This is a genomic window from Nocardiopsis sp. NPDC049922 (genome assembly GCF_040660275.1).
GTDB lineage: Bacteria > Actinomycetota > Actinomycetes > Streptosporangiales > Streptosporangiaceae > Nocardiopsis.
The window spans coordinates 394,280-442,406 of sequence record NZ_JBFAME010000004.1 but is presented as its reverse complement, the minus strand read 5'-3'; the positions used below and the strand labels follow the sequence as shown (position 1 = coordinate 442,406).

The 48,127-nt window shown below is 71.0% G+C and carries 41 protein-coding genes and 1 CRISPR repeat array (1 of these 42 only partly in view); of the genes, 12 read left to right on the top strand and 29 right to left on the bottom strand.

Translation table 11 applies throughout. The features are described from left to right. Nucleotides 1–143 precede the first annotated feature (143 nt). The 11 genes from AB0I72_RS11000 to ectA form a co-directional block, all read right to left on the bottom strand. On the bottom strand, nucleotides 144–581 hold the full coding sequence (locus AB0I72_RS11000; RefSeq protein ID WP_358565598.1) for an SRPBCC family protein: 438 nt from the start codon (nucleotides 579–581) through the stop codon (nucleotides 144–146). Between the two features lie 50 nt (nucleotides 582–631). Further along, the gene (locus AB0I72_RS10995) at nucleotides 632–1,651 is read right to left on the bottom strand and encodes an NUDIX hydrolase (RefSeq protein ID WP_358565595.1); all 1,020 of its coding nucleotides are present in this window, start codon (nucleotides 1,649–1,651) and stop codon (nucleotides 632–634) included. Next, nucleotides 1,651–3,726, bottom strand: coding sequence for an RNA degradosome polyphosphate kinase (locus AB0I72_RS10990; protein ID WP_358565661.1), 2,076 nt, complete (start codon nucleotides 3,724–3,726; stop codon nucleotides 1,651–1,653). The genes AB0I72_RS10995 and AB0I72_RS10990 overlap by 1 nt, the downstream gene beginning before the upstream one ends. A gap of 206 nt (nucleotides 3,727–3,932) precedes the next feature. After that, nucleotides 3,933–4,868 carry a CPBP family intramembrane glutamic endopeptidase gene (locus AB0I72_RS10985; RefSeq protein ID WP_358565592.1) on the bottom strand — a complete coding sequence of 312 codons (936 nt, stop codon included), beginning with the start codon at nucleotides 4,866–4,868 and terminating at the stop codon, nucleotides 3,933–3,935. 142 nt (nucleotides 4,869–5,010) lie between these two features. Further along, on the bottom strand, nucleotides 5,011–5,835 hold the full coding sequence (ehuA, locus tag AB0I72_RS10980) for an ectoine/hydroxyectoine ABC transporter ATP-binding protein EhuA (RefSeq protein ID WP_358565589.1): 825 nt from the start codon (nucleotides 5,833–5,835) through the stop codon (nucleotides 5,011–5,013). Continuing rightward, the gene (gene ehuD / locus AB0I72_RS10975) at nucleotides 5,822–6,463 is read right to left on the bottom strand and encodes an ectoine/hydroxyectoine ABC transporter permease subunit EhuD (RefSeq protein ID WP_358565586.1); all 642 of its coding nucleotides are present in this window, start codon (nucleotides 6,461–6,463) and stop codon (nucleotides 5,822–5,824) included. The genes ehuA and ehuD overlap by 14 nt, the downstream gene beginning before the upstream one ends. Further along, on the bottom strand, nucleotides 6,460–7,176 hold the full coding sequence (gene ehuC / locus AB0I72_RS10970) for an ectoine/hydroxyectoine ABC transporter permease subunit EhuC (protein WP_358565583.1): 717 nt from the start codon (nucleotides 7,174–7,176) through the stop codon (nucleotides 6,460–6,462). The genes ehuD and ehuC overlap by 4 nt, the downstream gene beginning before the upstream one ends. Nucleotides 7,177–7,196: 20 nt before the next feature. Next, nucleotides 7,197–8,111 (bottom strand): ectoine/hydroxyectoine ABC transporter substrate-binding protein EhuB, encoded by a 915-nt coding sequence (gene ehuB / locus AB0I72_RS10965; protein ID WP_358565581.1) that lies wholly within the window; start codon nucleotides 8,109–8,111, stop codon nucleotides 7,197–7,199. 387 nt (nucleotides 8,112–8,498) lie between these two features. Then, complete coding sequence (locus AB0I72_RS10960) at nucleotides 8,499–8,915, bottom strand: ectoine synthase (RefSeq protein ID WP_358565578.1); 417 nt, start codon at nucleotides 8,913–8,915, stop codon at nucleotides 8,499–8,501. A gap of 126 nt (nucleotides 8,916–9,041) precedes the next feature. After that, nucleotides 9,042–10,307: a diaminobutyrate--2-oxoglutarate transaminase gene (ectB, locus tag AB0I72_RS10955; RefSeq protein WP_358565575.1), complete on the bottom strand. Its 1,266-nt coding sequence runs from the start codon at nucleotides 10,305–10,307 to the stop codon at nucleotides 9,042–9,044. An 87-nt stretch (nucleotides 10,308–10,394) separates the two neighbouring features. Continuing rightward, nucleotides 10,395–10,865 carry a diaminobutyrate acetyltransferase gene (ectA, locus tag AB0I72_RS10950; protein WP_358565658.1) on the bottom strand — a complete coding sequence of 157 codons (471 nt, stop codon included), beginning with the start codon at nucleotides 10,863–10,865 and terminating at the stop codon, nucleotides 10,395–10,397. Nucleotides 10,866–11,690: 825 nt separating this feature from the next. Here ectA and AB0I72_RS10945 point away from each other — a divergent pair. Both AB0I72_RS10945 and AB0I72_RS10940 read left to right on the top strand, forming a co-directional pair. Next, the gene (locus tag AB0I72_RS10945; protein WP_358565572.1) at nucleotides 11,691–11,954 is read left to right on the top strand and encodes a WhiB family transcriptional regulator; all 264 of its coding nucleotides are present in this window, start codon (nucleotides 11,691–11,693) and stop codon (nucleotides 11,952–11,954) included. A 144-nt stretch (nucleotides 11,955–12,098) separates the two neighbouring features. Then, the gene (locus AB0I72_RS10940; RefSeq protein ID WP_358565569.1) at nucleotides 12,099–12,800 is read left to right on the top strand and encodes a copper resistance CopC family protein; all 702 of its coding nucleotides are present in this window, start codon (nucleotides 12,099–12,101) and stop codon (nucleotides 12,798–12,800) included. A 78-nt stretch (nucleotides 12,801–12,878) separates the two neighbouring features. Here the strand turns inward: AB0I72_RS10940 and AB0I72_RS10935 are convergent, their stop codons facing one another. Then, on the bottom strand, nucleotides 12,879–13,640 hold the full coding sequence (locus tag AB0I72_RS10935; protein WP_075926397.1) for a protein phosphatase 2C domain-containing protein: 762 nt from the start codon (nucleotides 13,638–13,640) through the stop codon (nucleotides 12,879–12,881). Nucleotides 13,641–14,335: 695 nt separating this feature from the next. Between AB0I72_RS10935 and AB0I72_RS10930 the strand changes: the two genes are divergently transcribed. Both AB0I72_RS10930 and AB0I72_RS10925 read left to right on the top strand, forming a co-directional pair. Continuing rightward, on the top strand, nucleotides 14,336–15,613 hold the full coding sequence (locus AB0I72_RS10930; protein ID WP_358565566.1) for a glycosyltransferase: 1,278 nt from the start codon (nucleotides 14,336–14,338) through the stop codon (nucleotides 15,611–15,613). A 138-nt stretch (nucleotides 15,614–15,751) separates the two neighbouring features. Next, a complete protein-coding gene (locus tag AB0I72_RS10925; protein WP_358565655.1) occupies nucleotides 15,752–16,705 on the top strand; it encodes an anti-sigma factor RsbA family regulatory protein in 954 nt (317 codons plus the stop codon). Between the two features lie 10 nt (nucleotides 16,706–16,715). On the opposite strand, the gene AB0I72_RS10920 is transcribed toward AB0I72_RS10925, so the two are convergent. Continuing rightward, the gene (locus AB0I72_RS10920) at nucleotides 16,716–17,063 is read right to left on the bottom strand and encodes an STAS domain-containing protein (protein ID WP_358565563.1); all 348 of its coding nucleotides are present in this window, start codon (nucleotides 17,061–17,063) and stop codon (nucleotides 16,716–16,718) included. A 91-nt stretch (nucleotides 17,064–17,154) separates the two neighbouring features. Beyond that, nucleotides 17,155–17,928 (bottom strand): GAF and ANTAR domain-containing protein, encoded by a 774-nt coding sequence (locus AB0I72_RS10915; RefSeq protein ID WP_358565560.1) that lies wholly within the window; start codon nucleotides 17,926–17,928, stop codon nucleotides 17,155–17,157. A gap of 156 nt (nucleotides 17,929–18,084) precedes the next feature. Here AB0I72_RS10915 and AB0I72_RS10910 point away from each other — a divergent pair, with 156 nt between their 5' ends. Beyond that, the gene (locus tag AB0I72_RS10910) at nucleotides 18,085–19,257 is read left to right on the top strand and encodes a PAS domain-containing protein (RefSeq protein WP_358565653.1); all 1,173 of its coding nucleotides are present in this window, start codon (nucleotides 18,085–18,087) and stop codon (nucleotides 19,255–19,257) included. Between the two features lie 81 nt (nucleotides 19,258–19,338). Here the strand turns inward: AB0I72_RS10910 and AB0I72_RS10905 are convergent, their stop codons facing one another. Both AB0I72_RS10905 and AB0I72_RS10900 read right to left on the bottom strand, forming a co-directional pair. Continuing rightward, nucleotides 19,339–19,977 carry a response regulator gene (locus AB0I72_RS10905; RefSeq protein WP_358565557.1) on the bottom strand — a complete coding sequence of 213 codons (639 nt, stop codon included), beginning with the start codon at nucleotides 19,975–19,977 and terminating at the stop codon, nucleotides 19,339–19,341. Between the two features lie 6 nt (nucleotides 19,978–19,983). Further along, nucleotides 19,984–24,408, bottom strand: a complete 4,425-nt coding sequence (locus AB0I72_RS10900; RefSeq protein WP_358565651.1) for a HAMP domain-containing protein — start codon at nucleotides 24,406–24,408, stop codon at nucleotides 19,984–19,986. A 263-nt stretch (nucleotides 24,409–24,671) separates the two neighbouring features. Between AB0I72_RS10900 and AB0I72_RS10895 the strand changes: the two genes are divergently transcribed. Next, nucleotides 24,672–26,861, top strand: a complete 2,190-nt coding sequence (locus tag AB0I72_RS10895; RefSeq protein WP_358565555.1) for a SpoIIE family protein phosphatase — start codon at nucleotides 24,672–24,674, stop codon at nucleotides 26,859–26,861. A 60-nt stretch (nucleotides 26,862–26,921) separates the two neighbouring features. Beyond that, nucleotides 26,922–27,377: a CRISPR direct-repeat array (repeat unit 28 nt; unit sequence ATGCGCCCCGCACAGGCGGGGATGGTCC). Between the two features lie 76 nt (nucleotides 27,378–27,453). Here AB0I72_RS10895 and AB0I72_RS10890 read toward each other — a convergent pair. Next, nucleotides 27,454–27,870 (bottom strand): VOC family protein, encoded by a 417-nt coding sequence (locus AB0I72_RS10890; protein ID WP_358565552.1) that lies wholly within the window; start codon nucleotides 27,868–27,870, stop codon nucleotides 27,454–27,456. A gap of 81 nt (nucleotides 27,871–27,951) precedes the next feature. After that, nucleotides 27,952–28,557, bottom strand: a complete 606-nt coding sequence (locus AB0I72_RS10885) for a response regulator transcription factor (RefSeq protein ID WP_358565549.1) — start codon at nucleotides 28,555–28,557, stop codon at nucleotides 27,952–27,954. Between the two features lie 168 nt (nucleotides 28,558–28,725). On the opposite strand from AB0I72_RS10885, the gene AB0I72_RS10880 reads away from it, so the two are divergent. Together AB0I72_RS10880 and AB0I72_RS10875 are read left to right on the top strand one after the other, a co-directional pair. After that, nucleotides 28,726–30,435, top strand: a complete 1,710-nt coding sequence (locus tag AB0I72_RS10880) for a trypsin-like peptidase domain-containing protein (RefSeq protein ID WP_358565546.1) — start codon at nucleotides 28,726–28,728, stop codon at nucleotides 30,433–30,435. A gap of 425 nt (nucleotides 30,436–30,860) precedes the next feature. Beyond that, on the top strand, nucleotides 30,861–32,189 hold the full coding sequence (locus tag AB0I72_RS10875) for a glycosyltransferase (protein WP_358565543.1): 1,329 nt from the start codon (nucleotides 30,861–30,863) through the stop codon (nucleotides 32,187–32,189). A 7-nt stretch (nucleotides 32,190–32,196) separates the two neighbouring features. Here the strand turns inward: AB0I72_RS10875 and AB0I72_RS10870 are convergent, their stop codons facing one another. Genes AB0I72_RS10870 through AB0I72_RS10860 form a run of 3 tightly spaced genes read right to left on the bottom strand, consistent with a single transcriptional unit; the run spans nucleotide 32,197 to nucleotide 35,362 of the window. After that, nucleotides 32,197–33,672: a HAMP domain-containing sensor histidine kinase gene (locus tag AB0I72_RS10870; RefSeq protein WP_358565540.1), complete on the bottom strand. Its 1,476-nt coding sequence runs from the start codon at nucleotides 33,670–33,672 to the stop codon at nucleotides 32,197–32,199. Then, the gene (locus tag AB0I72_RS10865) at nucleotides 33,669–34,376 is read right to left on the bottom strand and encodes a response regulator transcription factor (RefSeq protein WP_358565537.1); all 708 of its coding nucleotides are present in this window, start codon (nucleotides 34,374–34,376) and stop codon (nucleotides 33,669–33,671) included. The genes AB0I72_RS10870 and AB0I72_RS10865 overlap by 4 nt, the downstream gene beginning before the upstream one ends. Nucleotides 34,377–34,432: 56 nt before the next feature. Continuing rightward, nucleotides 34,433–35,362, bottom strand: coding sequence for a CoA ester lyase (locus AB0I72_RS10860; protein ID WP_358565534.1), 930 nt, complete (start codon nucleotides 35,360–35,362; stop codon nucleotides 34,433–34,435). 156 nt (nucleotides 35,363–35,518) lie between these two features. Between AB0I72_RS10860 and AB0I72_RS10855 the strand changes: the two genes are divergently transcribed. Next, a complete protein-coding gene (locus tag AB0I72_RS10855; RefSeq protein ID WP_358565531.1) occupies nucleotides 35,519–37,846 on the top strand; it encodes a molybdopterin-dependent oxidoreductase in 2,328 nt (775 codons plus the stop codon). Between the two features lie 218 nt (nucleotides 37,847–38,064). Here the strand turns inward: AB0I72_RS10855 and AB0I72_RS10850 are convergent, their stop codons facing one another. From AB0I72_RS10850 to AB0I72_RS10840, 3 genes are all read right to left on the bottom strand, one after another. Beyond that, nucleotides 38,065–38,451 carry a hypothetical protein gene (locus tag AB0I72_RS10850; RefSeq protein WP_358565528.1) on the bottom strand — a complete coding sequence of 129 codons (387 nt, stop codon included), beginning with the start codon at nucleotides 38,449–38,451 and terminating at the stop codon, nucleotides 38,065–38,067. Continuing rightward, nucleotides 38,448–38,933: an ATP-binding protein gene (locus AB0I72_RS10845; RefSeq protein WP_358565525.1), complete on the bottom strand. Its 486-nt coding sequence runs from the start codon at nucleotides 38,931–38,933 to the stop codon at nucleotides 38,448–38,450. Before AB0I72_RS10845 ends, AB0I72_RS10850 begins: the two co-directional genes overlap by 4 nt. A 95-nt stretch (nucleotides 38,934–39,028) precedes the next feature. Beyond that, nucleotides 39,029–39,931: a Scr1 family TA system antitoxin-like transcriptional regulator gene (locus AB0I72_RS10840; RefSeq protein ID WP_358565522.1), complete on the bottom strand. Its 903-nt coding sequence runs from the start codon at nucleotides 39,929–39,931 to the stop codon at nucleotides 39,029–39,031. Between the two features lie 208 nt (nucleotides 39,932–40,139). Here AB0I72_RS10840 and AB0I72_RS10835 point away from each other — a divergent pair, with 208 nt between their 5' ends. Further along, nucleotides 40,140–41,000, top strand: a complete 861-nt coding sequence (locus AB0I72_RS10835) for a helix-turn-helix transcriptional regulator (protein ID WP_358565519.1) — start codon at nucleotides 40,140–40,142, stop codon at nucleotides 40,998–41,000. 19 nt (nucleotides 41,001–41,019) lie between these two features. Beyond that, on the top strand, nucleotides 41,020–41,202 hold the full coding sequence (locus AB0I72_RS10830) for a DUF397 domain-containing protein (protein WP_358565516.1): 183 nt from the start codon (nucleotides 41,020–41,022) through the stop codon (nucleotides 41,200–41,202). 71 nt (nucleotides 41,203–41,273) lie between these two features. Here the strand turns inward: AB0I72_RS10830 and AB0I72_RS10825 are convergent, their stop codons facing one another. From AB0I72_RS10825 to AB0I72_RS10815, 3 genes are read right to left on the bottom strand one after another with little or no spacing between them, the layout of a single operon-like run. After that, the gene (locus AB0I72_RS10825) at nucleotides 41,274–42,110 is read right to left on the bottom strand and encodes a helix-turn-helix transcriptional regulator (protein WP_075924678.1); all 837 of its coding nucleotides are present in this window, start codon (nucleotides 42,108–42,110) and stop codon (nucleotides 41,274–41,276) included. A gap of 8 nt (nucleotides 42,111–42,118) precedes the next feature. Then, a complete protein-coding gene (locus tag AB0I72_RS10820; RefSeq protein WP_358565513.1) occupies nucleotides 42,119–42,634 on the bottom strand; it encodes a DUF6879 family protein in 516 nt (171 codons plus the stop codon). Beyond that, nucleotides 42,631–42,897, bottom strand: a complete 267-nt coding sequence (locus AB0I72_RS10815; protein ID WP_358565510.1) for a hypothetical protein — start codon at nucleotides 42,895–42,897, stop codon at nucleotides 42,631–42,633. Before AB0I72_RS10815 ends, AB0I72_RS10820 begins: the two co-directional genes overlap by 4 nt. Before the next feature lie 426 nt (nucleotides 42,898–43,323). On the opposite strand from AB0I72_RS10815, the gene AB0I72_RS10810 reads away from it, so the two are divergent. After that, nucleotides 43,324–44,418 (top strand): methyltransferase domain-containing protein, encoded by a 1,095-nt coding sequence (locus AB0I72_RS10810; protein WP_358565507.1) that lies wholly within the window; start codon nucleotides 43,324–43,326, stop codon nucleotides 44,416–44,418. Between the two features lie 659 nt (nucleotides 44,419–45,077). On the opposite strand, the gene AB0I72_RS10805 is transcribed toward AB0I72_RS10810, so the two are convergent. Together AB0I72_RS10805 and AB0I72_RS10800 are read right to left on the bottom strand one after the other, a co-directional pair. Beyond that, nucleotides 45,078–47,285, bottom strand: coding sequence for a PrsW family intramembrane metalloprotease (locus AB0I72_RS10805; protein ID WP_358565504.1), 2,208 nt, complete (start codon nucleotides 47,283–47,285; stop codon nucleotides 45,078–45,080). A gap of 160 nt (nucleotides 47,286–47,445) precedes the next feature. Next, nucleotides 47,446–48,127 carry the 3' portion of a methyltransferase gene (locus tag AB0I72_RS10800; RefSeq protein ID WP_358565501.1) on the bottom strand. It continues 608 nt past the right edge of the window, so only the last 682 of its 1,290 coding nucleotides appear in the window; the start codon falls outside the window, past its right edge; its stop codon occupies nucleotides 47,446–47,448.

Below are 48,127 nucleotides of genomic sequence, written 5' to 3'. Positions count from 1 at the left end.
CGCCCCCCCCTCATACAAACATCTTTTCTTTAACACTCTTCCCCACCACCCCGTTCTCCCTTTTGCCTTGGGCGGGCGGCCCCCCCGCCCCGGCCGCCCCCCCCCCCCGCGGGGGGGGGGGGGCCGCGTCCGTGTCCTCGGCCTCACCCCCGCTCGGCCGCCTCCCTGAGCCGCACCAGGGTCCCCTCGATGCTCGCGGCGTTCCTCGCGGGCATGCCCGACAGGACGTAGAGCGCCGACGGGCCCCGGGTGTAGTCGAAGGTCTCGGTCACCCTCGTCACGCCCTCGGACAGCTCCTCCAGCTCGTAGCGCCAGCGGTGCGATCCGATGTGGCGCCAGGCGATCAGCCGGTCCTGCTCGAACTCCACGACCCGGTTGGTCATCCGGTACGGCAGCCCGAACAGGCGCATGGTCATGCCGAACCGGGACCCGGGCGAGAGCCGGGCCGGGCCGGACACGACGCCGCGCACGGTGCCCGACCCGTCGAACTCCACGTGCCGGGCGGGGGAGGCGACGAGGTCGAAGACGTGCTTGGCGGAAGCCTTGACGGTGACGCTCCGCGAGATCTGGTGAGTGGCCATGAGCCGATGGTCTCACCGCTCGTCGACGGCGTGGGACCCGCCCCGGTCCCTCACCGGACCGCGTGCCGCTCCACCCCGGCGAGCACCCCGTTCTCGGCGACGTGCACCACCCAGAACCAGCCCTTGCGCAGCCCCAGCTGCTGGGACACCGGCGCGTCGAGCCGGTCCAGCGCCCCCCGCATCAGGTGCGGCACGAGCTCTCCGTGCGTGCACACCACGGTCGGGAGCCCCTCGGACAGGATGCCCTCGAACGCCTCCCGCGCGGCCTCCACGTCGAACTCCGGTGACTCGCCCCGCCCGGTGCCGCGCACGGTGAAGGCGCGCTCGGTCCGCACCGACATGTCGGACTCGACGCTGTACGGCAGCAGCGACTCGGTGCACCGGGCGGCCGCCGACGACACCACGCGCGGCCGCCCGTAGGAGGTCAGCACGCGGGGCAGGGCCAGCGCGTCGGCCCGTCCGGCCTCGTCCAGGGGGCGCAGCAGGTCGTTGTCGCGCCAGGCGCGCTTCTCCCCCGCCGACAGGTGCCGCAGCACGATGACCGGGAAGGTCTCGGCGGGCCCGGCACGGAAGTTGTCGAGGACATGGACGTCGTGGTCGTAGGTGAGGCGGGCCCGGGCCTCCTTCATGGGCACCCACTCCACGACGTCGACCTCGTCGTTGGGCACGTAGTCGATCGCGCCGCCGGCTTCGGCGGGCGTGGCCGCCCACCACTCGACCTGCTTGGGCCACCCGTCCTTGAGGTAGCGCTGGGGCGGGAGCCGTCGGCCCAGGACCGGGGTGAGCCCCGTCTCCTCGCGGACCTCGCGCACCGCGCCCGTGATGAGGTGCTCGCCGTTCTTGAGCTTGCCCTTGGGCAGCGTCCAGTCGTCGCGGTCGGGCCTCCGGATGAGGACGACCTCGGGGTCGCCCCCGGCGCCGTCGCGCCACAGGACGGCGCCGCCCGCGCGGATGGGTTCGAGGTAGCCGCCGACGGCCGTGTCGCGCGGTGGGAAGGCGCTGGTGACGCGGGGCTCCCCTAGCTCTTCCCCGGCCCCGCCCGCCGTCCGTGTCTCGTCCCGGGCCTCCATCAGGCCTCCACCACCCTGAGGTGCCGTTCGCCGCGCAGCGTCTCCTGGAGGTCCAGGAGCGGCTGGCCCTCCTCGTCGTGGGTGCCGCGCTCCCACGTCCCGTCGGGACGCAGCCGCCAGGACGAGGTGCCGTCGGACATGGCCAACTCCATGAGGCCGACCAGGCGCCGGCACTGTTCGGGGTCGGAGACGCGCACGAGCGCCTCCACCCGGCGGTCGAGGTTGCGGGGCATGAGGTCGGCGCTGCCGATCCACACCTGGGGGCGCCAGCCGTTGGCGAAGACGAAGACGCGGGAGTGTTCGAGGAAGCGGCCGAGGATGCTGCGGACACGGATGTTCTCGGACAGGCCGGGCACGCCCGCGCGCAGGACGCAGCTGCCGCGCACCCACAGGTCGACGCTGACCCCCTCCTGGGAGGCGCGGTAGAGCGCGTCGATGATCTCACGGTCGACCAGGGAGTTGACCTTGATGCGGATGTGCGCGGGCTCGCCCCGGCGGTGGTGCTCGACCTCGCCCTCGATCTGGCGCAGCAGGCCCTCGCGCAGCGCGGCCGGGGCCACGAGCAGGCGTCGGTAGTGCTTCTTGCGGGAGAACCCGGTGAGGCTGTTGAACAGGTCGCTGACGTCCTCGCCGACCTCGGCGGAGGCGCTGAACAGGCCCAGGTCCTCGTAGATCCGGGCGGTCGCGGGGTTGTAGTTGCCGGTGCCGACGTGGCAGTACCGGCGCAGCAGGCCGTCGTCGTCCTGGCGGATGACCATGGACAGCTTGCAGTGGGTCTTGAGGCCGACGACGCCGTAGACGACGTGGCAGCCCGCGTCCTCCAGCTTGCGGGCCCAGTGGATGTTGTTCTGCTCGTCGAAGCGGGCCTTGACCTCGACGAGGACCACGACCTCCTTGCCCGCGCGGGCGGCCTCGATGAGCGCCTCGACGATGGGCGAGTCGCCGCTGGTGCGGTACAGGGTCTGCTTGATCGCCACGACCTTGGGGTCGCTGGCGGCCAGGGCGAGGAACCGCTCGGTGGTGGCGGCGAAGGCCTCGTAGGGGTGGTGGACGAGGATCTCGCGCTCGCGGATGGCGGCGAACAGGTCGCCCGAGTTCAGGGCGCGCGGTTCGACGGGGACCATGGGCGGGAAGCACAGCTCGGGCCGGTCGACGTCGGCGATCTGGGAGAGTCCGGCCAGGTTGAGCGGGCCGGGGACCCGGTAGATCTCCTCCTCCTCGGCGCCGAGCTGGTGCGTGAGGATGCCGAGGACCTCGTCGCTGATGGACTGCTCGACCTCCAGGCGCACGAGCGGGCCGAAGCGGCGGCGCAGGAGTTCCTGTTCGAGGGACTGGACGAGGTTGTCGGTCTCGTCCTCGTCGACCTCCAGGTCGGCGTTGCGGGTGACCCGGAAGGCGTGGTGTTCGACGACCTCCATGCCCTCGAACAGCTGCGGCAGGTGGGCGGCGATGACGTCCTCGACCGGGACGAAGCGGCCGCCCGACCCGGAGGTGAGCTCGATGAAGCGCGGGAGCGAGCCGGGGACCTTGACGCGGGCGAACATGCGGCGCTCGTCGCGGGGGTCGCGGACGGTGACGGCGAGGTTGAGCGACCGCCCGGAGATGTAGGGGAAGGGGTGGGCGGAGTCGACCGCGAAGGGGGTGACGAGGGGGTAGATGGAGCGGCGGAAGAAGCCGTGCAGGTACTCCTGCTCTGTGGCGTCGAGATCGTTCCAGCGCACGATGCGGATGCCGACCTCGCGCAGTGCGGGGGCGACGCTGTGCTCGTAGCAGGCGGACTGGCGGAGCATGAGCTCGCGGCTGAACTCGGAGACGCGTTCGAGCAGGACGCGGGGGTGGTGGCCGCTGGAGGAGCGCACCGAGAGGCCGGTGGCGATGCGGCGCTTCAGCCCGGCGACCCGGACCATGAAGAACTCGTCCAGGTTGCTGGAGAAGATGGCGAGGAACCGCGCGCGTTCCAGGAGGGGGATCGCCTCGTCCTCGGCGAGTTCGAGGACGCGTTGGTTGAACCGGAGCCAGCCCTCCTCCCGGTCCATGAACCTGTCCGGTGGCAGGTCGGCGACGGTGGTGTCCACTGGTGCTGGCGCTGATTCCGTGCTCACAGGTGGCAGACTCCCCCCTGTTCATGACCGGACGGTGACATCCCCATGAGGGGAATATGACCGCAGTGCATCCGCTATGGAGCTTCTGTACCCATCCGGACACCTCCACCCTATCTCCGCACACGAAGTTTGCCCCGTCTTCACATCGTGAACGGGGTGGGTCGCGGGACCGGGCGGTCTCAGTCGATGAAGGGTCCGAGCCCCGGCGGCAGGATGATCACGAAGAGCGAGAGGCGCAGGACCACGGTGATCCAGATGGTGCGGAAGCACGTCCACAGGTACCCGTAGAGGAGTCCGCCCGCGGCGTAGGACAGCAGGGCCAGCCAGAGGTCCTGTACGAAGTCGTGGCCGCGGATCTGGACGACGGCGTCGTAGGGCTGGATGACCGCGTAGGTCGCCGCGAAGACGGTCGAGGACACGACGATGCCGGCCCAGCGGCCCAGGATGAACTCCAGTCGGGTCTGGAGCATCCCGCGGTAGAAGATCTCCTCGCACACGCACACGAGCCCGAAGGCGAGGAGGAACCCGACCACGGCGAGAGTGAGCGGCGGCAGCCCGTAGACCGGGACGAGCCGGTTGCCCATGAGGCCGACCGCGACGCCCACCGGGACGAGGCCGAGCCACCGCCAGGGCTCGCGCACGCCCAGGGCGAGTGAGGGCATGGCGGTGCCCCTGCCGTCGACGGTGACCCCGGAGCGGTCCATCACGAGCATCGGCAGGGTGAACAGGAACAGCAGTCGGCAGACCAGGGACACCGACATCCGCAGGTCCATGTCGGTCTCCGCCGTGTACAGGGAGGAGACCCACGAGAGGGCCATCATGGACAGGACGAACCCGCACAGGAACATCAGCAGGTAGCCGAGCTCCCGCCGGATCGGGTGGCCCTCAAGGGCGGCGGCGACCCGGGCGTCGAGCGCGTCCCGGTGGCCGAACCAGCGGACGAGTCCCCAGGTGGCCAGGCCCGCGAGGAGCATCGGCCCCCAGATGGACGTGTAGAAGGGGAGGGACTCGGTCAGGACCTCGGCGGGCAGTTCGGGACGCGCGACCATCACCATGGCGATCAGGGCGGCGAACCCGCCCCACGCGACGAGCCCCCAACTTCGCACCTTGGTCACAAGAGTCCCCCCTGGCTCAGAGCACCCATTCTGCCCAAGGAGAAACTAAAAGTGATCTAATGACTACGGTATGTCGTCAGTATGGGCGCGGGGGACCCCGACCGGCCCGGGGCACGTGCCGGTCGGGTCCCCGTCGGGAATCTCAGAATCCGTTGTCCAGCACCGAGCGGAGGAAGGACTTCGTCCGCTCCTCGCGCGGGTCCTCGAAGATCTGCTCCGGGGTTCCCTCCTCGGCGATCCGGCCCTTGTCGAACATCAGGACGCGGTGCGACACGTCCCGCGCGAAGCCCATCTCGTGGGTCACGCACAGCATGGTGATGTCCGTGGACTCGGCCACCTGGCGCAGCACGTCGAGGACGCCCGCGACCAGCTCCGGGTCCAGCGCGGAGGTGACCTCGTCCAGCAGGAGGATGTCCGGCCGCATCGCCAGCGCGCGGGCGATCGCCACGCGCTGCTGCTGGCCGCCGGACAGCTGCGTCGGATGGGCGTCGATCTTGTCGCCCAGACCGACCAGCTCCAGCAGCTCCACCGCCCGCTCGTCGGCCTCGTCCTTGGACAGGCCGAGGACGTGCACGGGCGCCTCGATGACGTTCTTGCGGACGGTCATGTTGGGGAACAGGTTGAACTGCTGGAACACCATGCCGATGCTCCGGCGCCTGCGCCGCAGGTAGCTCTCGCTGGCGGGGACCAGGTGGTTGCCCCGCCGCATGTGGCTGAACGGCTCCCCGGCCACGTCGATGCGGCCCTCGGTGACCTTCTCCAGGGTCATGAGCAGGCGGAGGATGGTGGTCTTGCCCGAACCGCTGGGGCCGATCAGCGTGACCCGCTCGCCGGGTTCGACCGAGAAGTCGAGGTGGTCGAGCACGGTGAGCTTGCCGAACCGCTTGACCACCTGGTCGAAGACGATCTGCGGCTGCCCCTCGACCCCCTGGGGTGTTTCGGCGGACGGGGTGTCAGACGGCGGCATAGCGTCGCTCCAGTCGTCGAATCAGAATCGCGGAGGGGATGCTGACGAGGAGGAACATGATCCCCACCAGGGTGTAGGCCTCCATGACCCGGCCCGCGGGTTGCCCGACGCGCTGGGCCATCATGAGCATCTCGGTCACACCGATCGCGAACAGCAGCGGTGTGTCCTTGAACATGGCGATGAGGTAGTTGCCCAGCGCGGGGATGACCTTCCGGATCGCCTGGGGGAGGACGATCGCGCCCCAGGTGCGCCTGAGGGGGAGGCTCAGCGCCCGTGCCGCCTCCCACTGCCCCTTGGCCACGCCCTCGATACCCGACCGGTACACCTCCGCGGTGTAGGCCGCGTAGTGCACGCCCAGGACCACGACGCCGACGGTCAGAGGGGTGACCGTCGGGGGGACCAGCGTGAAGACGAACACCAACTGGATCAGGAGCGGCGTCGTGCGGATGAACTCCATGATCCCGTGCGCGACCGGTCCGACCACGCGGACGCGGCGCACGACGGCGATGAGGAGTCCGAGGAGCAGCGCGATGAGGTAGCCGAGCACCGTGCTCAGCACCGTGTACTGGAGACCCACCAGCAGTGCGGGGAGCAGGTCGTCGAACATGAAGGACAGGTCCCAGCTCATGCGTCACCCCCTCCCCCCGCGGGCACGCGGAGCGGCGTCTTGGCGGCCTTCCGCGCGGCGGGCAGGCGGCCCAGCTTGCGGTTGGCCCGGCGCTCCAGCACGCGCACGCCCCCGCTCAGCAGGTGGGCGATGACGTAGTAGAGGACGAACGCCGTGCCGAAGGCCCACCACAGGTCACCGGTCGAGCGCAGCAGCCTGGCGACGGCCGTGATGTCGAGGATGCCGATGGTGTAGACGACGGCGCTGGCCTTCATCAGCTCGATGATCAGGTTCCCGAAGGTGGGCAGCATCTGCGCCCACGCCTGCGGGATGACCACCGAGCGCATGCGGCGCTGCCACGACATGTTCAGCGCGACGGTCGCCTCGATCTGCGCCTTGGGGACGGCCTGGATCGCACCGCGGACGACCTCCGCTCCGTAGGCGCCGACGTTGAGCCCCAGAGCGAGGATGCCCGTGAAGTAGTCGTCCAGCCGGAACCCGGTGAGCTGCGGGAGGGCGAACGCCAGCCAGAACATCACGACCAGCGCCGCGACACCGCGGAAGGTCTCCACGTAGACCACCGCCACCGCGCGGAGCACGCCGCTCCGCACGGTGCCGAGGATCCCGAAGAACATCGCCAGGACGAACGCGAGCGCCGACCCCCCGAGCGTCAGGATGACGGTAGCCACAGCACCATCGACGAAGCGTGGTAACTGCTGTGCCAGGAAATCCACAGAAAGGCCTCAGAATCTCGTTAGGAGCACAGTTCCTCGGTGGTGACGTCACCGGGCAGGTCGGCCTCCGAGAAGCCCCACTCCTGCCCGATCTCCAGCAGCCGACCGTTCTCCTTGAAGTCGGCGAGCACGGCGTTGACCTCGTCGACCAGGGCCTCGTTCCCCAGGGGGAAGGCGAGGGCGCCGTATCCGCGCTGCTCCTCACCGTCGATGACCGGGAAGAACGGCTCGGTCACCTCGAAGTCGCCGCCACGGGACTGGAGGATGTAGTTGTTCGACGCGCTCGGCATCGAGACCGCGTCCACGCGGCCGCTCGACAGCAGCTCGTAGCCCTGGGTCTGGTCCGAGATGATCTCCAGCTGGCTCTCCGGGATCCCGACGGACTCCGCGTAGCCCTGCTCCACGGAGGCGTTCAGCACGGCGAGGACGGCTTCCTCGTTGTCCAGGAAGCTCTCGAAGTTCGTGATCCCGAACGGGTTGCCGCTGTCGACCAGGAAGGCCTCGGGGGACTGCGCGGTCGGCTCGCTGAACAGGACCTGCTCGCAGCGCTCCGGATTGACGAACATCCCGGCGGCGACCACGTCGAAGCGGTCGGACTGCAGTCCGGGGATCAGTCCGTCCCAGGTCACCGGGGTCGCCTGGATCTCGGAGACACCCAGTTCCTCGAAGATGGCGGCCGCGAGGGACGGCGACTGGCCGGCCCAGCTCCCGCTACCGTCGATGAACCCGAACGGCTGCTCGTTGGCCAGGCCGACACGGACGTATCCGCGCTCACGGATGGTGTCCAGGGTGGCGGCCCCGCCTCCGCCGGTGCCGCCGTCCTCCACCCTGCTACACGCGGCGAGACCGGCCACCGCCAGGCCCACTCCTCCGAGTCGGAACGCGTCCCGGCGACCCAGGGCTCCTCGGTTGACCGCTGACACCTGCTTCTTCACGACTGCTCCTCGTGGAACGTCAGGGCGGCGCCGCGTCCGTGGGACGGCGGCACCGCGCATTCGGATGGGGACGCCTATGTGGGTTCGGGTCCGCGGCCGAGTCACTCCGCGGGTCCCAGCCGTCGAACGGGACACGGGTCGACGACGCAGACACGGGTGTCTCCCTCCCCGAGCCCGCCCAGCAGTAACGAGGCAGGTTTAGTCCGTTATGCACTGGTTATGAGCACTCGACCGCCGGGTGAACGCCCCCCACAGACGTGCATGCCGGGTCACCTGTGGCTTGTGACCCTAAGTGTGAAACCCGCTCACCCAGGGGCTCCGGTGTCGCACACAGCTGTGGGCGGAGTCCGAGACCACGGACCCCGCCCACGTGTGCACACCCGGTCGTCAGGAGACCGCGGTGTCCTCCGACTCCGGCTCCTCGACGATGAGCGGGTACACGCCGTTCTCATCGTGCACCTCGCGCCCGGTCACGGGCGGGTTGAACACGCACAGGACCCGGAAGTCCTCCTTGATGCGCAGCGTGTGCTTCTCGTGACCGTCGAGCAGGTAGAGGGTGCCGGGGGTGATGATGTGCTTCTCCCCGGTCTCCTCGTTGGTGAGCTCGGCCTCCCCCTCGATGCAGTGCACCAGCTCGACGTGGTTGGCGTACCACATCGTGGTCTCCGTGCCCGCGTACAGGACGGTCTCGTGGAAGGAGAACCCCACGCCCTCCTTGGCGAGGATCATCCGGCGGCTGCGCCAGTTGCCGTGCTTGACGTCGCGGTCGGTGCCGTTGACGTCGTCCACGCTGCGAACGATCACTGAAATCTCCCTAACGCGCTCGTGCGCCGTCGCTTTGATCTATTGAACACGGTCGGGGGCCGGCCGACATCCCGATTCGGGAAGCCGACCGACCCCGTGTCCGTCGCCCCTCACCAGGGCGGATGACTACACCGGCTGGGCGACCTTCACGGCGGCGCGCGCGGCGTCGGCCATGATGTCGAGTCCGGCCCTGAGCTCCTCCTCCGTCGTGGTGAGCGGCGGGAGCAGCTTGGCGACCTCGTCCTCGGGGCCGGAGGTCTCCACGAGCAGGCCCCGGTCGAAGGACTCGGCGGCGACCCGCTTGGCGATCGAGGTGTCCTCGAAGGCCAGGCCGCGCGCCAGGCCCCGACCGCGCACGTGCGCGCCGACCTGCGGGAACTCGGCGGCGATCTCGGTCAGGCGGGCGGCGACCATGTCGCCCTTGGCCCTGGTCTGACGGGCGAAGGCGTCGTCGCTCCAGTAGCGGCGCAGCGCCTCGGCGCCCGTGACCATCGCCGGGTTGAAGCCGCGGAAGGTGCCGTTGTGCTCGCCCGGCTCCCACACGTCCAGCTCGCGCTTGAACAGCGTGAGGGCCATCGGCAGACCGTAGCCGCTGATGGACTTCGACAGCGTGACGATGTCCGGGGTGATCCCGGCCTCCTCGAAGCTGAAGAAGCCGCCGGTGCGGCCGCAGCCCATCTGGATGTCGTCGACGATCATGAGGATCTCGTACTCGCGGCACAGAGCGGACAGCTCGCGCAGCCACTGGGCGCTGGCCACGTTGATGCCGCCCTCGCCCTGGATCGTCTCGACGATGACCGCGGCGGGCTTGTCCAGACCGCTGCCGCTGTCGTCCAGCAGGCTGCGCAGCCACAGGAAGTCCGGCGTCTGGCCGTCCATGTAGTTGTCGAACGGCATCGTGGCGACGTGTCCGAGGGGCACGCCGGCGCCGCCGCGCTTCATGGAGTTGCCGGTGACGGCCAGGGCGCCCAGGGTCATGCCGTGGAAGCCGTTGGTGAAGTTGACGATCGTCTCGCGACCGGTGTACTTACGGGCGAGCTTGAGCGCGGCCTCGACCGCGTTGTTGCCCGCCGGGCCGGGGAACTGGACCTTGTAGTCCAGGCCCCGGGGTTTGAGGACGACGTCCTCGAAGGTCTCCAGGAAGTCCCGTTTGGCGACGCTGTAGGCGTCGAGGCTGTGCACGATCCGGTCGTCGGTGAGGTAATCGATGAGCGATGCCTTCAACTCCGGGTTGTTGTGCCCGTAGTTGAGGGACCCCGCCCCGGCGAAGAAGTCCAGGTAGGGCCGCCCGTTCTCGTCGTAGACGTGGCTACCGACGGCCTTGTCGAAGACGACCGGCCAGTTCCGGCAGTATCCGCGGACTTCGGATTCGAGGCGTTCGAAGGTCTCCATCGTGGGTTCCTTGGTTCCTTTCCCCAGGTTCGTGGGCTCAGGGCTGTGACGACGGGGTGTCAGGATCGGTCGATCCGGTGCGGATGGTCAGGCACGCTCTTCGCTGGTCCGGTCCCCGAAGGGTCCGATACGCACGAGGTCCTCGGGTTCGTGGGGAGTCCCGCCGTCGTGCGGGAAGTGCTCCCCGGTGAAGAGAGGGCTCCACGCGATCTCCGCGCCCCGGTCGCGGGCGAACGAGGCGAAGAGTGCGCGTGAGGCGGTGTTGTCGGGCGTGACCGTCGCTTCGAGGTAACGCAGTCCCATGTCGGCGAACCGGTCACCCATGAAGTCAAGCATGCGGCGGGCCAGTCTCTGTCCGCGGTACTCGGGATCGACGGCGACCTGCCAGAGGAAGTACGTGTCCGGGCTGTCGGGGCGCACGTATCCGGTGACGTAGGCGGCGACACGGCCCGCGTCGTCGCGGGCGACGACGCTGGTCCTGGCGAAGTCCCGGCACCAGAGCGTGTAGGCGTACGGGGAGTTCACGTCCATCCCCGTCTCTCCCGCCAGCCGCCACATGCGCGGCCCGTCCTCCGGGGACGGGTGCGACAGGCGCACGTCCCCCCGGCCCGCGGCCCCTGTGGTCCCGGAGCTGTTCGCCCCGCCGTCGGCTCGGTCGCGTGCTTGGAGGTTCGTTCGTAGATGTGGCACGTCGATCGAACTTAGCGAACGAATATCAATGACGTTTCAGAGAGACTCCGCGTACATGTTTCATCCGTTCACCATCGGGTATGGCTCGTTTATTTAGCAGCGGAGGACCGGCCTGACCAGGGGGTTCAGCACAGGCGCGCGGGGCGGGCCTCCGGCCGCCAGCCCCCTGTCCATCAGGGACTTCGGCGTTTCGACCGGGGTCCGGACGCGGGGAGCGCCCGCGCGGCCGCCTCCGTGTGGTCGACAGCACTCAGGGTCAAACATAGAGCCTTACTGAGCAATATTAACAGTGCGTTAAGTCACATCAATTCGGTGGAAACCTCGCGACATAACGCTTCTCCCGCCCGGAGTCCGCACCTCCACCATGCCGGAAGCGCGCACGGAAAGCGGCCCTGGACAGGGAGTTCCCTCCCGCCCCGACGACCCACGCACCCTCCGCCGGGCGGCCGACCGAACGCGCGCGGGGCGGCGCGGGACCGTGCGCGGGCGGCGCGGCGCCCTTGATGTCTCGCCGACTTTCGAGCAGACTCCGTGTAGTACTACATCTGGTCGTACTACACTTGGTCGCATCGCTTCACCCCAGACCAGAGGGGGCAAGCACCCGACAGCCGTGGTGAGGACGAGGACGCGCCCGCCGTGGGACCCACGGCGCGGCCACTGACCACGGATCGCAGCCACGGATCGGAGGCGCACGTGAATCGCCTTTACCACGAGAGCGAGGACTGGGTCGAGCGGGGGAAGTGCCGTTCCCACGACCCGGAGATCTTCTTCCCGGTGAGCAGCACCGGGATCGGGCGCGCCGACACGGAGCAGGCCGTCGCCGTCTGCGGCGGCTGTACCGTTCGCCAGGAGTGCCTGCGGTGGGCCCTGCGGGCCGGGGAGGCCCACGGCGTCTGGGGTGGAACGACCCCGGAGCAGCGCCGCTACATGCGACGCGAGTTGGCCCCCGCCTCCTGAGGCGGCGACCCCTTCTCCTCGTGTGTGACCCCTCCACGTGCCGTCTTGCGGCCCCGGGGGGCACCGCCTAGTTTCGATCACGTGCGGCCCGGCCTTCTCCGCCGGTGCGCGCACCCACCCCGAGCACTGGGAGAAGACGAAGACATGGCCTCCACCGAGACCACGCGCGCCCTCGACCGGGCGGCCACCCGCCGCCTGCCGCGTCTGATCGCCGCCGCCGCGGTTCCGCTGACCGCGGGCGCGCTAGCGCTGGCCCCCGCCCCCGCCCTCGCGCACGACGTCCTGACCGGCTCCTCCCCCGATGACGGCGCCATCCTGGAGGCCGCACCCGAGGAGGTCGTGCTGACCTTCAACAACGCGCCGATGGCGTCGGACAGCGCGAGCGACGTCATCGTCACCGGCCCGAACGGCGAGCAGTACCAGGAGGAGGGGGCCCTGGAGTTCGACGACCTCGACGTCACCGCGGGCCTGCTGCCCCTGGACGAGGCGGGCGAGTACACCATCGGCTTCCGGGTCGTCTCCTCCGACGGCCACCCCATCCAGGACTCGCTCACGTTCACGCTGACCGAGGACGCCGTGGCCGGGGCCGCCGCCGGGGAGGAGCCCGCGGACGACGCGACCGCGGGGGGCGCCGAGGCCGGGGCGGAGGGCGACGCCGAGGAGAGCGCCGCCGCCGAGGACACCGCGATCGAGGCCGACGAGGCCGCCGCCGAGTCCGAGGGCCCGTCGATGGTCGCACTCGGGATCGTGGGGCTCGCGGTGGTCGTGGCCGTCGCCATGGTCGTGGTCGTGGCCGTGGTACTGCGCTCCCGTGCCGCGTCGGAGTCGGGCGGCGGCCAGGGCTGAGCCTCCCGCGGAACGACGACGAACGGCGACAGGGCCCGGACGCGACGTCCGGGCCCTGTCGCCTTCACCACGTCGTTCTCAGACGCGACGCGCGAGCAGGATGCTGATGTTGTCCTTGCCGCCCGCCTCCATGGCCGCCTGCCACAGGGCGTGCACGGCGGCCTCGTCGCTCCCGGCCTCGGCGATCATCCGCTCCATCTCGTCGGGCAGGACGAGGTCGGACAGGCCGTCGCTGCACATGAGCCAGGCGCTGGGGTCGGCGCCCTCGTCCCGGCCCACGTGCGGGACCATCGCGCCGCCGGCGCTGCCGCCGAGGGACTGGGTGATGAAGTTCGTGGTGACGGGGCGGCCGTCCTCGGAGGGCGGGAGCGCGGGCGAGTCGTCCTCCGAGAGCTGGCGCAGGTGGCGCCCCTCCAGGCGGTAGGTCCGGGAGTCGCCGACGTTGAACCAGAAGTTGCCGTCGTTGTTGAGCAGGACACCGGCGACCGTGGTCCCCATGCCGGAGAACTCGGTGTGCTGGGTCGCGTGGTCCTTGATCTCCTCGTCGATGTTGGTCAGCAACTGGGCGATCTCGTCCGGACCCTTGAGCCGCGGCCCCACCTCGGCCATGCGGTGCACGGCGTGCTCGGAGGCGATCTCCCCCGCGGCCTGACCGCCGATGCCGTCGGCGACGGCCAGGATGACGGGCTCGCTCACCGGCAGAACGCAACGGACCGGCGAGGTCATGTTGGCGCTGGCGACGGTGAGCGCGCCCATGACGACGGAGTCCTCGTTGGCGGGACGGACAGCGCCCCGGTGCGTGAGGGCCGTGACGATGACTTCCCCACCAGCGACACCCATACGCCCTTCCTCCCGTTCCTTCGGCCGTGGCCGGTTGCCCGGCGTAGGCCGCCGGACGTTGCTCGAGTCCCGTTCAACGCGTGGATTCTGTAACCGTACCGAGGTACCGGCGGAGTCGGTCAAAATCCGCGTACATCATGGCGGAAAACACCCGGATACGCAGTTCCCACCCGGGTTGTCGCCGCCGAAAGTGCCGTGGTCGATGTGCCGGTGGTGAGCGGTGTCCAGTCCCGTTGTTCCTGTCCGACAGTAGCGGCGTTGGCCCGACCGCGACAGTGCGGACCGGCCCGGATCGGGAATGCACAGGACAGAGGGCTTTCGAGGGGGTTACGGACCGCCCCGAAGCCCCCCTTTGGAACTGTCGGCGATACCCGGTCACGTTGTGGCTCACCCGACCGTCTGGCAGAATGGGTGCCGTTGGGTGTCTAAGACGCAGACACACACGACCTCGCCCCGAGCGTCGACCCGATCCGGGTTCGCACGGCGGCTCGATCTCCCTACCGGTCGTTTGGTGTGGTTTCCGTGCGTCTGCCCTCCCCCCTTCCTTCCTCTCCGCCGCCTGGCTCCCGTGCGCACTCCGTGCGTGCGGCGTTCCGTGCTGCCCGTTTCCCTTCCGGGAGGCTCCGACCCCGCTCCGGAGTCGCCTCGGACCCGCCCACGACGGACACCGTTCCGTGTCCAAGGAGTCCAGCCCAGTGAAGATCGCCATGGTCGCCGAACACGCCAACCCCCTCCCCGCCCATCGCGGGGAACCGGCCTGCCCAGCGAGTCTGCACGCCTGTGCCGTGTCCCGGCAGCTCGCCAAACGCGGCCACAAGGTGACGGTGTACGCACGCCGGAGCGACCCCGACCAGCCCGACGGGCGCACGCGCATGTCGCGCGGGGTGTCCGTCGTCTACCTCGACGCGGGTCCGGCGCGCCCCCTCGGCGACGACGAGGAGACCGAGCACACCGGCGCCTTCGGCAGCGCCCTCGCCACCGCGCTCGACGAGGAGGCCCCGGACGTCCTCCACGCCGTCGGGTGGACCAGCGGCCTGGCCGCCCTGCACGCCCAGGCGCACTGCGACCGGGACCAGAGCGGCACCCCGATCGTCCAGACCTTCCACTCGCTCAACGCCAGCGAGCAGCGCTCCGGCCTCTCCCACCAGCCCGAACGCGCCCGTATGGAGACCATCCTCGCCTCGCGCGCCGACCACGTCCTGGTCAACTCCACCGACCAGCAGGGAGAGCTGGCCCGGCTCGGGGTGCCCCGCCACCACGTGAGCGTCGTCCCGTTCGGGGTGGACACCGACCACTTCAGCGTCGAGGGCAGCGCGGCCTCGGAGCCCTGGCGGACCCGCGACGAGGAGCGGCCCCGTCTGATCTCGGTCACCTCCCTGGGCGGGCCCGGCGGCGCCGACCGGCTCGTGGAGGCGATGGTCCGCCTGCCCGAGGCCGAGCTCCTCATCGTCTCCACCGCCGAGGACCGCGACGTCGCCCTCGACGAGAACGCCCGCGCCGTCGAACTCCTCGCCAAGGAGGCGGGCGTGGACGACCGCGTCCACCTCACCGGGCCCGTGGAGCGCAAGGAACTGCCCCGACTGCTGCGCTCGGCGGACGTGTACGTGTCCGCGGCCGCCTACGACCCCTACGGCGGAGCCGTCGTGGAGGCCATGGCCTGCGGCCTTCCCGTGGTGGCCACCGCCACGGGCGCGATCCCCGGCGCGGTGCTGCACCGCACCAGCGGCGTGCTGATGCGCTTCGGCCGCTCCGACGAGGTGGCCCGCGCCGTGCGCGCGGTCCTCAACACACCGACGATGAGTTCGGCGTACGGCATCGCCGCCGCCGACCGCGCCCGTTCCCGGTTCACGTGGCAGCGCATCGCGGTGGAGACGGAGATCGCCTACCAGCGTTCCCTGCCCCAGACGCCGGAGCACGACGGCTCCGCCGAGGACGAGACCGACGGCCTCCTGCTGTCGACGGTCTCGGGCTGAGCCGTGTCCCCGCTCCCGCCACGCACGTGTGCCCGGTCCCTCGGAGCCGTCTCCGAGGGACCGGGGCGCGGAGTGGGTACACCTCAGATGACGGCGCACGCACCCGGGCGCCGCGACCCCGAACGCGAACCCTCAGCGATGACCTTCGAACACCAGGGCCTGCTCTTCCACCGCGAGCAGAGGTTCCACGACGTGGCCCGGCAGCGGTTGCGGTCGGCCGTACGCGAGGACGCGTACGCCGTGCTCGCGGTCGACGCGGGCCGCGCCGCCGCCCTGACCGAGGGGCTCGGCGACGCGGAGCGGGCCAGGGTGCACGTCATCGACCGCGCCGCGCTCTACTCCGCCCCGGGCAGGACGCTCGCCGTCCTGCACCGGTTGGCGCTCACGTACGGACCCGCCCCCGTGGTCGTGGTCGCCGAACCGCCGCTCACCGACGGCTCGGCGATGGAGCTGCGGGAGTGGCTGCGCCTGGAGTCCGTGCTGTCCACCGCGTTGGCCCCGATGCCGCTGCGGCTGCTGTGCGTGCACGACGCGCACGGCCTCGCCCCGCACGTGCGGTCGGCGGTGCGCGCCACCCATCCGGTGCTGGTGGGGCCCGGCGGCCCCCACCCCAACGGCGGCTACCTGGGGACCGCGGCGTTCGGGGCCCGGCCGACCGCTCCGGAACCGCTGCCGGTCGCGGGCCCCGTCCACCAGTTGGAGATCGGTCTGTCCCTGCCCCGCCTGCGCCAGGAGCTCACCCACCTGGGGCGGGCGGCGGGCTGGCCGGAGAACCGGGTGGACGACCTGGTGGTGGCGGTGAACGAGCTGGCCGCCAACGTGCTGGAGCACGGCGCCGGGAAGGGAACGGTGACCGTGTGGCGGGCCCCGGAGCGCTGGGTGTGCGACGTGTTCGACGAGGACGGGGGTCTGGTCGACCCGCTGACCGGCTACCGGCCGGCCGACGGGACGCGCCCGCGCGGGTACGGACTGTGGATCGCCCGCCAGACCTGCGACTTCCTGGAGATCTCCGGCAGCGGTTCGGGGTCGCTGGTGCGGCTGCACTTCCTGGACAGGGAGTACTCCCCCGGGGTGATCGGGGCCGGTCGGTGATCGGGGTCGGTCACGGGCGGAGGGCGTCCACGGCGGCCCCGATGCTCGCCATGATGGGGATGACCTGGTCGATCCCGGCGATCACGAACAGACGGTTGACCTGCTGCTGGGGTTCGGCGACCACGAGTCCGACGCCGAGGTCGCGCGCCTGCCGGTAGGCGGCGACGAGCACGCCGATGCAACGGGAGTCGCAGAAGGCGACCTTGGCGAGATCGACCACCACCGGCCGGGGCGGTTCCTCGGACAGGAGTCCGTCGAGGACCTCGGCCAGGGCCGGAGAGGTCACCGCGTCCATCTCCCCCACGGGGGTGACCACGACGACGCCATCCTCGCGACGGATCGAGATGTCTGACGTCACTCTCGGTTCTCCTTGTCGTTCCGGAGGGCCATGCCCATCATCCCGGCTTTCGGTCACGCTCGGGACTCATCCTCGTTCGGTGTTCCGGCGTTCACCGCCCGTCCACCCGCGGGCGACGCGTCCGTGCCTGCGGGCCGGCGTTCTCCGCGACCAGGTCACGCGCCACGTCCACGACCTTCTTCCGGTTGCGCTGGGCGACCTCGCGCAGCGCCGTGAAGGCCGTGTCCGCGTCGCAGGCCCGCGCGTGCATGATGATCCCCTTGGCCTGGTCGATCACCGTGCGCGCGGACATCGCCCGGCGCATGTGCGCGGTCTCGCGGGCGACGTCGGCCTGGCGGCCCACGCTGATCAGGGCGACGGCCGCGTGCTCGGCCAGCAGGGCGGTGAGGGGGGCCACGACGTCCTCGTCGAAGGCGTCGGCGCGGCCGGAGTGCACGCCGAAGGTCACGACGCGGTCGTCCTCTCCCTCGTCCCCGGGGATGAGGCTGGGCTGCGTGACCGACGAACGGTCGCCGCACTGCACGGCCATGCTCGTGTACCGGGGCCAGCGGTGTTCGCGCAGGACGTCGCCGACGCGCACCTGACGCATCTCGCGCACCGCCTCCACCGTGGGCCCGTGGTCGCTGGTGTACTGGTGCTCGAAGGCCTCGGACAGGTCGGCGTGCGAGGCGCCGTAGTCGGCGACGACGTGCCGGACGGACCCGTCGGGCCCCGTCACCTCCCGCCAGACCACGACCAGGGCGGCGGAACACCCGGGGACGCCCAGCGCGGCGGCCCGGCTCATCTGGTCCAGGGCCCGTTCGAGGGTGGTGTTCTCGGTCTGGGCCAGTGCCCCGATGTCACGGGCCAGGCGTTCGATCCACACCGTGCCACCTCACTTCCGCGCTCCCTGCCCCTGCTCCACGGTAACCCTGGTGAGCGCAACCCCCCGCATCCGTTAGCGTCGGTGAGTGACAACGGTGTCAGGGCCCCGGTGACGGGTGCCGCCGAAGACGCGATCGACGACGACGGAGACCTGAGCGTGTCGGAGAACCTCGCGGGGCTGCGCAGGGAGATCACCGCTCTGGGTGAGCGGGTGTCCGCCCTGGTGAGCACCCATGCCATGTATCCCGACGACGCCCGGGGCACGGCCGAGGCGGCGCTGGCGGAGCTGGAGTACGCCGAGCGCCTGCTGGGCGAGGCGGACGACCTGCTCGGCCGCGCCCAGTCCGAACAGCCCGGACCGCGGCGGTCGGGTGACGACGGCGACCGGATACTGCTCCGCGCGATGTTCGCGGAGCTGAGCGTGCCCGTGGTGCTGCTCGACCACGACGGCTACATCCGACGGATCAACAACGCCGGGGCCGCCCAGCTGGGCAGCGCGCCCGGCTACCTCACCGGCAAACCCCTCGCGCACTTCGTCGACCTGCGCAAACGCGCGACGATGCAGTCGTGGTTGGCCTCGGTGCTGCGCGGTGACGGACCCGCCTCCCTGGAGTCGCGCCTGGCCCAGCGCGGGTGGGCGGAGGACGTGCACCTGACCCTGACGCGGCTGGAGTTGCCCACGGAGGCGCAACCGCTCGTGCTGGTGGCGATGTCGCCGCCGATGAGCGGGTCGGAGGAGGAGGGTCCCGCCCCGCTGGAGCCGGAGGTGGAGGACCAGGTCGTGGTGCTGGCCGCCCGGCGGCTGGACGTGCTCACCCGGATGACGCGGCTGCTGCTGCGCAGCGCGGGCCCGGGCGGCCGGGGCGAACCGCTCGCGCTGGCCGACGCCGCCGGACTGCTGGCGGACTCCTACGCCGACTGGGTGATCGTGGACGTGTGCGACCTGCCCACCGACCCCGGCGCCGCCAGGCGCGCGGCGGTGGCGGGCCCGCCCGACGCCCCCGAGGAGCTGACGCGGGAGGTGGCGGCGGCCGCGCCGTGCGACTCCGACATCCCCCGCGACGTCCTGGGCGGCGGCCAGTCGCTGCTGTTCCCGCTGATCGAGGACGAGGGCGTCCTCGGCCACGCCGCGTCGGGCGCGCCGCTGCTGGCGGCGCTGGGCGCGGGGTCGCTGCTGTCGGTCCCGCTGCGCGGCAGCCGGGGGGTGCGGGGCGCCCTGACGCTGATCCGGCGCAGCAACCGGGGCAGTTTCCGCCTGGCCGACCTGGGGCTCATCGAGGAGATCGGCGAGCACATCGGCCTGGCGCTCCCGCCGCGCCCCTCCGCCTGACGCGATCCGCCGCGCCCCGGGCCGCGACCGGGGCGGCACACCGCCGCGGCCACGCCGACGGCCGGGCCCGCGAGGGCGCGGTCAGGAGGGGCCGTGGAGCGTGTCGACCAGCGTGGACAGCTGCCCGACGGAGCGGTCCAGTCGGCGCACACCGTCCACCAGGGGCTGGTCGGCGTCCTGGTAGTGGGCCACGATGTGCTCGCGCAGCGCGGCCAGGTCGCTCTGGACCTGGCGGGAGCGGTGCGCCAGCCGCTCGGCCAGGACCTTGCCGGGCTCGCCGGTCTCCTGTCCGAGGTCGCGTTGCAGGCTGCGCGCCTGCTCGCGCATCTGCGCCTTGAGCTGGTGGAGTTCGACGAACACCTCGACCTTGGACCGCAGGACCCACGGGTCGAACGGCTTGAGCAGGTAGTCCACCGCGCGGGAGGCGTAGCCGCGGAAGACCTCGTGCCGGTCGACCTCCTGGGCGGTCAGGAAGATGATCGGCACGTCCTTGGTCTTCTCGCGCTGCTTGATGTGCGCGGCGGTCTCGAAGCCGTCCATGCCCGGCATGACGACGTCGAGCAGGATGACCGCGAAGTCGGTCCCCAGAAGGTGCTTGAGCGCCTCCTCACCCGAACTGGCTCGGACCAGGTTCTGGTCGAGGGAGGTGAGGGCCGCCTCCAGCGCGATCAGGTTCTCTTCTCGGTCGTCGACGAGAAGGATGTTGGCCTTCTGGGTCACTACGCCTTACTCCAGGTCCTCTGTCGGGGCGGCGCCGGTGTCGCCCGTGTCCGCGTTCGGCTGGTCCCCGCCGTCGGTGCGGGTGTCGTCGTCCGTGGCGCCATTGTGCCCCCTGGGGGACTCGGGCGCGTCGTCGAGCCCGGATCCGTCGGCGTCGGCGGCGTTGGCGGCGGTCTCCGCCGGGCCGGCGGTGAGCCAGCGGCGCATGACGTCCAGCAGGTGGTCCAGGTCGACGGGCTTGGTGACGTAGTCGGTGGCGCCGGCCGCCAGGCTGCGTTCCCGGTCGCCCTGCATCGCCTTGGCGGTGAGGGAGATGATCGGCAGGTCGGCGAACTGGGGCATGTCCCGGATCGCCCGGGTCGTGGCGTTGCCGTCCAGCTCGGGCATCATCACGTCCATCAGGACGAGGGAGATGTCCTCGTTGGCCTCCAGCATGGCGATGCCCGAACGGCCGTTGTCGGCGTACAGGACCTCCAACCCCTGGGCCTCCAGGGCGCTGGTGAGCGCGAAGACGTTGCGCACGTCGTCGTCGACGATCAGCACCCGCTGTCCGCTGAGGACGGCGCGGCGTTCGGGATCGGTCCTGGCCTCGACCCGCTCCTGGCCGGGCGCGGCCTCCCGCTCGCCCTCGGCCGGGGCGGCGGGTTCGGGCGTCTTGAGCACCGGGACGCTGGGCAGCGGCTCGTTGCCGATGTCGGTGAGGGCGGCGAGCGCGGCGTCGAAGTCCTCGTCGGGCATGACGTAGTCGCCGTCGGTCCCGGCGTCGCCGTGCGCGTCCCGGCCGGGGGCGGGCTCCAGCGCCGGGACGGTGTCCACGCCGACGACGTCCTCGCCGCGCTCCACGGCCTCCTCGCGCAGCCGCACCGGAAGCAGGAGGGTGAAGGTGGAGCCCTGGTTGGCCACGCTCTGGACACGGATCTCACCGCCCAGGAGCCGGGCGAAGTTGCGGCTGATGGACAGTCCCAGACCGGTGCCGCCGAACCGCCGTGAGGTACCGCCGTCGCCCTGGTGGAAGGCCTCGAAGATCACCTGGAGCTTGTCCTCGGCGATCCCGATGCCGGTGTCGGCGACGGTGAACGCGATGACCTCCTCGTCCTCCACGAACATGTCGAGGTCGGCGTCGTCCAGCGCCCACGCGGGCTCGATGAGCAGCCGCACCTCGCCCTGCGGCGTGAACTTCACGGCGTTGGACAGCAGGTTGCGCAGGATCTGCTGGAGGCGCTGCTCGTCGGTCCACAGGGTGCCGGGGATGTCGGGTGAGACGTCCACCGCGAACGCGAGCCCCTGCTCCCCGGTGACCGGCCGGAAGGTGGCCTCCACGTAGTCGACGAGCTGGGCGATGGACACCTCGCTGGGCTGCACCTCGGCGCGGCCGGCCTCCACCTTGGACAGGTCGAGGATCTCGTCGATGAGCAGCAGGAGGTCGCTGCCCGCCTTGTGGATGGTCTGGGCGAACTCGACCTGCTTGGGCGTGAGGTTCTGCTCGGCGTTGTCGGCCAGGAGACGGGCCAGGATCAGCAGGCTGTTGAGCGGCGTACGCAGCTCGTGCGACATGTTGGCCAGGAACTCCGACTTGTACTTGGAGGAGACCTGGAGCTGGTGGGCGCGCTCCTCCAGGGCGTTCCTGGAGCGCTGGATCTGCTGGTTCTGGAGTTCGATCGCGCGGTTCTGGTTGGCCAGCTGGGTGGCCTTCTGGCGCAGTTCGGCGTTCTTGCCGCGCAGCTCCTCCTGCTGGCGCTGGAGCTCGTTGGACCGCTCGCGGAGCTGGCTGGTGAGCTGCTGGGACTGTTCGAGGAGGTACTCGGTGCGGTTGTTGGCCAGGATGGTGTTGATCGTGGTGCCGAGGAGGGCCACCAGCTGGCGCAGGAAGTTCTTGTGGATCTCCCGGAACTCCTCGTAGGAGGCGAACTCGATGACGCCGAGCGCGCGCTCCTCGGAGATGATCGGGAGGATGTACAGGTGCCGGGGTTCGGCCTGGCCCAGTCCGGACTGGACGGTGACGTAGCCGGGCGGGATGTTGCTGACCTGCTGTTCGGTCTGCTGCGCCAGTGCCTCGCCCGCCAGGCCGACGCCCTTGCGGATCCGGCGGCGGCTCTCGTCGGGGGAGAACCCGAACCCGGCGTAGAGCCGGAACACGTCCTGGTCGCCCTGGTCCTCGGGCAGGTAGCAGGCGCCGTGCTGGGCGTCCAGGAGCGGGGTCACCTCGGTCATGATGAGGCGGGCCAGCTCGTGCAGGTCCCGGTGGCCCTGGATGTGGCCGGAGATGCGGTTGAGGTTGGACTTGAGCCAGTCGGCGTCCCGCTGGGTGGCGGTGGTCTCGCGCAGGTTGGACACCATCAGGTTGAGGTTGTCCTTGAGCTCCTCCATCTCACCGCGCGTGTCGACCTGGATGTTGCGGGTCAGGTCGCCCTTGGCCACGGCGTTGGCGACCTCGGCGATCGCGCGCACCTGGATGGTCAGGTTGCCCGCCAGGCCGTTCACGCTGTCGGTGAGCTGACGCCACGTGCCCGAGACGCCCTCGACCTTGGCCTGACCGCCCAGCTGGCCCTGGCTGCCCACCTCGTGCGCGACACGGGTGACCTCCGTGGCGAACGCGGAGAGCTGGTCGACCATCGTGTTGACGGTGGTCTTGACCTCCAGGATCTCGCCCTGGGCGTTGACGTCGATCTTCTTCGTCAGGTCGCCGGCGGCGACCGCGGTCGTGACCTCGGAGATGTTGCGCACCTGCGTGGTGAGGTTGTGCGACATCGAGTTGACGTTCTCGGTGAGGTCCTTCCAGATGCCGGAGACGCCCGGGACGTCGGCGCGCCCGCCGAGCTTGCCCTCGGTGCCCACCTCACGGGCCACCCGGGTGACCTCGTCGGCGAAGGCCGAGAGCTGGTCCACCATGACGTTGATGGTCTCCTTCAGCTCCAGGATCTCGCCCTTGGCGTTGACCGTGACCTTCTTGGTCAGGTCGCCCGCCGCCACCGCGCGCGTGACCATGGAGATCTGCCGCACCTGGTAGGTCAGGTTGTTGGCCATCGAGTTGACGTTGTCCGTCAGGTCCTTCCAGACCCCGGAGACGTCGCGCACGTGCGCCTGACCGGCCAGCTTGCCCTCGGTACCCACCTCGCGCGCCACCCGCGTGACCTCGCTGGCGAAGGAGTCCAGCTGGTCGACCATCTTGTTGATGGTGTCCTTGAGGTCGAGCATCTCACCCTGGGCGTCCACGGTGATCTTCTTGCTCAGGTCACCCTTGGCGACCGCCGTCGTCACCTGGGAGATGTTGCGGACCTGGTAGGTGAGGCTGTTGGCCATCGAGTTGACGTTGTCGGTCAGGTCCTTCCAGATCCCCGACACGCCCTTGACGTTGGCCCGGCCGCCCAGTTTGCCCTCGGTGCCGACCTCGCGCGCCACCCGCGTGACCTCGTCGGCGAACGAGTCGAGCTGGTCGACCATGGTGTTCACGGTGTCCTTCAGGGCGAGCATCTCACCCTGGACGTCGACCTCGACCTTGCGGGTGAGCTCGCCCCGGGCGACGGCGGTCGTCACCTGCGAGATGTCCCGCACCTGATTGGTGAGGTTGTCCGCCATCGAGTTGACGTTCTCGGTGAGGTCCTTCCAGATGCCCTGGACCCCGCGCACGTTCGCGCGTCCGCCGAGCTTGCCCTCGGTGCCCACCTCGCGGGCGACCCGGGTGACCTCGTCCGCGAAGGTGGAGAGCTGGTCCACCATCGTGTTCACCGTGTCCTTGAGGTCGAGCATCTCGCCCTGGACGTCGATGGTGATCTTCTTGCCGAGGTCGCCGCGGGCGACCGCCGTGGTCACCTCGGAGATGTCCCGTACCTGGTTGGTGAGGCGGGAGGCCATCTGGTTGACCGACTCGGTGACCTCGCGCCAGGCGCCGGAGACGCCCTCGACCTGCGCGCTGCCGCCGAGCTTGCCCTCGGTGCCCACCTCACGGGCGACCCGGGTGACCTCCTCGGTGAAGCCGCTCATCTGGTCGGCCATCCGGTTCACGGTGGTGGCCAGGCGCAGCAGGTCGCCCTTGAGCTCGCCCCGGCGGCCCTCGGTGGAGGCACGGCGGCTGAGCTGGCCCTCGGCGACGGAGTCGAGGACGCGGGCGACGTCGGTGACGGGTTCGGCGACCTCGTCGAGGAGGTCGTTGAGGGCACGGGCGCTCTCGCCCCACGCGCCCCGGGAGGGGTTGACAGCGACGCGTTCGTGCAGGCGGCCCTCGTCGCGGACGACGTCGCCGACGCGTTGCAGTTCGCTGCTCAGCTGTTCGCTGTGGTCGACCACCTCGTTGAAGACCGAGGCGATCTCCCGGATCGTGCCGCTGCCGCGCTGACGGAGGCGCACGCTGAAGTCGCCGTCCCGCATGCGGTACAGGGCACTGAGAATCTCGTCGAGTTGTTCCTCAGCCAGTTCCTTGGCCGCGTCGGGCATCGAACCCCTCCCGCTGGTCTGGTCCACCTCGGCTTCCCGTCCGGTCACGCTACCGTCGCGCTCTACCACCCGAAAGAAGTGGATCTGTCGGTGACTCAGACTATCCGCCGAACGCGTTCCGCACAGGCCGGTCGCCGATCTCGTACGCACTGGTCCGGCCCTCCGCCGTATCCGGACCTCCGAGGCGGCGGCTCCGGCGTATCGTGGCAGTGGCAGCCCTACTCCCCGCTGCCCACGCCACGTTGACGAAGGACTTGCCCGGCTTGCCTGCACACGACGCGTCGAAGGTCGCCCGACGAGACTTCCCACCCGCTCCCGAGACCGCGGCGGCCGCTCGGGAGTTCGTCCACGACACCCTCCTGTCCTGGGGTGTGCCGGAGCCCTTCGACGACGTGATCCTCCTGGTCAGCGAGTTGGTGACCAACGCCGTGGTGCACGCGCGGTCGGCGCTGGAGGTGGCGGTCCGCCGGGTGGACGGGTCCATCGAGGTGATGGTGACCGACTCGGCGCCCGACCGCGCGGTCCCGCAGGCCGGGCCGTTGCGGGTGGACGCCGCGCCGTCGTCGGGCGACGCCCGGGGCGCCGGCCTCGGGCTGGCGCTGGCCTCGGCGATCGCCTCCAGTTGGGGGGTGAGCTACGGGCGCGACGACAAGGCGGTGTGGTTCCGCATCGAGGACACCACGCGCCCGACGTCGCCGTCGCTGGAGTCGCCGCCGGTGCGCGGCAGGGCGAACCGCCCGACGCGGCCGAGCACGTGGGCGTCGCTGGACGCCGCGCTGAACTCGCGACTGAACCTGCGGCAGCTGCTGGAGCGGACCGTGGAGCACGCCGCCACGGCGCTGGGCGGCGACGCCGCCTACATCGCGCTGGCGACCTCGGACGAGACCATGTGGGAGGTGCGGTCGGCGGTCGGGCTGACCAGTGACGACGCTCCCTGGCGGCCCCTGCGTGTGCGCACCGAGGAGGCGTTCCCGTCGGCGGCGCCGGAACCGGGGCCGACGATCAACGACGACCTGATGATCGCCCGCGCCAGCCGGGGTCGGCTCTCGCGTGCGGGGATGCGTTCCCTGGTGACCGCGCCGCTGATCGTGGACGGCCGGGTGACGGGACTGCTGGGCGTGGCGTCGAAGCGGACGCGGCACTTCGGTCCGGCGGCGGCGCAGCGGCTCCAGGAGGGGGCCGACCGGATCGCGCTGCCGGTCGAGCGGTCCCGACTGGCCGAGGTGGAGCTGAGCCGCCGTGCGTCGCTGAGCTTCCTGGCCGAGGCGAGCGACCTGCTGGCGGGCACGCTGGACGAGCGGATGACGGGGGCGCTGGCGGCGCAGCTGATCACGTCGCGCCTGGGCCGGTGGTGCGCCATCCACACCACCAACGACCTGGGCGTCTTCCAGCTGACGCACGTGGCGCACCGCGACGAGGACCTCAACGACGCCCTGCGTGAGCTGCTGTCCGGGCTCCCGCCGCGTGAGCAGCGCGAGCCGCGGCCGCTGTGGTCCCCGGCGGAGCTCGCCGAGGCGAGGCTGACGGAGAACCTGGCGCGGGATCTGTCGCAGGGACCGGCGATCAGCATCCCCCTGGTGGCGCACGGGCGCGCGCTGGGACGGATGACGATCGGACGGAGCGAGGCGGACGACTTCACCCGGGACCAGGTGGACGTGGCCGACGACCTGAGCCGACGCGTGGCGTCGGCGATGGAGAACGCGCGGCTGCACGAGCGGCAGGCGTCGATGAGCGTCGCGCTCCAGCGCAGCCTGCTTCCCGCCAAGGAGAAGGAGCCGGTGATCCCCGGCGTGGACCACGCGGTGTTCTACCGTCCGGCGGACGAGAAGAACGTGGTCGGCGGGGACTTCTACGACGTGTTCGCGGCCAGTGGTCGGTGGTGCTTCGCCGTGGGCGACGTGTGCGGCACGGGTCCGGAGGCGGCGGCGATCACCGGGCTGGCGCGGCACACGCTGCGGGCGCTGGCCAGGGAGGGGTTCTCTCCGGCCCACATCATGCAGCGGCTGAACATGGCGATCCTGGACGAGAACACCTCGACGCGGTTCCTCACCATGCTGTACGGGGAGATGACCCCGGCCACGGACGCCGGCCGGGGGATGCGGGTGCGGATGGTGTCGGCCGGGCACCCGCTGCCGCTGCGGCTGAACCAGAAGGGCGAGGTGTCGTCGTTCGGGTCGTCGCAGCCGCTGCTGGGGGCGTTCGAGGACGTGGGGTTCGAGAACGAGAGCGTGGAGCTGCGCCCGGGAGAGGTGGTGCTGGCGGTGACCGACGGGGTGACCGAGCGGCGGAGCAACTCGGACATGCTCGGGGACGAGGGGTTGAAGGAGATCTTCTCCGGGTGCGCGGGGCTGACCGCGCAGGCGGTGATCAGCCGGATCGACCGCGAGCTGGAGGAGTACGCGCCCGGCGGGCACACGGACGACACCGCGATGATGGTTTTGCGGTTGCTGTAGGTGGGCGCCGAACCCAAGGATTCGAGGCCTGTGGCCTGGTGAAGTCCCAGGTCAGGAAGTATGCGCCCCGCAAAGGCGGGGATGGTCCGGCGGCCAGCGGGTCAGGGAAGCTGGTCCGGGGATGCGCCCCGCAAAGGCGGGGATGGTCCCGACAGCGACAGGCCCACGAGGTTGCCCACCGTATGCGCCCCGCAAAGGCGGGGATGGTCCGCTGGCCGACCAACCCGAGCCGACGCGAGCGCGATGCGCCCCGCACAGGCGGGGATGGTCCCTTGATTTCTCCGCGCCGCTCCGGTCCGTCCCCATGCGCCCCGCACAGGCGGGGATGGTCCGTCGAGTGGTTTCCTCTCCCCTCCCCTCCCTGACATGCGCCCCGCACAGGCGGGGATGGTCCCTCGACGGTGTTCAGCAGCGACCGCATGCGGGCATGCGCCCCGCACACGCGGGGATGGTCCCCGCTCGGTGTTGGTGCACACCGGCCGCCACGGATGCGCCCCGCACATGCGGGGATGGTCCGGCACGGATCCCGGAATGACCCACGGGGCGACCGCCTCGGGGACGGGCTTCATCGGCGCGGCCCGCCCCCGAGGGGTCACCGTCGGTCGAGCGTGTCCGTGTAGCGAGGGTTGTGCATCACGCCCAGGACGTTGCCGAAGGGGTCGACCACCGAGGCGGCGAGAAATCCGGCGTCGCCCCTGGCGGTGACGGACTTGTACTGCTTGGCGCCCATGGCCAGCAGCTTCTCGAAGGCCGCCGCGAAGTCGTCGACGTGCCAGTAGACGATCGCCCCGCCGGGCCCGGACCGCGCGGCCGGGGGCGCGTACCTGCGGTCGATGATCTCCAGTTCGTGCTGGTGGTCGCCGATCCGGAACTGGACGTAGGCCGGGGAAAGCGCCCCGTGGCCGGAGCCCTCGAAGTATGGTTCGACGCCCAGCAGTTCGGCGTACCAGCGCGCGGCCTCGGCGACGTCGTCGGCCCACAGCGAGATGGTGGTCAGTCCTCGCAGCATGTCGGTTCCTCTCCCGATTCGCGCGCGGTGTCGATGAGAGACGCTACGGGGCAGGGCGGACAGGCACTGTCCTACCTTCGCTCAGAGCCAGCCCATGTCCTGGGCGGTTCGGATGGCGGTCATCCGGTTGTCCGCGCCGGTCTTGCCGATGGCGTTGGACAGGTAGTTCCGCACGGTGCCCTCGCTCAGGTGCAGCGACGTGGCGATCCGCGCGACGGTGGCCCCGTCGGAGGCCGCGCGCAGCACCTCGGTCTCCCGGTCGGTGAGCGGGCTCTCCCCGCCGACCATCGCCGCGGCGGCCAGGTCGGTGTCGATGTACCGCCCGCCGTCGTGCACGCGGCGGATCGCCCCGGCGAGCTGGTCCACGGGGGCGTCCTTGGCCAGGAAGCCCCGGGCGCCGGAGGACAGCGCCCGGCGCAGGTAGCCCGGGCGGCCGAAGCTGGTGAGGATGACCACGCCGCAGTCGGGCGCCGACGCCTTGAGCCCCGCCGCGACCTCCAGCCCCGTGGCGCCGGGCATCTCGATGTCGAGGACGGCGACGTCCGCGCCGTGCTCCCGGACGGCGTCCGCGACCTGGTCGCCGCGGCCGACCTCGGCGACGACGTCGAGGTCCTCCTCCAGGCCGAGGAGCGCCGCGATCGCCCCTCTGACCAGGTGTTCGTCGTCCGCCAGCACGATCTTGATCACGGCCTGCCCTTCCTTTGCGCCACGGTGGCAGATGGACGCTATCGTGCCGGGAAAGGCACCGTCACTTGGACTCGAAACCCTGCCATATCGGGCTCTCACCGTGCTCTAACCCGTGCGCTCCATGATGGATCCCGTCAGCAGGCATCGTCCCGCGAGTCGGAGGCTGAGTTGAACCCCAACGAACCCAGTGCAGGCACGGCGGCCGGGCCGGAGGAGCCCGAGCACCGCCCCGCCGAGCCCGCCGACCAGCCCGAGGCGTCCGGCGTGGCCGGGGAACAGTCCTCCCGGGACGACGGCGTCCACCAGACCACCCCGTTCGAGGGCGTGCCCGGGTCCCAGGCTCCGTCCGCGTCCCGCGGCCCGTCCGAAGCACCGGACGCGTCCGCCGCGGGGACCGGACCCCGGTTCGTCCCCACCGACCAGGCCCACGACTGGGCCACCGGACCTGAGCCGTCCGACCAGGCGGCCTACACCTACCCGTCGCCGCAGCAGCCCGGTGAGGGCGCCTGGGCCGGGGGCCAGCACGGCCCGTACGCCCACCACGCGGGCGGACCCGTCCCGCCGCACGGCGACCAGGGCGCTCCGGGCGACGGGTCGGCCTTCTCCGGCGGCCACGCGTCCTTCGGCGGACCCCACGGGCCGCACGGGCCCCACGGACCGCAGGGTCCGGGTGGCCCGCAGGGACCGCATGGACCGGGTGGGCCGCACGGCCCCGGCGGCCCCGGCGGCCCCGGACAGCCTCCCTTCGGCCACCAGGGGCTTCCTCCGGGCCAGGTACCGCAGCCCGGAAAGCCCCGTGGTGGTCGCGTCGTCGCCGTCGCGGCGGCCACCGCCCTGGTGACCAGCCTCATCGTGGGCCCGCTCGCCGCCCTGGGCACCGCCTACCTGCTGCCGGACGGGGTGTCGTCGCCGATCAGTTCGCTCAACGGCGAGCAGACCTCCACACCGACCGAGGGGGAGGTCGGCGAGGTCGCCGACGCCGTGCTGCCGAGCGTGGTGTCCATCGAGACCGCCAACGGCAGCGGGAGTGGCGTGATCATCTCCTCGGACGGCCAGATCCTCACCAACGCGCACGTCGTGGAGGCCGCCCGGGGCAGCGCCCTCCAGGTGATGTTCAACGACGGCTCGACGGCGTCCGCCCGGGTCCTGGGGGAGGACACGGTGTCCGACATCGCGGTGATCCAGGCCGAGGGCCGCGACGACCTCGAACCGGCGGTGCTCGGCGACTCCGACCAGGTCGGTGTGGGGGCCGACGTGGTGGCGATCGGCTCGCCGCTGGGGCTGTCCGGCACGGTGACCACGGGCGTGGTCAGCGCGCTCAACCGTCCGGTGAACACCGGAATCACCGAGGGCGAGGCGGGTCCCACCTCGACGGTGATCAACGCGATCCAGACCGACGCCGCGATCAACCCGGGCAACTCCGGCGGCCCGCTGGTGAACATGAACGGCGAGGTGATCGGGATCAACACCGCGATCGCCGGGATCTCGCAGGACAGCGGTTCGGTGGGCCTGGGCTTCGCCATCCCGATCAACCAGGTCCGGCCCATCGCCGAGCAGCTGGTCGAGGAGGGTTCCGCGAGCTACGCGGCGATCGGCGCGACGATCACCCGCGGCTCCGCGGGCGGCGCGGAGATCGTCGAGGTCAACGCGGGCAGCGCCGCGGAGGAGGCCGGGCTGTCCGCCGGAGACGTGGTGGTGTCCGTCGACGGTGAGACCGTCTCCTCCCCCGACCAGCTGATCGCCCTGATCCGATCGCACCGCCCCGGCGACGAGGTGACCTTCGGGGTCCTCCAGGGCGGCTCCGGCAGCGCGCAGGACGTGACGGTGACGCTCGGAGAGCAGAACTCCGGGTCCGGTGCCGACGGCATCGGCGACTGACCAGACGACCACGGTCGTCCCTCCCGAGGGGCGGTCCCGGGCATGGGGGTCCCGGGGCCGCCCCTCACCCATGTCCTCCTCACGGCCGAGGGGGACGGCGGAGGAGCCTCCACCGTTCCCTCGCGGCGAGCGGGGGCGAGTCCGTGCGCCGGCACGCCCCGAACGGTCGCGGGCGCACGGGTCCCCGGCTCCCGCGACCCGGGCGGCGACACACGTCCCCTCCAGGTCACCGGTGGATGACATTCGCGGGCACCCGCGCACACGAACGGACACGAGCGGACACGGAAAGTATCGTTCGCTGGGTCATGTGCTATCTGACCGGTCGCTCCGTCGTCACCGGGAGGTCGGTGTCGGTCAACTCGGGTGCTCCACACTCGTGCCTACTCCGCGCCCCGACGCCGCCCCCGCCCGCAGGTGAACACTCGATGTCGACGTCCTTCGTCTCCCCCGCCCCCTCCACGCCGCGGACCCCGCCCCGGGCCCTCCCCGGCACGCGTCCCTCCGACGGGGAGGGGCGCGGTGTCCGGATCCTCATCGGGACCGACACCTACCCGCCCGACGTCAACGGCGCGGCCTACTTCACCGCCCGCCTGGCCCGAGGGCTGGCCGAACGCGGTGTCTCGGTGCACGTCGTGTGCCCCTCGCCCGAGGGGCGGCCGTACGTGGTCGAGCGGGACGGGGTGGTCGAGCACCGGCTGCGGTCGATGCCCTCGCTCGCCCACGAGAGCGTCCGCCTGACCGTCCCGGTCGGGACGCGCGGGCACCTGGACCGGCTGCTGTCCCGGCTGCGGCCGGACGCGGTGCACGTCCAGAACCACTTCATCGTCGGCCGGACGCTCACGCACGCCGCGCGCGACCACGGTGTGCCGATCGTGGCCACCAACCACTTCATGCCGGAGAACCTGTTCGACTACCTGCACGTGCCCGAGGCGCTGCGGGCGCACGTGGCCCGCCTCGCGTGGTGGGACCTGCGCGCGGTGCTGTCGGGGGCCGAGCACGTGACGACGCCGACCCCCGCGGCGGCGCGGCTGCTGCGCGACCAGGGCTTCACCCGGACGGTCGAACCGGTCTCCTGCGGGATCGACCTCGTCCGCTTCAGCCCGTTCCGGGGCGGCGCTCCGGAGCGGCGGCGCCTGCGCGCCCGGTTGGGCCTGCCCGACCGGCGCACGATGCTCTTCGTGGGGCGGCTGGACGAGGAGAAGCGGATCGACGACCTGATCCGCGCCGCCGCCCGGGTGCCGGACGTCCAGCTGGCGCTGGTCGGGAAGGGCAGCTGCCGACGTCGGCTGGAGGAGTTGGCCGCCGCGGAGGGCTCCGCCGACCGGGTGAGCTTCCTGGGCTTCGTCTCCCACGCCGACCTGCCGGACGTGTACCGCTGCGCCGACGTGTTCACCATCGCCAGCATCGCCGAACTCCAGAGCATCGCCACGCTGGAGGCGATGGCGAGCGGGCTGCCGGTGGTGGCGGCGGACGCCATGGCGCTGCCGCACCTGGTGGAGGCGGGGCGCAACGGGTACCTGTTCCCGCCCGGTGACCACGAGACGCTGGCGCTGCGGGTGGCGGACGTGGTGGCCGACGACGGTCGGCGGTTGGGGATGGGCGAGCACAGTCGGCGCATGGCGGAGCGACACCGGTTGGAGGACTCGCTGGAGCGGTTCGAGCGGATCTACCGGGACGCCGCCCGGGGTGTTCCGGCCGGGACCCGGGTTCCGGGACACACGTCCGCGCGGGCGGCCGCGCTTCCCGGGGCCTGAGGGCCGGTCACCCCGACCCTTCGGGGCCCGACTCCTCGGGGGGCGTGAACGGCGGCAGGTGGAAGCCGACGACCGCGCCGCCGCCCTCGCGGTTGCGCGCGAACACGTCGCCGCCGTGCGCCCGGGCGATGTCGCGGACCATGGCCAGCCCGAGACCGGATCCGGGCAGGCCGCGGGCCTCGGTGGCGCGGTAGAACCGCTCGAAGATCCGGTCGAGCTGGTCGGGGGCGATGCCCGGGCCGCGGTCGAGGACCTCCACGGCACCCCCGCGCACGTGGATCTCGATCGGGGCGGTGCCCTCCGGGTCGAACTTGGCGGCGTTCTCCACCGGGTTGGCGATCGCGCGCTCCAGGGAGCCGGGGCGGCCCCACACGACGCTGGCGTCGGCGTCCACGACGATCTCCCGACCGGTGCGCCGCCGGGCCCGGACGGCGACGCGCTCGGCGACCTCGCCCAGGGTGACCGCGCTCTGGGGCTCGTCCTCCCGCTCACCGGTGGCCAGGCCGACGAGTTCGTTGACGAGCGTGGTCAGCTCGCGCGTCTCGCCGCGCAGGTCGTCGATGAGCCGTTCGCGCGCCTCGGGGCTGAGCCTGTCCACCCGGCCGAGCACCTGCACATTGGTGTACAGGCTGGTCAGCGGTGTGCGCAGTTCGTGGGCGGCGTCCTGGACGAGGCGGCGCTGCTCGTCCTTGGAACGCGCCAGGCGGGCGAGCATGGCGTCGAACGCGCTGCTGAGGCGGCCCACCTCGTCCTGACCGCCCTCCCCGGCGCGCTCACCGTCGCTGACCGGGTCCAGGCGTCCGGTGGAGCTGACGTACTCGGCGGCGTCGCTGAGGCGGACCAGGCGTTGGGTGGTCCGGTGGCCGACGAGCCATCCGGCGGCCGCGGCGGCCAGTGCGACGAGCAGGCCGGCCCACAGGATCTGGGTGGCGAGCCGGTCGATCATCTGCTCCACCGGGGACAGGCGCTGCACGAACTGGATGGCGCCCACCTCACTGCCGATGGAGACCGTGGCGACGCGGAACTCCAGGTCGTTGGAGGTCACCTCCTGGACGTCGGTGACGCCGGGGTCCGCGGAGCGGGCGATCTCCAGGGAGCGCTCGTCCGTGGGCAGGAGGACGATCTGGTCGGAGGCGGCGGCCGGGAGCCGACGGGTCCCGGCCGGGCTGAGGTACTGGGTCTGGAAGTGATCGTTGGTCATGATCACGAGACCGGTGACGACCGCGTCCGGACCCCCGGAGCCGTGTTGGGTGACGAGCTGTTCGGAGAGCTCCTCGACCGTGCGGTCGAACTCGTCCCGGGCGTCGGTGCGGATGAGCGACGCGGCGGTCGTGTAGGCGAGCGTGCCCACGAGCGCGATCGTCACCGCCGCGACCAGCGCGAACAGGACGGCGAAGCGGGTGCCCAGCCGCCAGTCGCGCGGCTGGTCGAGCAGCTCGCGCCACCAGGGGCGGGTCGTCCCGTTCCGGTTCGGCGTGTTCATGCGCGCAGTGTGTACCCGACGCCGCGGACGGTCTGGATGAGCGGCGGACCGCCGCCGCCCTCCAGCTTGCGGCGCAGGTAGCTGATGTAGACGGCGAGGTTCTTGGACTCGGGGCCGAAGTCGTAGCCCCAGATCCGGTCGTAGATCGTGGCGTGGTCGAGGACGATGCCCGCGTTGCGGACCAGGAGTTCGAGGAGGTCGAACTCGGTCTTGGACAGGTCGATCTCGCGGTCGCCGCGCCAGACGCGGCGGGCGAGCGGGTCGAGCCGCAGCTCGCCCGCCTGGAGCGGCCCCTCCGGTTCGCCCTCCTCGGTGACGGGGGCGGCGCGGCGCAGCAGGGCGCGCAGCCGGGCGAGGAGTTCGTCGAGCTCGAAGGGCTTGGCGAGGTAGTCGTCGGCGCCCGCGTCGAGTCCCGCTACCCGGTCGGGGGTCTCCACGCGCGCGGTGAGCATGAGGATGGGGGTGCGGTCCTTCTCGGCCCGCAGCACCCGGGTCACGCCCAGACCGTCGACTCCGGGCATCATCACGTCGAGGACGAGCAGGTCCACCGGGTCGGCGTGCACGGAGGCGAGGGCCTGGACGCCGTCCGCCGCCGTGCGCACCTCGTAGCCCTCCAGTTGGAGTGCGCGTTCCAGTGACTCCCTGATCGCCCGGTCGTCGTCGGCGACCAGCACGGTGGCCGCGGAGGAGGAGGTGGCTTCCATGCGCACATGCTCCCGTATCCGGGTGAGAGGCCGGTAAGAACCCGGTGAGGCGCGTGTCAGGAGGTGCGGCGGAGCCCGGCGGCGCGCCCCTTCCCCGCCACGACCAACGCCATCTTGCGGGAGGCCTCGTCGAGCATCTCGTCGCCGAGCATGACCGCGCCGCGGCGGTCGACGGTGGTGGCGTGCTCGTAGGCGTCCAGGATCAGCTCGGCGTGGTCGTAGTCCTCCTGGGTCGGGGCGTAGACCTCGTTGGCCGCCTCCACCTGGAGCGGGTGCAGGACCCACTTGCCGTCGAACCCGAGCGCCGCGGTGCGGGAGGCCGAGCGCCGGAAGGCGTCCACGTCGCGGATCTGGAGGTGGGGGCCGTCGACGGCCTGGAGACCGTGGGCGCGCGCGGCCGTGAGGATGCGCATGAGGACGTAGTGGTAGGCGTCGCCGGTGTCGTAGCCGGGCGGCTGCTCGCCGACGACCAGGCTCTTCATGTTGAGCGAGGCCATGAAGTCGGCGGGGCCGTAGACGAGCGACTCCAGGCGGGGCGAGGCGGCGGCGATCGCGTCGACGTTCGTCAGGCCGCGCGCGTCCTCGATCTGCGCCTCGATGCCGATCCGGCCGACCGCCAGCCCGACGGCGCGTTCGATCTGGGTGAGGAGGGTGTCGAGCCAGTGCACGTCGCGCGCGGAGGTGACCTTGGGCAGGACGAGGCAGTCGAGTGCCGCCCCGGCGCCCTCCACGACGGCGATCACGTCCCGGTACGCCCAGGCGGTGGACACGTCGTTGACGCGGACCGAGCGCAGCTTCCGGCCCCACCCGCCGTCGTTGAGCGCCCGCACGACGTTCTCGCGCGCGGCCTCCTTCTCCAGGGGTGCGACGGCGTCCTCCAGGTCCAGGAAGAAGGCGTCGACGTCCAGTCCCCGCGCCTTCTCCACGAACCGGGGGTTGGACCCCGGCACCGCGAGTACCGACCGCCGCGACCTGAGTTCACCCATCGCCGTTCCCGCTCCGCTCGACCGTCCGTGCCGCCGCCGTGTGGCGGACGCCCCGCCCGGTGCCGGGGCGCGGGGCTCATCATCGCACCGGGCGGTGCGTAGGGTGTGGTCCGGGGCTCCGACGCGCCCCGGAGAGCACGAGGACCAGGAGCGACCATGTCCGCCACGCGGTACCCGACCAGCGCCCACTGGGGCAGCTACCAGGTCGTCGTCGACGACGGCCGCGTGGTGGGCGTGCGCCCGGACCCCGACGACCCCGCGCCGTCGCCCGTGATGGGCAACACCCCGCAGGCCCAGCACCACGCCTCGCGCGTGGCGCGCCCGGCCGTGCGCCGCCGCTGGCTGGACCACGGGCCGGGGCCGGACCCGCGCCGGGGCGACCCGGAGGACGAGTACGTCGAGGTCGAGTGGGACACCGCCCTGGACCTGCTCGCGCGCGAGCTGGACCGGGTGCGCGGCGAGCACGGCAACGCCGCGATCTACGGCGGCTCCTACGGGTGGGGCAGCGCGGGCCGCGTGCACCACGCGCAGAGCCAGCTGCACCGGTTCCTCAACACGATCGGCGGGTACACGCGCTCGCGGACGACCTACAGCCACGGTGCCGTGGAGGTGCTCATGCCCCGGCTGCTGGGCACGCCGGGCGCCAACCGTCTGCTGCACCGCGCCCCGGCGTGGTCCCAGATCCGGGAGCACACGGAGCTGCTGGTGACCTTCGGCGGGTTGCGGGTGTCGAACACGTGGACGTCGTCCGGGGGGCGCGCCGCCCAGACCGCGCTGCCCGCGATGCGCGACGCCGCCGACGCGGGCGTGGAGTTCGTGTCGGTGTCGCCGCTGGCCGACGACACCGACAAGGGTGTGCGGGCCGAGTGGGTGCCGATCGCGCCGGGAACCGACACCGCCGTCCTGCTCGCGCTCATCCACGTGCTGTTCGCCGAGGGGTTGGCCGACACCGCCTTCCTCGACCGGTACACGGTGGGGGCCGACCGGCTGCGCGCCTACGTGATGGGCGAACGCGACGAGCGCGGGCGTCCCGGCGGGGTGGCGCGCTCCCCCGAGTGGGCGGAGGGGGTCAGCGGGGTTCCGGCCGACCGGTTGCGGGCGCTGGCGCGGCGGATGGCCGAGCGCCGGACGCTGGTGAACGTGGGCTGGTCGGTGCAGCGTGCCCGGTACGGCGAGCAGCCGTTGTGGGCGGGGCTGGCGCTGGCGTGCTGCCTGGGTCAGGTGGGACTGCCGGGTGGCGGGTTCGCGTCGGGGTACGGGTCGATGGGCAACTACGGCGGCGGGTCGACGCCGCTCGGTCTGCCCCGGATGCCGCAGGGCGACAACCTGGTGGACGCGTTCATCCCGGTGGCGCGGGTCGCGGACATGCTGCTGAACCCGGGCGGGCGCTACCGGTTCGACGGCGCCGACCTGCGGTACCCGGACGTGCGGCTGGTGTACTGGGCGGGCGGTAACCCGTTCCACCACCACCAGGACCTGGCGCGGCTGAGTCGGGCGTTCGGCCGGGCGGAGACCGTGGTGGTGCACGAGACGCACTGGACGGCGACCGCGCGCCACGCCGACATCGTCATTCCGTCGACGACCGTGCTGGAGCGCGACGACCTGACCGCGAGCCAGGGCGACCTGACCGTCCGCGCGATGCCGCGCGCGGTGCCGCCGCACGGGCAGGCGCGCGACGAGTACGACACCTACGCCGACCTGGCCGAACGCCTGGGTGTGCGCGAGGAGTTCACCGAGGGCCGGACGAGCGGTGAGTGGCTGCGGCTGATCTACGGGCGCTGGCGGTCGCTGGTGGCGCGCCGGGGGTTGGAGGTGCCCGACTTCGACGCGTTCTGGGCGCGCGGCCGGGTGGAGATCCCGGGGCGGGTGGAGGACGAGGCCCTGTTCGGGGAGTTCCGCGAGGATCCGGACGGGCGGCCGCTGCGGACGCCGAGCGGGCGGATCGAGCTGTTCTCGGAGACGATCGCGTCGTTCGGGTACGAGGACTGCCCGGGCCACCCGGTGTGGTTGCCGGGTCCGGCGGTCGGGGCCGGGGACGGTGCATGGCCGCTCGTGCTGCTGGCCAACCAGCCCAGCGGGCGGCTGCACAGTCAGCAGGACATGGGGGCGTACAGCCGGTCGCAGAAGGTCCGCGAGCGCGCGCCGCTGCGGATGCACCCGGACGACGCCCGTGCCGCCGGGGTCGCCGACGGTGACGTGGTACGGGTGAGCAGCCCGCGCGGTTCGTGCCTGGCGGGGCTGGTGGTCAGCGACGCGCTGCGCCCGGGGGTGGTGCAGCTGTCGACGGGGGCCTGGTTCGACCGGTCGGCGGCGGGGGTGACCTGCGCGCACGGGAATCCGAACGTGCTCACGGAGGACGTGGGGACGTCGTCGCTGTCGCAGGCGTGCACGGGGCAGCTGACGCGGGTGCGGGTGGAGCCGTTCACGGATCCGCTGCCGCCGGTGCGGGCCTTCGAGCCGCCGCGGGGGGTCGCGTCGGCCTGACCGCGCGCGTTCCCGGCTCAGTCGGGCGGTAAGGGCCCGGCGATTCGTTGCGCGGCCCTCGGTCCACAGGTCGGGGCCCCGGCCTGGCGCACCGCGAACCGACACGGTTCCCTTGATAGAGGGGGGACGCTCACGTCGCCAGTTCCGACATGCCCGCCATGTCCGGCCCCACCCACGAGAACCTCAGGTGTGGGGGTGGGACCGGACAGCGCGTGACGTCACGCCAACAGGGTCACCACGTGGCCGAGCAGCGTTCCACCCACGAGCGCGGCCGTGTAGGAGGCGGCGCGGAACAGCAGGCCCCTTCCACGCCAGCGACGCCGGGACCGGTGGCGGCCTCCACCGCGGGGCGTGGGGTTCGGTTCCCGTACGGGAACGGTCGGCCTCGGTCCGACCCGGCCCCTCCGCTTCTCCTCGGCCACCAGCATCCATGCGGGCAGGATCCCGTGTTCGAGCCGGTAGGCGACCCGGGGGCTGCCCTCCATCTGGGCCAGCAGCCGGTGTTCCCGGGTGAGCGGGGTCGCACCGGCGGGGCGGGAGAAGCGGCGGCCCCTCGGTGCGTCCAGCACCGCGCGCATGCGCGGATTCACCGTCGTCGTGCTCATCGAAGCGCCTCGCTCTCCGTCGCCTCCACGGAGAACTCGGCCCACACGGCCGTGCCCAGGGCGGCGCAGAAGGGGAACGGAACCACCGGATAGGTGCCCCAGGCCCGCGCGAGGGTGTCGACCAGGAACAGGCCGCGTCCGCGTTCGGCGCTCATCCACTCCGCCTCGGTCCGCTGGCTCGGGATCCGGGGTTCGCTCTCACGTGCTCCGTCGTCCACGACGACCAGCCGCAGGACTCCCGGTTTCGGAAGGAAGAGGGCGCGCAGCACCCGGCCGTCCGGCTCTCCGGATCGGGTGTGCTCGATGGCGTTGGCGGTGATCTCGCTGGTGCACAGGGTCATGCGCTCGACCAGTTCCTCGTCGAACCCGGTGAGGTCGGCGCGCAGGTCAGCGCGGATCGTGGACATCCGGTCGAGGGTTCCCGGGTAGATCCGTGCCCTCCACAAGGTCACGGAGGGCGTCGAGTGCGGCACAATGGGCATGTCGGCGTTCGCTTTCTGTGTCTAGATGGGAATGCGTGTCGGCCTGCTCTGGGGGTGCTTCGACTCACCCGCCAGAGCCTTTTCGTGTGACCGCGTCAGCGCGCGATCGTGGAGAGCGTGGTGAGACCACCGACGCGGTTCGCCTCGCTCCCGCTGCCGATGGCCTTGGGGGAAGGGTTCGGCTCCACACCGTTGGCGGCGTCGGCCAGCAGGGCCAGCGAATCGGCCACCGACAGCGCCGCCCCGCACAGGTCCTCGAAGAGGTCCGAGAACGCCTGGATCTCGCTCGGCGCGGTGATGAGCTGCCCGTCGCCGTAGGGGGCGACCACGTGGGCGACGGTGTAGGCCGGTCCCAGCGACAGGAGCCGGAACGGACCCATCGGGCAGGGGTGGTCGGCCACGCCGTGCGGGATGACCTGGAAGCGCAGCCCGCTGCCGCGGATCGCGTTGACCAGCCGTCGCAGCTGTTCCCGCATCACCTCGGCCCCGCCGACCAGGGTCCGCACGGCGGTCTCGTTGACGACCACGCGCAGATCGCCCGACCGGTTCCACAACCCGCCCCGCCGAGCCGTGTTCCCGGCGAACCGCCGGAGCGCGGTGCCGTAGTCGTGGGTCTGGAGTGGCACGGGGATGGTGCCGGGGCTGAACTCACGGATGGTGCGGGCGCTGGTGTCCAGCTCGTACGGGCTCGCGCCACCGACCAGGTGGGTGCTGATGGTGGCGCGGGCCCAGGCGTTCGTCAGGCGGCCCTTCGCCCCGAACCTGCGGTCGAGGTAGTCGACGGTGCAGCGGGCCGGGACCGTCGCGCCGCTCTCGATCTCCCGGAGTTCCTCGGCGCTGAGGACCTCCCGCATCGCGAGGTCGTTGTGGGCGAGCCCGGCCTCCGCGCGGAACCGCGCGACCCGCTCCCCGAACACCTCCCACTCGCTTCGCTCAGCCCCGCTCTCGAATGACCTCGTGGGACCGTGTCCGCTGCTTCGACGGGTGGAGTTCGTCATCTGACCTCGATTCTCGCGATGATGCAGGTCAGCGAGGCGCATGAGGCGACGAGCATCCTTTCCTCAAAGCACCCCACCAGGAGACACCCAGCCACTACCCTGAGCAATGAGCTGAGTACTGACATCATGGATCGCAAACTGCGATTAATTAAGGGATCGTGAGCAAACTCTTGCGACTTCTCCGGGGTTGGAGGGTTACGATCGGTCCATGCGCCGACCCCGTACCCAAAGCCCCAGCGTGCGCCGTCGCAGACTCGCCGCTGAACTCCGCAAGCTCCGCGAGCAGGCGGGGCTGACCGGCGCAGTCGCCGCCAAGACCCTCGGCTGGCAGCATTCCAAGATCACCCGTATCGAACGGGCAGATCAGGGCATCAACCAGCCCGACCTGGCCAAGCTCCTCGACCTCTACAACGCCGCGGATCGGTGCTACCGAGATGCGCTCATGCAGCTCGCGAAGGAAGCGAGGCAACGAGGCTGGTGGTCGGACTATCGTGACGTCTTCGGTCCCGGAGCACTGCCCGACTTCGAGGCTGAGGCATCGACCATCCGAACCTTCGAAGCGCAGGTCATCACCGGCCTTCTTCAAACCCCCGACTACGCGGCTGCCATCTTTCGCGGAGGCGCGGCGCATCCTGCCAACGTCGTCGAGCGTCACGTACAAGCCAGACTGGAACGCCAGAGGATCCTGGAAGGCGTGCACCCAGCCAAGCTGTACGCGATCCTCGACGAGGGAGCCCTACGACGCGTCGTCGGAGGTCCTGATGTCATGCGTGAGCAACTTCAGCACCTCATCAACTCGGCCACCAGGCACAACATCGACCTTCGCGTGCTTCCCTTCACCGCAGGAGCCCACGCCGCGATGCTCGGATCCTTCATCCTGCTCGACTTCGAAGATCCTCTGGACCAGACGCTGGCGTTTACCGAGTCGGTCACGACCAGCCAGTTCCTGGAGGAACCCCACCAAATCGAGAGGCACAATGACGTATACGGGCACCTACAGGGCTCGGCTCTGCTCCCCGGCCCCTCGGTGGAGTTCATCGAGCAGGTGATGCGTGATGTCTACACGTAGAAGGACACAAGTGATACCGATGTTCGACCTGGAGTTTCGCAAGTCCACCTACAGCGCCAACGCACAGGCGTGTGTGGAGGTCGCGGACACTCCCACCCTGCACGCGGTTCGTGACTCCAAGACCCTGGAGCAGTCGCCGCTCATGTTCGATCGAGCCGAGTGGCGCGCCTTCATCGACGCCACCCGCACGCACTACCTCTGACCAGACACGCAGCGGTGTCCCGGCCGTCTTCCACGGCTGGGACACCGCTGCGTCCTCCCCAGAGTGGGGGATCAGTCGAGTTCGCGGATGGCTCTCTCGATCAGCGATCGAGCCTCGGCACCGTACACCGCATGATCTTGGAGGCGGCCGAACGCGCGTAGGAACAGCACGATCTCTCTGGGCTGTGTTACCTGCATCTCGGCCGTCGTCGTCTCGACAACTGCCACCTTGTCGTCGAAGATCCAGGTTCCCTCACCAGGCCACATCCTGCGCACGGCATCCGGCGGGATCACCCCGAATGACACCTGAGGGAAGGTCGTGACCGCGAGCAACCGTTCCAACTGCTCACGCATCACGTCCACGTCGCCGAACCGAGCCTGGAGAGCCCAGTACTCGACCACGAACAGGAAGCGCTGTTTCCCTTCGTGAAGGAACCGCTGCCGGTGCAATCGGACATCAACGGCATCGTCAATCCGCCCGTCAGCACCATAGAAATCGTTCGCGATCCGTAGCACCGCGCGACTGTACGCAGCGGTTTGCAGGATGCCGGGAACCACGATCGACTCGTAGGAGCGAACCACGCTCGCCCCCTCGTGAAACCGGTCAAACGTCTGTTGCAGGTACTTGAGACCGCCTTTGAGGTGCTGCTGCCACTCGACCCACATCCCATCGATGCCTCGCAAGGTCGCCAGCAACTCCGGGATCTGATCCTCAGCGCCGCAGGCCGAGCACCAAAGCTTGACATCCCGTTCGGAGGGGTTCTGCTTTCCATGCTCCAACCGGGACACCTTGGTGAAGTGCATCCCGGTTGCGGCTGCGAGCTCCCGCCCCGAGAGCATGGCGTCCTTGCGGATCTCACGCAGGCGGGAGCCGAAGGCCGTCTTCGCATGACGGACCTGATCCGACACGTATCAACTCAAACGGGTTTGTAGTCGCGGTGCGGCACCGCGAGACTCCATGCCGAGTCGAAAGCCGCGCGGCACAGGTCGATATCACTCTGACTGGTCGATATGACGATGTCTTCTGTGGCACCTTCTCCCGAGTAGTGCATGAATACAACCTTGCACCCGTCGATCAGGTAGAAATCATTCCCCGGGAAGGGAATCGAGGATACAGACCGACGCGGCACCCATCTAATATCCTCACCCGCATCCACAAGCGGCTGCGTCACACTGTAAGCCCACCTCTGATATTCACTCAGTGGCTCTGAAACCACACATGCACGTCGCAAGACTTTTCCCTGCGCAACCCCACGACGCAGGGTGTCACACCAACCCTGAAGCCACTCGAAGTCATCCGGTTCGCCAGCAAGCCACTTCGAGAAGGGCTCGATCTCTGCCTGTGTTCCATACGCGTCCCGCGTCTCCATGTGAAGGCACTCGGATTCGAATTCCTCAAAGAGATCATGGAACTCTTGCTGGGTGATTCTCACTGGTCCCTCTCGGCAAAAAACTGGAGCATCCTGTCCGGGATCTCGACCACAGTCTCACCCTCAGGGATAGCCATCTCGACAAGGGCGTCCCGGTCGGTGACAACCCATCCCTGGACCAACCAGGAACCCCGATCAGTCTGGTACACCGTGGGCGAGCCGTTCGGCTTTGATTCCGGGTCCTTGCCCCTCAGCGTGATCCGCAACTTGTTGACTCCCTGTCCAAGAGCTACGTGACACGGCCCGTCAAGCCTCGCGTCCGCCACTCCTCACAGTCAAGGGTGTTTCACGAAGTTGCATCTCTCACCCTCATCTTCCTGGCGGTCTGGGGAACCCCGAGCCCGTGCAATCTCGTGAAACTTCATTGAGCCCCGAAAGACGACACCCGTAGCGTCGATACCACCTCCCGAGGCGGAACGCTCCGCGTTGTCCGTTCACCCTTACCGGGAACCTCATGCCGTCGTGCACCAAACTCGACGAAAGGGCATCAATGGAAGAAATCACCTCCGGCGCGAACGCTATCCCCCTCCTGGTGCCGCCACAGCCCCAACCTCTCACCCCCCACGCCGCCGACTGCGACAACTGCCGGGGAAGCGGGTGGGTCTTCCCCGGCGGCGACGGGCAAGGTCCCTGGAAGGACAAAGAGCCCATGCAATGCCCGCTATGCAAGGGGACGGGGAAGGTGTGAGAACGTGACCGACCTCGACCGCGCCCACTCCGCCCTGACCGATCGGCTGGACACCACCGACGCCATCCGCACCGCGTTCTCGGCCCACCCGCGTCACGAATACATTCCCGACGCGATCTGGCCCAGCGCGGTCGGTGCACCGCTGAACCGCGCCGACGATCCAGATGGATGGGCGCGCGCCGTCTACAGCGACGACTACGTCACCACACAAGCCAACGACGGCGACGACGGCCCGATGAACACGCCTACGTCGTCATCCTCCGCGCCCCAACTCATGGCGGACATGATCGAGGCGGCCGGGGTCGGGCCGGACATGCGCGTGCTGGAGATCGGCACCGGAACCGGGTGGAACGCGGCGATCCTCGCCTCCCTCGTCGGCCCCGAGGGGTCGGTGACGAGCGTGGAGATCGACCCCGACGTCGCCGCGCACGCCCGGTCCCGGCTCAAGGCAACCAACGTGGAGGTGGGCACCGGCACCATCCCGGACGACTCCGAGGTCTTCGACGCCCTCATCGCCACGTGCGCGGTCCAGCGCGTCCCCCGGGAGTGGGTGGAACGGGTCGGCCCCGACGACCGGCTGGTGATCCCCTGGGCTCCGTACCGCGAAGGCGGACCCACACCCGTCGCCGCCCTGCGCAGGACGGGGCCGGGCACCGCCAGCGGCCCGTTGACGCGTGACGCCTCGTTCATGCGCGACCGCCGACAACGCGGGGCGCGACAGCGGTTCCCCGGCACCGGCGAGGAAGCGACCAGTAGGTCAACCTTCCCCGAGGGGTCGAGGGACCTCCTCGACAACGACCGCCTGACCCGCCTCGTGCTCACCTGCCCGGGGCTGTACATCGCCGTGGGAGGCCGCCCTTGGAGGGACGGTGCCGCACCGGTCGTCGCCCTGGGCGAGGGCGACGACTGGGCGCACATCTGGCCGGACGGTTCGGTCACGCGTCACGGCACCGGCGCTCTGACCACCTTCACGGAGGCGTACACGATGTTGGAGGACACGGGTTGGCCCGGCCTGGAATCCTTCACCCTGGAAGTGGACGCGGAGAGCGGCGTCCACACCATCCGCTCCAGCCTGGGCACGTGGAAACACCCGGTGTAGGAACCACACACCGCGTGGCCCGGGGCCACCGACCCGACATCCTTGGAGAACACCGTTGAGCGAACCGCGCATCCTGCTGACCGGACAGACCATCGCGTGGGCCGCCGACGTCCGGGCCGAACAGTGAACCGGGAGCGGAGCGCCGACGCCGTCAGGAAGTGGGCGGAGGATATCTTGCGCCAACTTGGGAAACCCCGCCCGTCCAGACTGAACGCCACGGCAGTGGAAAATGTCAATGCTTTTATCATTGAAAGCGGGCTCGAACCCGGGTCCACCCTTCGTTTGGGTTTCGACAGCGCTTCCTGGGGAGGCGGTGAGCCGGGCGTGCTGGTCGGCCTCTCCCTCGGCCCCGGGGGACCGTGGTCCATGGTGAGACTTCCGGACTCCTTGCCAGACGCTGAATCGATCAGGATGCTCGCGGATCAGCTTCAGGACGAGGTTCTGGAAAGCACCCACGGCGATCCGGCTCCCACGTGCCCGGGACACCCCCATCCCGCCAAACCCGATGTGGTGAACGGTGTTCCTTCGTGGGTGTGCCCGCGGGACGGCCGCAACATCCGCCCGATCATCTCGTCGGAGTCTGTTGAATGACGGCGTGGCCTCACGTCAGTGGGGTCACCCGGTCGGAATCCCACGCTCGGGATGGGCGACCGCGCGCGTCACCGCGCCAGCAGCCGGTTGACCTTCCGGGGCAGCGCCAGCCCGACCAGGCCGACGAGGGCGTACCCCACCTGCCCCGGCGCGAGCATCCCCAGCACGACCCCCGTGTTGGCCCCGGGCGCGCGCAGGAACTCCCTCATCCGCGGATGCGCGTAGGGCACACCGTTCCCCGACACCAGCAGCGTCCCCACCGCGACCAGCGCCAGCGCCGCCCACACGGTCCCGCCCGCGTCGAGTCCGCCGAGCCACGTCTCCGCCCGGTCGAACGCCAGCAGCGCGTACGCCGCCCCGTCCGCTCCGGCCGCGACCTCCGCCCCGCCGAGCACCGCCGACACCCCGGCCACCACCGGCAGCGCCGCGAACAACGCGCCCGCCGACCGGGCCCCGGTCACACCCCCGGTCGCCGACAGCCCCAGCCGCGCGGCCAGGTCGCGCGCGTTCCTCGTCAGGTCCTCCTGCGCCGGGTACCGCCGCCAGGCCCGCCCCTCCGACCGGGCCTCCCCCATCGCGTTCGCCCGCCGCCAGCGCAGGAACCGCCACGTGTCGCACAGCGCGGCCGGTCCCCGCCGGGCGGCGATGACGGACACGGCCAGTTCGTGCGCGATCGACGACGCCGTCGTGGCGAGCGTGACGGGCAGGTCCACCCATGAGAGCGCGACGCGTCGGAACAGCGGCGCGATGTCGGCGGGGACCCGCACGCGCATCGCGATCGACCTCCCCCACGCCCGCCGCCGCAGCCCCGCCAGCGGCGGCTGTCCAGGCAGTGCCGGGGTGCTCTCGGCGGCCGTGCCGATCATCCGGTAGTCCATGGCGACCGCGCACACCAATGCCAGGAGCAGCAGCCACGGAGTGAGCACCCCGCCGCCGAGCAGGCCGTGGACGATGTCCGTGGCCGGGTGCAGGGCGGCCCCGGCGAGCACCGCGTTGAGGTTGAGGTGGTCCAGGAGCGCGACCGTCAGCGCCACGGGGGGCAGCAGCCACAGCCATCCGCCGTACCGCCGTCCGACGATCGCCAGGCCGAGGACGGCCCCGACCAGACCGGTGGTGACGGCGTGCCCGGCGAACACGGCGAGCACGGTCCCGTCCGGTGCGGTGACCGTGGTGCCGCCCGGCAGGAGGAACCCGTCGTCGGCGGACAGGTCGGCGGCCCCGAGGGAGACGTCGGTGAGCACACGTTCGGCCAGTTGGAAACCGGCCCCGGAGGCCGCGGCCAACAGCAGCAGGTCAACGGCGGCCAGGCGGCGGGCCCGCCGGTGGGCGACCAGCGCGAACAGCAGCAGTGGGGCGAGCTTGCCGAGCTCCTCGACGGGGACGGCGACATAGGTGTAGCCGACCACGCCGTAGGGCTGCGCCCCCATGAGTCGGAGGAGGGCGGACTCGGCGGCGGCGATCGGCCAGAGCAGGGCCGCGCCGACGGCGGTCATCCGCAGCAGGTCGGCGAAGGAGACCGTGCGGGAGCGGGCGATCCAGGCCAGCTGCACGAGCAGGAGGACGGTGGCGGCCAGGGCCGGGACCGTGGCGTCCAGCCCGGGGACGGCCAGGGGCGCGGCGAGCAGCACGACGACCATCGCCCACCCCCATGCCCCGCGCAGGGCACGCAGGGCGCGGACGGTGCGCGGTGAGCGCCGTCGGGCCAGATCGAACGCGCGCGCGACGCGTTCGGCCAGGTCGGGCCCGGGTCCCCGGGGCGTCTTGGTGTGTCGGGCGCCGGGGTCGACGCAGCGGTACAGCTGGGCGGCGCGGGACAGCTGGGAGCCGCCGTCGGCCTTCGCGCGGGCGGCGAAGGCGTCGCGCGCCTGGGGGATGTCGGCGCCCACGAGTTCGCGGACGAAGTCGGCGGGCCCCGCCGCGACGGTGAGTTCGTCGGCCGCGACGAGCACGGCGGCGGAGAAGTCCTCGACGCAGACGAGGAAGTCGGTGGGGTACGGCCCCCAGCCCCGGATGAGGTCGATGAGGGTGTCGGTGTCGAGCGGGACCTCGGTGACCGGTTCGTAGGAGAACTCGGCCCGCGTGCGGCAGACCAGGAGCCGCGCGACGCCCATGGCCCTGCCCGCGTCGACGATCGCGCGGATGAGGTTGCGGTCGCGCGGCACGACGAACGGCGTCGTGACCTTGCCTCCGGCCCGGATCCAGTGCGAGTCGAACTCGGTGGCTCCGGCACAGACGCGCAGCACGAGGTCGCGCGCGAGCATGGCCTGTTCTTCCATGGGGGTCCTCGAGCCGTACCGGGGGCGGTCCGGGCCGTCCAGGGGCGGGGCGACCCGGACCGAGCATAACGGCGCTGTGGGTGGGGCGCGTCACACGCCCTCTCCCCGTGGGAGGCGCCGTCGCGACACCCCGTGCGCCGGTCCGTCCCGCCCACAACGCTCAGGCGGGACGCGCCGCACGGGCGGCGGGCGACGCCTCGGCCGGGTGGGGCGTGCGGGCGGGGCGCGGCCCCACGCCGAGGGCGTCCCCGCACAGCTGGACGAGGTGCCGGAGACCGGGCAGGTCGATCGTCCACCCCAGCAGCGCCCAGCCGAGGTTGAGGTGCTCCATCCCCCTGGCCAGCGCGGCGATGCCGCTCCACCGCTGCCCGTCCGGCGTCTCGTAGGTGAGGCGGTACAGCACCTCGGGGTGCTCGGCGGCGGGACGGATGTCGAGCGCGATCGGCGCGCGGGCGGTGAACCAGCGGGCGAGGGTCAGGCACAGCGCGCAGTTCGCGTCGACGTGGAGCACACCCCGCGTGCGCCCCGGCCAGGGGCGCCACCGGGGCAGCCAGGGCCGCACCCGCGACCGGTAGGCGGTCCAGTCCTCCCCGAAGCGCTCACGCAGCTGCGCGCCCTCGTGCCACTCGGCCAACCCGACCGCGTAGACCACGGTCGCGACGGCCAGGAGCAGGAGCAGCGGTTCCCGCAGCAGCAGGGCGAGGAGGACGTAGAGGAGGGCCGTCGAGGTCTGCATCGGGTTGCGCACGAACGCGTACGGCCCGCTGGTGACCAGGCGGCTCGGCGGGTCGTAGGGCAGCGGCGTGCCCCCTCCGACCCGTGCGAACTCCCGGGCGGCGGCC

What these genes read in the sequence shown, in the direction of transcription:
- AB0I72_RS10835 (WP_358565519.1), top strand. Translation starts at nt 40,140, where the DNA reads ATGCGCCGACCCCGTACCCAAAGCCCCAGCGTGCGCCGTCGCAGACTC.
- ehuD (WP_358565586.1), bottom strand. Translation starts at nt 6,463, where the DNA reads ATGAGCTGGGACCTGTCCTTCATGTTCGACGACCTGCTCCCCGCACTG.
- AB0I72_RS10805 (WP_358565504.1), bottom strand. Translation starts at nt 47,285, where the DNA reads ATGGAAGAACAGGCCATGCTCGCGCGCGACCTCGTGCTGCGCGTCTGT.
- AB0I72_RS10875 (WP_358565543.1), top strand. Translation starts at nt 30,861, where the DNA reads ATGTCGACGTCCTTCGTCTCCCCCGCCCCCTCCACGCCGCGGACCCCG.
- AB0I72_RS10940 (WP_358565569.1), top strand. Translation starts at nt 12,099, where the DNA reads ATGGCCTCCACCGAGACCACGCGCGCCCTCGACCGGGCGGCCACCCGC.
- AB0I72_RS10845 (WP_358565525.1), bottom strand. Translation starts at nt 38,933, where the DNA reads ATGCCCATTGTGCCGCACTCGACGCCCTCCGTGACCTTGTGGAGGGCA.
- AB0I72_RS10935 (WP_075926397.1), bottom strand. Translation starts at nt 13,640, where the DNA reads ATGGGTGTCGCTGGTGGGGAAGTCATCGTCACGGCCCTCACGCACCGG.
- AB0I72_RS10865 (WP_358565537.1), bottom strand. Translation starts at nt 34,376, where the DNA reads ATGGAAGCCACCTCCTCCTCCGCGGCCACCGTGCTGGTCGCCGACGAC.
- AB0I72_RS10870 (WP_358565540.1), bottom strand. Translation starts at nt 33,672, where the DNA reads ATGAACACGCCGAACCGGAACGGGACGACCCGCCCCTGGTGGCGCGAG.
- ectB (WP_358565575.1), bottom strand. Translation starts at nt 10,307, where the DNA reads ATGGAGACCTTCGAACGCCTCGAATCCGAAGTCCGCGGATACTGCCGG.
- AB0I72_RS10925 (WP_358565655.1), top strand. Translation starts at nt 15,752, where the DNA reads ATGACCTTCGAACACCAGGGCCTGCTCTTCCACCGCGAGCAGAGGTTC.
- AB0I72_RS10830 (WP_358565516.1), top strand. Translation starts at nt 41,020, where the DNA reads ATGTTCGACCTGGAGTTTCGCAAGTCCACCTACAGCGCCAACGCACAG.
- ehuA (WP_358565589.1), bottom strand. Translation starts at nt 5,835, where the DNA reads ATGCCGCCGTCTGACACCCCGTCCGCCGAAACACCCCAGGGGGTCGAG.
- AB0I72_RS10850 (WP_358565528.1), bottom strand. Translation starts at nt 38,451, where the DNA reads ATGAGCACGACGACGGTGAATCCGCGCATGCGCGCGGTGCTGGACGCA.
- AB0I72_RS10855 (WP_358565531.1), top strand. Translation starts at nt 35,519, where the DNA reads ATGTCCGCCACGCGGTACCCGACCAGCGCCCACTGGGGCAGCTACCAG.
- AB0I72_RS11000 (WP_358565598.1), bottom strand. Translation starts at nt 581, where the DNA reads ATGGCCACTCACCAGATCTCGCGGAGCGTCACCGTCAAGGCTTCCGCC.
- AB0I72_RS10840 (WP_358565522.1), bottom strand. Translation starts at nt 39,931, where the DNA reads ATGACGAACTCCACCCGTCGAAGCAGCGGACACGGTCCCACGAGGTCA.
- AB0I72_RS10900 (WP_358565651.1), bottom strand. Translation starts at nt 24,408, where the DNA reads ATGCCCGACGCGGCCAAGGAACTGGCTGAGGAACAACTCGACGAGATT.
- AB0I72_RS10860 (WP_358565534.1), bottom strand. Translation starts at nt 35,362, where the DNA reads ATGGGTGAACTCAGGTCGCGGCGGTCGGTACTCGCGGTGCCGGGGTCC.
- AB0I72_RS10890 (WP_358565552.1), bottom strand. Translation starts at nt 27,870, where the DNA reads ATGCTGCGAGGACTGACCACCATCTCGCTGTGGGCCGACGACGTCGCC.
- AB0I72_RS10995 (WP_358565595.1), bottom strand. Translation starts at nt 1,651, where the DNA reads ATGGAGGCCCGGGACGAGACACGGACGGCGGGCGGGGCCGGGGAAGAG.
- ectA (WP_358565658.1), bottom strand. Translation starts at nt 10,865, where the DNA reads ATGTGGCGGCTGGCGGGAGAGACGGGGATGGACGTGAACTCCCCGTAC.